The 55,578-nt window shown below is 72.6% G+C and carries 53 protein-coding genes (1 of these 53 cut by a window edge); 19 read left to right on the top strand and 34 right to left on the bottom strand.

The features are described from left to right. A protein-coding gene (locus ACWC24_RS29810) for a lysophospholipid acyltransferase family protein (RefSeq protein ID WP_450665986.1) crosses the window boundary here: on the top strand, positions 1 to 552 show its 3' portion. The gene continues 120 nt to the left of window position 1, outside the view; 552 of the gene's 672 nt are visible here — the last part of the coding sequence; its start codon lies beyond the left edge, outside the window; the stop codon is at positions 550 to 552. Positions 553 to 778: 226 nt separating this feature from the next. Here ACWC24_RS29810 and ACWC24_RS29805 read toward each other — a convergent pair whose 3' ends face one another. The 4 genes from ACWC24_RS29805 to argH form a co-directional block, all read right to left on the bottom strand. Then, positions 779 to 2,290, bottom strand: coding sequence for an MFS transporter (locus ACWC24_RS29805; RefSeq protein ID WP_450665985.1), 1,512 nt, complete (start codon positions 2,288 to 2,290; stop codon positions 779 to 781). After that, a complete protein-coding gene (locus tag ACWC24_RS29800) occupies positions 2,287 to 2,928 on the bottom strand; it encodes a TetR/AcrR family transcriptional regulator (RefSeq protein ID WP_450665984.1) in 642 nt (213 codons plus the stop codon). The genes ACWC24_RS29805 and ACWC24_RS29800 overlap by 4 nt, the downstream gene beginning before the upstream one ends. A gap of 79 nt (positions 2,929 to 3,007) precedes the next feature. Continuing rightward, complete coding sequence (locus ACWC24_RS29795; protein WP_450665983.1) at positions 3,008 to 3,979, bottom strand: aldo/keto reductase; 972 nt, start codon at positions 3,977 to 3,979, stop codon at positions 3,008 to 3,010. 164 nt (positions 3,980 to 4,143) lie between these two features. Beyond that, the gene (argH, locus tag ACWC24_RS29790) at positions 4,144 to 5,574 is read right to left on the bottom strand and encodes an argininosuccinate lyase (protein ID WP_450665982.1); all 1,431 of its coding nucleotides are present in this window, start codon (positions 5,572 to 5,574) and stop codon (positions 4,144 to 4,146) included. 253 nt (positions 5,575 to 5,827) lie between these two features. On the opposite strand from argH, the gene ACWC24_RS29785 reads away from it, so the two are divergent. Next, the gene (locus ACWC24_RS29785; RefSeq protein ID WP_450665981.1) at positions 5,828 to 6,676 is read left to right on the top strand and encodes a hypothetical protein; all 849 of its coding nucleotides are present in this window, start codon (positions 5,828 to 5,830) and stop codon (positions 6,674 to 6,676) included. A gap of 108 nt (positions 6,677 to 6,784) precedes the next feature. Continuing rightward, complete coding sequence (locus ACWC24_RS29780; protein WP_450665980.1) at positions 6,785 to 7,489, top strand: L,D-transpeptidase family protein; 705 nt, start codon at positions 6,785 to 6,787, stop codon at positions 7,487 to 7,489. On the opposite strand, the gene ACWC24_RS29775 is transcribed toward ACWC24_RS29780, so the two are convergent. Together ACWC24_RS29775 and ACWC24_RS29770 are read right to left on the bottom strand one after the other, a co-directional pair. Further along, positions 7,476 to 9,074 carry a sensor histidine kinase gene (locus ACWC24_RS29775; RefSeq protein WP_450665979.1) on the bottom strand — a complete coding sequence of 533 codons (1,599 nt, stop codon included), beginning with the start codon at positions 9,072 to 9,074 and terminating at the stop codon, positions 7,476 to 7,478. The genes ACWC24_RS29780 and ACWC24_RS29775 overlap by 14 nt on opposite strands. A 4-nt stretch (positions 9,075 to 9,078) precedes the next feature. Then, positions 9,079 to 9,819: a response regulator transcription factor gene (locus ACWC24_RS29770; RefSeq protein ID WP_450665978.1), complete on the bottom strand. Its 741-nt coding sequence runs from the start codon at positions 9,817 to 9,819 to the stop codon at positions 9,079 to 9,081. 159 nt (positions 9,820 to 9,978) lie between these two features. On the opposite strand from ACWC24_RS29770, the gene ACWC24_RS29765 reads away from it, so the two are divergent. The 7 genes from ACWC24_RS29765 to ACWC24_RS29735 all read left to right on the top strand — a co-directional run bounded on the left by ACWC24_RS29765 (position 9,979) and on the right by ACWC24_RS29735 (position 17,153). Then, positions 9,979 to 11,331, top strand: coding sequence for a ferredoxin reductase family protein (locus ACWC24_RS29765; protein ID WP_450665977.1), 1,353 nt, complete (start codon positions 9,979 to 9,981; stop codon positions 11,329 to 11,331). Between the two features lie 7 nt (positions 11,332 to 11,338). After that, on the top strand, positions 11,339 to 11,803 hold the full coding sequence (locus ACWC24_RS29760; RefSeq protein WP_450665976.1) for an FMN-binding protein: 465 nt from the start codon (positions 11,339 to 11,341) through the stop codon (positions 11,801 to 11,803). Positions 11,804 to 11,862: 59 nt separating this feature from the next. Next, a complete protein-coding gene (locus tag ACWC24_RS29755; RefSeq protein ID WP_450665975.1) occupies positions 11,863 to 13,245 on the top strand; it encodes a ferredoxin reductase family protein in 1,383 nt (460 codons plus the stop codon). Between the two features lie 19 nt (positions 13,246 to 13,264). Continuing rightward, positions 13,265 to 14,071 (top strand): FMN-binding protein, encoded by an 807-nt coding sequence (locus ACWC24_RS29750; RefSeq protein ID WP_450665974.1) that lies wholly within the window; start codon positions 13,265 to 13,267, stop codon positions 14,069 to 14,071. 67 nt (positions 14,072 to 14,138) lie between these two features. After that, complete coding sequence (locus ACWC24_RS29745; protein WP_450666030.1) at positions 14,139 to 14,879, top strand: FAD:protein FMN transferase; 741 nt, start codon at positions 14,139 to 14,141, stop codon at positions 14,877 to 14,879. 110 nt (positions 14,880 to 14,989) lie between these two features. Next, positions 14,990 to 15,190, top strand: coding sequence for a hypothetical protein (locus tag ACWC24_RS29740; RefSeq protein WP_450665973.1), 201 nt, complete (start codon positions 14,990 to 14,992; stop codon positions 15,188 to 15,190). 124 nt (positions 15,191 to 15,314) lie between these two features. Then, on the top strand, positions 15,315 to 17,153 hold the full coding sequence (locus tag ACWC24_RS29735) for an ABC transporter ATP-binding protein (RefSeq protein WP_450665972.1): 1,839 nt from the start codon (positions 15,315 to 15,317) through the stop codon (positions 17,151 to 17,153). A gap of 111 nt (positions 17,154 to 17,264) precedes the next feature. Here ACWC24_RS29735 and ACWC24_RS29730 read toward each other — a convergent pair whose 3' ends face one another. The 10 genes from ACWC24_RS29730 to ACWC24_RS29685 all read right to left on the bottom strand — a co-directional run bounded on the left by ACWC24_RS29730 (position 17,265) and on the right by ACWC24_RS29685 (position 28,080). Beyond that, complete coding sequence (locus ACWC24_RS29730) at positions 17,265 to 18,035, bottom strand: hypothetical protein (protein WP_450665971.1); 771 nt, start codon at positions 18,033 to 18,035, stop codon at positions 17,265 to 17,267. Further along, positions 18,025 to 18,612 carry a sigma-70 family RNA polymerase sigma factor gene (locus ACWC24_RS29725; protein ID WP_162468594.1) on the bottom strand — a complete coding sequence of 196 codons (588 nt, stop codon included), beginning with the start codon at positions 18,610 to 18,612 and terminating at the stop codon, positions 18,025 to 18,027. Before ACWC24_RS29725 ends, ACWC24_RS29730 begins: the two co-directional genes overlap by 11 nt. A gap of 141 nt (positions 18,613 to 18,753) precedes the next feature. After that, on the bottom strand, positions 18,754 to 19,293 hold the full coding sequence (locus ACWC24_RS29720) for an arginine repressor (protein WP_152887942.1): 540 nt from the start codon (positions 19,291 to 19,293) through the stop codon (positions 18,754 to 18,756). A gap of 19 nt (positions 19,294 to 19,312) precedes the next feature. Beyond that, positions 19,313 to 20,500: an acetylornithine transaminase gene (locus ACWC24_RS29715; RefSeq protein ID WP_450665970.1), complete on the bottom strand. Its 1,188-nt coding sequence runs from the start codon at positions 20,498 to 20,500 to the stop codon at positions 19,313 to 19,315. Next, entirely contained in the window at positions 20,497 to 21,402 is a 906-nt protein-coding gene (argB, locus tag ACWC24_RS29710; RefSeq protein ID WP_450665969.1) for an acetylglutamate kinase, read from the bottom strand. Before argB ends, ACWC24_RS29715 begins: the two co-directional genes overlap by 4 nt. Next, positions 21,399 to 22,550: a bifunctional glutamate N-acetyltransferase/amino-acid acetyltransferase ArgJ gene (argJ, locus tag ACWC24_RS29705; protein ID WP_450665968.1), complete on the bottom strand. Its 1,152-nt coding sequence runs from the start codon at positions 22,548 to 22,550 to the stop codon at positions 21,399 to 21,401. Before argJ ends, argB begins: the two co-directional genes overlap by 4 nt. Before the next feature lie 180 nt (positions 22,551 to 22,730). Then, positions 22,731 to 23,759 (bottom strand): N-acetyl-gamma-glutamyl-phosphate reductase, encoded by a 1,029-nt coding sequence (gene argC, locus ACWC24_RS29700; RefSeq protein ID WP_450665967.1) that lies wholly within the window; start codon positions 23,757 to 23,759, stop codon positions 22,731 to 22,733. A 45-nt stretch (positions 23,760 to 23,804) separates the two neighbouring features. Next, on the bottom strand, positions 23,805 to 24,290 hold the full coding sequence (locus ACWC24_RS29695) for a GtrA family protein (RefSeq protein ID WP_450665966.1): 486 nt from the start codon (positions 24,288 to 24,290) through the stop codon (positions 23,805 to 23,807). After that, a complete protein-coding gene (locus ACWC24_RS29690) occupies positions 24,287 to 25,237 on the bottom strand; it encodes a glycosyltransferase family 2 protein (RefSeq protein ID WP_450665965.1) in 951 nt (316 codons plus the stop codon). The genes ACWC24_RS29695 and ACWC24_RS29690 overlap by 4 nt, the downstream gene beginning before the upstream one ends. 23 nt (positions 25,238 to 25,260) lie before the next feature. After that, a complete protein-coding gene (locus ACWC24_RS29685; protein ID WP_450666029.1) occupies positions 25,261 to 28,080 on the bottom strand; it encodes a YfhO family protein in 2,820 nt (939 codons plus the stop codon). 499 nt (positions 28,081 to 28,579) lie between these two features. Here ACWC24_RS29685 and ACWC24_RS29680 point away from each other — a divergent pair, with 499 nt between their 5' ends. Continuing rightward, complete coding sequence (locus tag ACWC24_RS29680) at positions 28,580 to 29,017, top strand: carboxymuconolactone decarboxylase family protein (RefSeq protein WP_450665964.1); 438 nt, start codon at positions 28,580 to 28,582, stop codon at positions 29,015 to 29,017. Here ACWC24_RS29680 and ACWC24_RS29675 read toward each other — a convergent pair. Then, positions 29,004 to 31,484: an alpha-L-arabinofuranosidase C-terminal domain-containing protein gene (locus ACWC24_RS29675; protein ID WP_450665963.1), complete on the bottom strand. Its 2,481-nt coding sequence runs from the start codon at positions 31,482 to 31,484 to the stop codon at positions 29,004 to 29,006. The two genes, ACWC24_RS29680 and ACWC24_RS29675, sit on opposite strands and share 14 nt — an antisense overlap. A gap of 232 nt (positions 31,485 to 31,716) precedes the next feature. Between ACWC24_RS29675 and ACWC24_RS29670 the strand changes: the two genes are divergently transcribed. Both ACWC24_RS29670 and ACWC24_RS29665 read left to right on the top strand, forming a co-directional pair. Beyond that, positions 31,717 to 31,974 (top strand): hypothetical protein, encoded by a 258-nt coding sequence (locus tag ACWC24_RS29670; RefSeq protein WP_450665962.1) that lies wholly within the window; start codon positions 31,717 to 31,719, stop codon positions 31,972 to 31,974. Position 31,975: 1 nt separating this feature from the next. Next, positions 31,976 to 32,419 carry a DUF6314 family protein gene (locus tag ACWC24_RS29665; protein WP_450665961.1) on the top strand — a complete coding sequence of 148 codons (444 nt, stop codon included), beginning with the start codon at positions 31,976 to 31,978 and terminating at the stop codon, positions 32,417 to 32,419. On the opposite strand, the gene ACWC24_RS29660 is transcribed toward ACWC24_RS29665, so the two are convergent. The 3 genes from ACWC24_RS29660 to ACWC24_RS29650 all read right to left on the bottom strand — a co-directional run bounded on the left by ACWC24_RS29660 (position 32,401) and on the right by ACWC24_RS29650 (position 35,095). Then, on the bottom strand, positions 32,401 to 32,994 hold the full coding sequence (locus tag ACWC24_RS29660; protein WP_450665960.1) for a histidine phosphatase family protein: 594 nt from the start codon (positions 32,992 to 32,994) through the stop codon (positions 32,401 to 32,403). The genes ACWC24_RS29665 and ACWC24_RS29660 overlap by 19 nt on opposite strands. A 116-nt stretch (positions 32,995 to 33,110) precedes the next feature. After that, positions 33,111 to 33,548, bottom strand: coding sequence for a GNAT family N-acetyltransferase (locus ACWC24_RS29655; RefSeq protein WP_450666028.1), 438 nt, complete (start codon positions 33,546 to 33,548; stop codon positions 33,111 to 33,113). Between the two features lie 59 nt (positions 33,549 to 33,607). After that, positions 33,608 to 35,095, bottom strand: a complete 1,488-nt coding sequence (locus tag ACWC24_RS29650; protein WP_450665959.1) for an aminotransferase-like domain-containing protein — start codon at positions 35,093 to 35,095, stop codon at positions 33,608 to 33,610. On the opposite strand from ACWC24_RS29650, the gene ACWC24_RS29645 reads away from it, so the two are divergent. After that, on the top strand, positions 35,094 to 36,113 hold the full coding sequence (locus ACWC24_RS29645) for a DMT family transporter (RefSeq protein ID WP_450665958.1): 1,020 nt from the start codon (positions 35,094 to 35,096) through the stop codon (positions 36,111 to 36,113). The genes ACWC24_RS29650 and ACWC24_RS29645 overlap by 2 nt on opposite strands. Positions 36,114 to 36,139: 26 nt before the next feature. Then, a complete protein-coding gene (locus ACWC24_RS29640; RefSeq protein WP_351609514.1) occupies positions 36,140 to 36,334 on the top strand; it encodes a DUF1918 domain-containing protein in 195 nt (64 codons plus the stop codon). A gap of 1 nt (position 36,335) precedes the next feature. On the opposite strand, the gene ACWC24_RS29635 is transcribed toward ACWC24_RS29640, so the two are convergent. Then, on the bottom strand, positions 36,336 to 37,655 hold the full coding sequence (locus ACWC24_RS29635) for a glycoside hydrolase family 10 protein (RefSeq protein WP_450665957.1): 1,320 nt from the start codon (positions 37,653 to 37,655) through the stop codon (positions 36,336 to 36,338). A gap of 170 nt (positions 37,656 to 37,825) precedes the next feature. Between ACWC24_RS29635 and ACWC24_RS29630 the strand changes: the two genes are divergently transcribed. Both ACWC24_RS29630 and ACWC24_RS29625 read left to right on the top strand, forming a co-directional pair. Further along, positions 37,826 to 38,686: a 3-hydroxybutyryl-CoA dehydrogenase gene (locus tag ACWC24_RS29630; RefSeq protein WP_450665956.1), complete on the top strand. Its 861-nt coding sequence runs from the start codon at positions 37,826 to 37,828 to the stop codon at positions 38,684 to 38,686. A gap of 208 nt (positions 38,687 to 38,894) precedes the next feature. After that, positions 38,895 to 39,152 (top strand): hypothetical protein, encoded by a 258-nt coding sequence (locus ACWC24_RS29625; RefSeq protein WP_450665955.1) that lies wholly within the window; start codon positions 38,895 to 38,897, stop codon positions 39,150 to 39,152. A gap of 26 nt (positions 39,153 to 39,178) precedes the next feature. Here ACWC24_RS29625 and ACWC24_RS29620 read toward each other — a convergent pair whose 3' ends face one another. The 10 genes from ACWC24_RS29620 to infC all read right to left on the bottom strand — a co-directional run bounded on the left by ACWC24_RS29620 (position 39,179) and on the right by infC (position 50,375). After that, positions 39,179 to 39,724, bottom strand: coding sequence for an NUDIX domain-containing protein (locus tag ACWC24_RS29620; protein WP_450665954.1), 546 nt, complete (start codon positions 39,722 to 39,724; stop codon positions 39,179 to 39,181). 151 nt (positions 39,725 to 39,875) lie between these two features. Beyond that, positions 39,876 to 41,213, bottom strand: a complete 1,338-nt coding sequence (locus ACWC24_RS29615) for a transcriptional regulator (RefSeq protein ID WP_450665953.1) — start codon at positions 41,211 to 41,213, stop codon at positions 39,876 to 39,878. Positions 41,214 to 41,473: 260 nt separating this feature from the next. Then, positions 41,474 to 42,565: a PP2C family protein-serine/threonine phosphatase gene (locus tag ACWC24_RS29610; protein WP_450665952.1), complete on the bottom strand. Its 1,092-nt coding sequence runs from the start codon at positions 42,563 to 42,565 to the stop codon at positions 41,474 to 41,476. A gap of 287 nt (positions 42,566 to 42,852) precedes the next feature. Further along, on the bottom strand, positions 42,853 to 45,369 hold the full coding sequence (pheT, locus tag ACWC24_RS29605) for a phenylalanine--tRNA ligase subunit beta (protein WP_450665951.1): 2,517 nt from the start codon (positions 45,367 to 45,369) through the stop codon (positions 42,853 to 42,855). Then, complete coding sequence (gene pheS, locus ACWC24_RS29600) at positions 45,369 to 46,514, bottom strand: phenylalanine--tRNA ligase subunit alpha (RefSeq protein ID WP_450665950.1); 1,146 nt, start codon at positions 46,512 to 46,514, stop codon at positions 45,369 to 45,371. Before pheS ends, pheT begins: the two co-directional genes overlap by 1 nt. A gap of 132 nt (positions 46,515 to 46,646) precedes the next feature. Next, entirely contained in the window at positions 46,647 to 47,783 is a 1,137-nt protein-coding gene (locus tag ACWC24_RS29595; RefSeq protein ID WP_450665949.1) for an ATP-binding protein, read from the bottom strand. Positions 47,784 to 47,876: 93 nt separating this feature from the next. Beyond that, on the bottom strand, positions 47,877 to 48,737 hold the full coding sequence (locus ACWC24_RS29590; RefSeq protein WP_450665948.1) for a TrmH family RNA methyltransferase: 861 nt from the start codon (positions 48,735 to 48,737) through the stop codon (positions 47,877 to 47,879). A 137-nt stretch (positions 48,738 to 48,874) separates the two neighbouring features. After that, a complete protein-coding gene (gene rplT / locus ACWC24_RS29585) occupies positions 48,875 to 49,258 on the bottom strand; it encodes a 50S ribosomal protein L20 (protein ID WP_162469411.1) in 384 nt (127 codons plus the stop codon). Between the two features lie 98 nt (positions 49,259 to 49,356). Next, complete coding sequence (gene rpmI, locus ACWC24_RS29580; protein ID WP_055528302.1) at positions 49,357 to 49,551, bottom strand: 50S ribosomal protein L35; 195 nt, start codon at positions 49,549 to 49,551, stop codon at positions 49,357 to 49,359. Between the two features lie 107 nt (positions 49,552 to 49,658). Continuing rightward, complete coding sequence (gene infC / locus ACWC24_RS29575; RefSeq protein ID WP_450665947.1) at positions 49,659 to 50,375, bottom strand: translation initiation factor IF-3; 717 nt, start codon at positions 50,373 to 50,375, stop codon at positions 49,659 to 49,661. A 361-nt stretch (positions 50,376 to 50,736) separates the two neighbouring features. Here infC and ACWC24_RS29570 point away from each other — a divergent pair, with 361 nt between their 5' ends. Next, complete coding sequence (locus ACWC24_RS29570) at positions 50,737 to 51,114, top strand: DUF1844 domain-containing protein (protein ID WP_450665946.1); 378 nt, start codon at positions 50,737 to 50,739, stop codon at positions 51,112 to 51,114. Positions 51,115 to 51,190: 76 nt separating this feature from the next. Here the strand turns inward: ACWC24_RS29570 and ACWC24_RS29565 are convergent, their stop codons facing one another. Further along, positions 51,191 to 51,922 carry an SseB family protein gene (locus ACWC24_RS29565; protein WP_450665945.1) on the bottom strand — a complete coding sequence of 244 codons (732 nt, stop codon included), beginning with the start codon at positions 51,920 to 51,922 and terminating at the stop codon, positions 51,191 to 51,193. Positions 51,923 to 52,072: 150 nt separating this feature from the next. Between ACWC24_RS29565 and ACWC24_RS29560 the strand changes: the two genes are divergently transcribed. Continuing rightward, a complete protein-coding gene (locus ACWC24_RS29560; RefSeq protein ID WP_450665944.1) occupies positions 52,073 to 53,086 on the top strand; it encodes a serine hydrolase in 1,014 nt (337 codons plus the stop codon). 94 nt (positions 53,087 to 53,180) lie between these two features. Here ACWC24_RS29560 and mycP read toward each other — a convergent pair whose 3' ends face one another. Together mycP and ACWC24_RS29550 are read right to left on the bottom strand one after the other, a co-directional pair. Continuing rightward, a complete protein-coding gene (mycP, locus tag ACWC24_RS29555; RefSeq protein WP_450665943.1) occupies positions 53,181 to 54,374 on the bottom strand; it encodes a type VII secretion-associated serine protease mycosin in 1,194 nt (397 codons plus the stop codon). Further along, positions 54,371 to 55,578, bottom strand: a 1,208-nt coding sequence (locus ACWC24_RS29550) for a hypothetical protein (RefSeq protein ID WP_450665942.1), incomplete at its 5' end; no start/stop codon positions are given. The genes ACWC24_RS29550 and mycP, both read right to left, overlap by 4 nt.

Genomic DNA, 55,578 nt, shown 5'->3' with positions numbered 1-55,578 from the left:
CACGTCACGTTCATCGACTCGATGATCCTGCCGCTCGTCTGCGACCGTCAGGTCTGCTTCATCGGCAAGGACGAGTACGTCACCGGCAAGGGCCTCAAGGGCCGGCTGATGGCGTGGTTCTTCACCGGCGTCGGCATGATCCCGGTCGACCGGGACGGCGGCAAGGGCGGGGTCGCGGCGCTGATGACGGGCCGCCGGATCCTGGAGGAGGGCCGGGTCTTCGGCATCTACCCCGAGGGCACCCGCTCCCCCGACGGCCGGCTGTACCGGGGCCGTACCGGCATCGCGCGGCTGACCCTGATGACCGGGGCGCCCGTGGTCCCGTTCGCCATGATCGGCACGGACAAGATCCAGCCGGGTGGCTCCGGGATGCCGCGGCCGAGCAAGGTCACGGTCCGGTTCGGCGAGGCGATGGAGTTCTCCCGGTACGAGGGCATGGACCGTGACCGCTATGTGCTGCGGGCCGTGACCGACTCGGTGATGACCGAGGTCATGCGGCTGTCCGGCCAGGAGTACGTGGACATGTACGCAACCAAGGCGAAGGCCGCGTAGGCCTCCGGCGGTTCCGGCGAGGCCTTACAGGCGGCCGGTCGGCCTTCGGGTGCGGGTGCGCTGCGGCTGGTCGCGCAGTTCCCCGCACCCCTTCAGAGCCGCTGGTCGCCACAACCAAGGCGAAGGCCGCGTAAGCCTCCGGCGGTTCCGACGAGGCCATACAGGCGGCCGGTCGGCCTTCGGGTGCGGGTGCGCTGCGGCTGGTCGCGCAGTTCCCCGCACCCCTTCAGAGCCGCTGGTCGCGCAGCAGGAACCAGGCCGCCACCGCCGTCGCGAGCAGGACCACGGCGCCCGCTCCCGCCGCCAGGCCCAGGCCGTCCACGAACGCCTCGCGGGCCGAGGACAGCAGTTGCCGTGCCGTGTCCGGGGGCAGGTGTCCCGCCGCCTCGACCGCGCCGCCGAGCGACTCGTGCGCCGCGGCCGGGGTGCCCGCCGGAGCGGTGAAGCCGCGGTAGACGCCGGTCATGATGGAGCCGAGCACGGCGATGCCGAGGGCCGCGCCCAGTTCGTACGCCGTCTCGGAGACCGCCGACGCGGCGCCCGCCTGCTCCTTGGGCACGCTGGAGAGGATCACGTCGGCGGTGACGGTGAAGGAGAACCCGGCGCCTACCCCGACGACCAGCAGGGCGGTGCCGAGGAACAGGTAGTCCGTCGACCGGTCCAGCACGGTGAGCGCGGCGAGAGCGAGGCCCACGGCGGCGAGACCGCCCGAGACCACGGCCCGTACCGAGAACCGCCGGGCCGCGTGGCCCGCCACCAGACCGGCCGCCACCGCGCCGACCGCGGCGGGCAGCTCGGCCAGGCCCGCCTCGAACGGGCCCCGGCCCTGGACGAGTTGCAGGTACTGGGAGAGGAAGAACACCAGACCTGACAGGCCCAGCACGGTCAGCAGGTCGGCGAGGACGGCGCCGCTGAACCCGCGGCTGCGGAACAGCCGCATGTCCAGCAACGGGGCCGGCAGGGTGAGCTGACGCCGGACGAACCAGTACAGAGCCGCCGCGCCCAGCACGCCCGCGACCGCCGTCTCCCAGGTGAGGCCGTGGGTGGCGGCCTCCTTGACCGCGTAGACGACACCGATCATGCCGACCAGGGACAGCACCACGCTGATCAGGTCCCAGGGTCCGGGGCTCGGGTTGCGCGACTCCGGCAGCAGCCTGCTGCCGACGAGGACGAGGACGGCCATCACGGGCAGGTTGATCAGGAAGACCGAGCCCCACCAGAAGTGTTCGAGCAGGAAGCCGCCGACGATCGGGCCCACGGCCGTGCCCGCCGAGGCGACGGCGCCCCAGATGCCGATGGCGAGGCTGCGTTCGCGCGGATCGTGGAAGAGGTTGCGGATCAGGGCGAGCGTGGCCGGCATCAGGGTGGCACCGGCGACCCCGAGCAGGGCCCTGGCGAGGATCATCGTCTCGGGCGTGGTCGCGTAGGCGTTCAGGACGGAGATCGCGCCGAACGCGGTGGCTCCGCAGAGCAGGATCCGCTTGCGGCCGATGCGGTCGCCGAGGCTGCCCATGGAGACGAGCAGCCCGGCGATGACGAAGGAGTAGACGTCACCGATCCACAGGAGCTGGGTGCCGGTGGGCTCCAGGTCCTCGCTGATGTAGGGGGTCGCGAGGCCGAGGACGGTCGCGTCGACGGCCACCAGCAGCACGGCGAGCACGAGGACGGACAGCGCGAGCCAGCGGCCCGGGCGGCGCACCGCCTCCGTCGTCGCGGCCGGCCGCAGGGTGCTGCTCATGATTCCTCTCTCCGTCGTTCGTCAAGTCGTGGTTCGTCCTGCCGCGGTTCGTCGCGTCGTGGATCGTCGCGTCGCGGTTCGTCACGTCGTGGTTCGTCACGTCGCAGTGCGCCGCCGAGGAGCAGCTCGACGGTCATGCGGGTGAAGTCCTTGGCCGCGACCCGGCCTTCCGAGACCGCCCAGGCGGCGGAGGCGAGCAGTCCGTAGAGGGCCTCGGTCAGCCAGGCCGGGGTGAGGTCGATGCGGAATTCGCCGCTCTCCTGACCGCGCCGGAACAGGGCCGCGATCCGGTCGTCGATCCGGGTCCAGCCGGTGTTCTGACCGTCGCCCTCGAAGAGCTGGTTCTCGGTGTAGAGGAAGGCGAGCAGCCCGGCGGCGGGTTCGATCGCGCGCACCAGCCGGTGCACGGCGTCCCGCGCCGGCCCGTCGTCCAGGCGGGCCGCGTCCAGCGCCGCCTCGCACTCGGCGATGCCGAGCGACTCCAGCGCCCGTACGAGCGCGTCGCGCCCGGCGAACTGGCGGTGCAGGGTGGCCCGGCTGATCCCGGCGGCCCTGGCGACCTCGTCCATGGTCGCGGTGGCTCTGCGGGTCAGCAGGGCGGCTGCGCTGCGCAGCACGTGGTCACGGTCGACAGCCATGAGACAAGAATAGACCACATGAGACAGTGATGTCTCATCAAAGGCGTGCGTGGCTCACCGTGGCGGTCCCAAGGGTCACTCAGTGCCAGCGCAGCTGCCCGCGCCGCTCCCAGTACGCGTGCGGCTCCTCGACCAGCGTGGCCAGCCGGGCCAGGCGGTCCTCGTCGAGGTCCACGACGGCCGCGTGCAGGTTGGAGGCGAGCTGGCCGACGGTCGCGGCACCGGACAGGACGACCCCGGCCCAGGGCCGGCGCAGCACCAGGGCGAGGGCGACCGCGTCGCAGCCGAGGGAGACCTCCGCCGCCACCTCCTTCAGCACCCGCGGCGCGTACGGCTCCGCGAGCCGTCCGTTGGCCATGCCCTCCTTGACGATCACCGTGAGTCCGGCGTCGTGCGCCTCGGCGAGGGCCGGGGCGGCAGAGGTGTCCAGGGCGTTGTACGTGGCCTGGACGGTACGGAAGAGGGGCTCGCCCTCCACCGTCACGGCGAGCGCGGCACGGATGGCCTCGGCCTGGTCCGGGCCGCTGGTGGAGAAGCCGACGGTGACGCCCCGGGCGGCCGACTCCGCGAGCTTCGCGTGCAGTTCCTTGTCGGTGAGGGCCGGGCTGTCGGGGGTCACCGAGTGGATCTGGTAGAGATCGAACCGGTCGCCGAGCAGCGCGTCGGTCTCGGCGCGCTGCCGCTCGTACGTCGCGAGACCGTGGTCCTTGACCTCGTGCCGCTCGGCCTCGACGGACCAGTCGGCGGTGTACGTGTAGCCCCACTTGCTGCCGACGACGACGTCGTCGGCCTCGGGGTGCGCGGTCAGCCACTCGGCGAGGAACTCCTCCGCGCGGCCGTAGGAGCGGGCGGCGTCGAAGTAGCGCACGCCCTGGGCATAGGCGGCGTCCAGCAGTTCGTGGGTCCGCTCGCGCAGGGCGTCGACGCTGCGCTCGGACGGCAGGTCCTGGTCCCGGCCGAGGTTGATGTAACCGGGCCGGCCGACGGCGGCGAGACCGAGGCCGAGGTGGCAGGTTGGCGTCGTGGCGGTGGCGAGGCGGGTGAACGGCATCGCTGGCTCCGGTTCGGTCGGCTCCTTGCGGCTGAACCCAAACCTAACCGCCCTGGAGACGGTGAAACGTGAGCGCGCCGCCGGGTGGGTCCGGCGGCGCGGTGTCCGCCGTGGTCCCCGGGCCCCGCGCGGAGCCGGGGGCCGGGGGACCAGGCGTCGGACGTCTACCGCTTCCCGGCGTCCGCCCAGGCGTGCTGGGCCGCCACGTCCGCCTGCACCTCGGCGAGCTGGACGGCGACCGCCTCCGGCGCCGTACCGCCGCGGCCGTTGCGGGAGGCCAGGGCCCCGGGGACGTTGAGGACCGACCGCACCTCGGGGGTGAGGTGGACGGAGATCTTCGCGAACTGCTCGTCCGTCAGACCGTCGAGCTCCTTGCCCTCGGCCTCGGCGGCCTTGACGCACTCGCCGGCCACCTCGTGCGCCACCCGGAACGGCACACCCTGCTTGACCAGCCACTCCGCGATGTCGGTCGCGAGGGAGAAACCGGCCGGGGCCAGCTCCTCCATCCGCTCGCGGTGGACGGTGAGGGTGGCCATCATGCCGGTGAAGGCCGGGAGCAGGACCTCCAGTTGGTCGCAGGAGTCGAAGACCGGCTCCTTGTCCTCCTGGAGGTCGCGGTTGTACGCGAGCGGGAGGGCCTTGAGCGTGGCCATGAGGCCGGTCAGGTTGCCGATCAGACGGCCCGACTTGCCGCGCGCCAGCTCGGCGATGTCGGGGTTCTTCTTCTGCGGCATGATCGACGAACCCGTGGAGAACGCGTCGTGCAGGGTCACGAAGGAGAACTCCTTCGTGTTCCAGATGATGATCTCCTCGGCGATCCGGGAGAGGTTGACCCCGATCATCGCGGTGATGAAGGCGAACTCGGCGGCGAAGTCGCGCGAGGCCGTGCCGTCGATGGAGTTGCCCACGCTGCCGCGCTCGAAGCCGAGGTCCGCGGCGACCGCCTCCGGGTCCAGGCCGAGGCTGCTGCCGGCGAGCGCGCCCGCGCCGTACGGCGACACGGCGGTCCGCTCGTCCCACTGGCGCAGCCGTTCGGCGTCCCGCGACAGCGACTGGACGTGGGCGAGCACGTGGTGGGCGAAGAGCACCGGCTGGGCGTGCTGGAGGTGGGTGCGGCCGGGCATGGCCACGTCCGGGTGGGCCTCGGCCAGACCGATCAGCGCGTCCTGGAGGTCGGCGATCAGACCGCCGATGATCCGGGCGTGGTCGCGCAGGTACATCCGGAAGAGGGTGGCCACCTGGTCGTTGCGGGACCGGCCCGCGCGCAGCTTGCCGCCGAGGTCGGGGCCGAGGCGCTCCAGCAGACCCCGTTCCAGGGCGGTGTGGACGTCCTCGTCGGCGACCGTGCCGACGAAGGAGCCGTCCGCGACGTCCGTCTCCAGGCGGTCCAGACCCGCCAGCATCCGGGTCAGTTCGTCGTCCGTGAGGAGTCCGGCCTTGTGCAGCACGCGCGCGTGGGCCCGCGAACCCGCGATGTCGTACGGCGCGAGCCGCCAGTCGAAGTGGACGGACGCGGACAGCTTCGCCAGGGCCTCGGCGGGACCGTCGGCGAAACGGCCGCCCCAGAGCCGTACGTCACCGCTGTTGCTGCTCACTCGCGTTGCTCCTCGTAAGTGGTGATGTGCGACCGGCTCCCCGTGCGCCACCTTGCCTGCATGATTATGCGGACCTCTGCATGATTCGTCAATCTCGGAAGGTCACTGGGATTCCTGGCGGCCTTTTCCCCGACCTTTCCCCGGCCTTTTCCCCGACCGGTTGAACGCGGGAAAACGCTTTCGCGTATCTCTGCCCGAACGCAGGCGCCGCGTTGCCAGACGAAGACACCCCCGAACCGAGTGAGGCCATCGCATGTCCAGGGCACTCCCGAAGTACAACAAGCGCCGTGTCGCGATCATCGGCGGCGCCGCGGCCGTGGCGCTGTCCGGCGCGGTCATCGCCGGTTCCGCCTTGGCCGGCCCGTCGTCCGGCAACGGCAGCACCAACGCTCGGACGCTGGCGGATCCGGGCACCATCAGCTGCCCGGACGTCGCCTCGAAGCTGCCCGCCATCCCGGCCACGGCCAAGGCCGAGGTCGACCGCAACCTCGCCCTGCTCCAGACCCAGATCGACGAGGCCAACACCCGCCTCGTCAACACGGTCGGCCAGGGCGGACCCAACTTCGTCCAGAACGCCATCCTCGGCCCCCTCAAGGACAAGCGCGTCTCCACCATCGACCGCATCGCCATCTCCATCGGCCGCACCGCCGCCAAGCCCCAGGGCCTCGACGCCCTCGCCGCCTGCACCCTCAACGCGGGCGGTGCGGCGGGCACCGGCGCGAACGCCGGAGCGAACGCCGGAGCCACATCCGGCGCGACCGCCACCGCGGCCGCGACCGCCCCGGCGGGCAACGCCGGCGCGAGCGGCGTCGGCACCATCAGCTGCCCGGACGTCGCCTCGAAGCTGCCCGCCATCCCCGCCACCGCGCAGGCCGAGGTCACCCGCAACCTCGCCCTGCTCCAGACCCAGATCGACGAGGCCAACACCCGCCTCGTCAACACGGTCGGCCAGGGCGGACCCAACTTCGTCCAGAACGCCATCCTCGGCCCCCTCAAGGACAAGCGCGTCTCCACCATCGACCGCATCGCCATCTCCATCGGCCGCACCGCCGCCAAGCCCCAGGGCCTCGACGCCCTCGCCGCCTGCACCCTGAACAAGTGAGGTGACGGACAGCCGTGGCCGCCCCGAGAGAACGCCGGCCGGGGCGGCCACGGCGTGTCGGGGCCCGGACGGACCACCCCGGCCGGTGCCGCCGTCTAACTTCTGATCATGCGCCCTGGTGCCGTCGCCGCCTCGCTCGCCTCGCTGTCCTTCCTGCTGCTGGGCGCCGCCGCCCCCGGTGAGGACCCGCCGCTGCCCGCGCAGTTGGCGGACACCGGCGGCGGCCGCCAGCTGATCACCGCTCAGGCCCCCACGGCCGAGGCGACGTCGGGCACGCTCGCCTGGTGGGACCTGCGCGACGGGCGGTGGGTGCGGGCCGGTTCCGCACCGGCCCGGTTCGGGGCGAGGGGACTGGTGGAGGGCGCCTCGCGCACCCAGGGGACGAACACGACCCCGACCGGGCTGTACGACCTGCCGTTCGGGTTCGGGATCGAGCCGGCCCCGGCCGGGACCGAGGTCGCCTACCGGCCGGTCCGGCAGGACTCCTGGTGGTGCCAGGACAAAGACTCCCGGTCCTACAACCGTTTCACCGAGCCCCGCCCGGCCGACTGCCGGGCCGCCGAGTCCGAGCATCTGATCGCGTACACGAAGCAGTACGCCTACGCGCTCGTCGTCGGCTTCAACTACGCCCGGCCGGTGCGCGGGCGTGGCGCCGGGATCTTCCTGCACGTCGACGGGGCCGGGGCGACGGCGGGTTGCGTGTCGGTCCCGGTGGAGGCGATGCGCGCGCTGCTGCGCTGGGCCGACCCGGCACTGCGCCCGCACATCGCGATCGGTACGCGCGGCGGGGCGACGGCGATCACGCGGTACTGACGTCCGGCGGGCGCTGCCGCGGCAGTCGTACCGTGAAGGTCGTCGCCCCCGGGCGGCTCGTCAGGTCCACGCTCCCGGCGTGGGCGTCCACCACGGCCGCCACGATCGACAGGCCGAGTCCGGCACCACTGCCGGAGGCCTCCGTACGGCGGCGGTCTGCGCGGGTGAAGCGTTCGAAGACGCCCGGCCGGATGTCGTCGGGGACGCCGGGGCCGTTGTCGTGGACCGCGAGGACGGCCGCCTCGGCGTCGGTCTCCAGGACCACCGTGGCCTCGGTGCCCGCGGGGGTGTGCAGCCGCGCGTTGGCCAGCAGGTTGGCCAGCACCTGGTGCAGCCGGTGGGCGTCGCCGGTCACCGTGACCGGGTCCTCCGGGAGCTCCAGGGTCCAGCGGTGGCCGGGGCCGGCCACCCGGGCGTCCGTCACCGCGTCCAGGACCAGGCGGGTGAGGTCGACCGGCAGGCGTTCGAGAGGGCGTCCGGCGTCCAGCCGGGCCAGCAGCAGCAGGTCGTCGACCATCTCGCCCATCCGGGACGACTCGGCGGCGATGCGTTCCAGGGCGTGGGTGATCTGGGCCGGCACGGGTCCCGGGTGCAGCAGGGCGAGCTCGGCGTGCCCGCGTACCGAGGCCACCGGGGTGCGCAGTTCGTGGCTGGCGTCGGCCGCGAAGCTGCGCAGCCGTTCCTCGCTGGCGTGGCGCTTGGTCAGCGCGTCCTCGACATGGCCGAGCATGCGGTTGAAGGCGGCGGCGAGCCGGCCCACCTCGCCGCGCGGGTCGGACTCGGGGGCCCGTGGCGGCAGCGCGACCTCGCCGCTGGCCAGCGACAGTTCGGCGACCCGGGTCGCGGTGTCCGCGACCCTGCTCAGCGGGCGCAGCGACCAGCGCACCCAGAGGGCGCCCACCACACCGGTCGCGGCCAGGGCGAGGGCGAAGACGATCCCGGCGACCAGTTCCAGCCGGTGGACGGTGGCCTGGACCGGCTCCAGCGGCAGCCCGGTGACCAGTACGTCGCCGTCGAGGCCACGGGCCGCCATGAGCCGGTAGTCGTCGAGGGCGGAGAGCGCGACCGTGTGGCCCCTGCCGTCGGCCGGGACCGCGGCGAGACGCTCGCGGTCCTCGGCGGTCAGGGGCACGTCCAGGATGGTGGTGGCCTCGCCGGCCGGGACGACGGCCGCGTTGGTGACCGTGCCGCCGACCAGACGGGCGCCGAAGGTGCCCGTGGCCTGCCGGCGGGTGTCGCCGTACTCGTCGCCGTCGTGGTCGTCGCGCAGCCGGCCCGGGTGCTCCAGGCTGGCCGGGAACCGGGTCCCGACGCCGCCGAGCTGCTCGTCGAGGCGGCTGGTGAGGAAGCCGTTCAGCCCGACGACGGCGGCCACGCCGACCGCGGCACAGCTGATCGCCAGCAGCACCACCAGGCCGAGGGTGAGCCGGGCCCGCAGCGTGCGCGGCCCGGGCAGCCGGCCCAGCAGCGGACGCGCCCCCGACCGCGCGGCCGAGCGCGGACGCAGGCGCAGGCGCAGGCGCGGGCTCAGGAGCCGACGCAGGTTCAGGCGCGGGCGGGCCCCCGGGCGCGATCGCGGTGTCATCGGCTCACCGGGCCACCGGCTTGAGCACGTACCCCGCCCCGCGCACCGTGTGGATCATCGGCTCGCGGCCCGCGTCCACCTTCTTGCGCAGGTACGAGATGTACAGCTCGACGACGTGGGCGCGGCCGCCGAAGTCGTACGACCAGACGCGGTCGAGGATCTGCGCCTTGCTGAGGACGCGCCGCGGGTTGCGCATCAGCAGGCGCAGCAGCTCGAACTCGGTCGGCGACAGCTCGATCAGCTCTCCCGCGCGGGTGACCTCGCGGGCCTCCTCGTCCATCACCAGCTCGCCGACGGTCAGGCGGGGACCGTCCTCCTGCCGGCGGGCGATCCCGGCGCGGCGCAGCAGTCCCCGGACCCGGGCGACGACCTCCTCCAGGCTGAAGGGCTTGGTGACGTAGTCGTCGCCGCCCGCCGTGATGCCCGCGATGCGGTCCTCGACCGCGTCCCGGGCGGTGAGGAAGAGCACACAGATGTCGGGCGTCACCTCGTGCAGGGCGCGCAGCACGGCGAAGCCGTCGGTGTCGGGGAGCATCACGTCGAGCACGACGGCGTCGGGCATCAGTTCCCGGGCCTCGGCGAGCGCGGTCGCGCCGTCGCCGGCCGTGCGCACCCGCCAGCCCTCGTAGCGCAGCGCGCCGGACAGCACCTCGGCGAGGTCGGGGTCGTCGTCGACGACGAGGACGCGCAGCGGTGTGCCGTCGGGGCGGGTGACGGCCGGGTGGCCGGAGCGGGTGGTGTTCATGGCTCTCACCAGCATCACCCCTCGGGACGGCGCCCGGCGCCCGTGGCCACTGTGAGTTTCCTCTGAGTCCGCGGTGCGGGACGCCCGCTCAGAGCGATCTCAGAGGTTCGACCCGCACAGTGGCGGGCGGAACGGACAGCAGGACGGAAGGACGCACACATGACCACCGTGGACGAGCATCGGGCGGCGACCGCCCGACCACCGGCCGCCCGGCGCTCCCCCGCGGGTCCGGTGCTCGCGCTGCTGTGGGCGGGGGCGTTCGCCGTGCTCGCGCTGTGGTGGTCGGACACCGGTTCCGTGATCGGCGCGGCGGGCTGGCTGACCGGCGCGGGCCGGATCGCCGGGCTGCTGTGCGGGTACGCGTGCGCGGTGCTGGTGGGCCTGATGGCGCGGGTGCCGCTGCTGGAGCGGCGGATCGGCTCGGACCGGGTGGCCCGCTGGCACGCCATGGCGGGCCGGTACACGGTCTGCCTGCTGGTGGCGCACATCGTGCTGATCCTCGCCGGGTACGCCGCCCAGGACCGCCAGTCGGTCCTGCACGAGACGGTGACCGTGGTCCTCGACTACCCGGACATGCTGAAGGCCACCGCGGCCACCGTGATCCTGTTCGCGGTCGGCGTCACCTCGGCCCGTGCCGCGCGCCGCCGGACCAGCTACGAGTTCTGGTACTACGTCCACCTGCTGACGTACGCCGCGGTGTTCCTCGCCTTCGGCCACCAGCTGACGCTCGGCGACGACTTCAACGGCGACGCGGTCACCACGGCGGCCTGGTACGTGCTGTACCTGGGCGTCGCGGCCCTGGTGCTCTGGTTCCGGGTCCTGGAACCGGTGCGGTTCAACCGGCGCCACCGGATGCGGGTCGAGTCCGTGCAGCGGGAGGCGCCGGGCGTGTACTCGGTCGTGGTGCGTGGTGAGCGGCTGGACGAGACGGGCGCCCGGGCGGGCCAGTTCTTCCGGTGGCGGTTCCTCGGGGAGGGCATGGGCTGGACGTCGACGCCGTACTCCCTGTCCGCGCCGCCCCGCCCGGACCTGATGCGCATCACGGTCAAGGCGCTCGGCGGGCACAGCGCGGCGGTGTCCCTGCTGCGGCCGGGCACCCGGGTGTGGGCGGAGGGTCCGTACGGGTCGATGACCGCCGACCGGCGCACCGCCGCCCGGTCGCTGCTGATCGCGGGCGGGGTCGGGATCACCCCGCTGCGGGCGCTGTTCGAGACGCTGCCGGGCGAGGTCACCCTGCTGTACCGGGCGCGCACCGCCGAGGACCTCGCGCTGGGCCAGGAGCTGGATGCGCTGGCGCGCTGGCGGGGCGCGAAGGTGCTCTACGCGCTCAACGGCCCCCGCGGGGAACGCCCCGACCTCTCCGCCGGTGCGCTGCGCTCGGCCGTCACCGATCTGGCCGGGCACGACGTGTACCTGTGCGGTCCGCACTCCTTCGCCCAGGACGTGTACCGGGAGCTGCGCGCCGCCGGTGTGCCGGACCGTCGTATCCACCACGAGTCGTTCGAACTGTGAGGCCGTCGTGCACCCGTTGAGGAAGAACCGTCCCCTGCGCCGGATCGTGCTGTCCGGAGCCGCCACCGTCTGCGGAACGGTCCTGCTGCTGTCGTTGAAGCCGCACACGAGCACGGCCGTGGCCGTGGCCGTCCCGCCCGCCGCCTCGGCCGGGTCGGGCGCGGCCGGCTCGTCTGGTTCCTCCGGTTCCTCCGGCACCAGGACCGTCACCGGGGAGACCGTCCAGACCCGTTGGGGCCCCGTCCAGGTGCGGATCACCCTGAAGGACGGCAGGCTGACCGAGGTCACCGCGGTCACCTATCCGCAGGAGAACCCGCGGGACCAGGAGATCAACAGTTACGCCGTCCCCGAGCTGCGACGGGAGGCGCTGGCGGCACAGAGCGCGGACATCGACACCGTCTCGGGAGCGACGTACACGAGCGACGGTTACCGCCAGTCACTCCAGTCCGCGCTCGACTCAGCGAAAAGCTGAACACTCGGGAGACTCCGCACGTATGTGTGGGCCAAGGGTCAAGTCTCCACGGAGGAACCGTGACCACCACGCTCGCGGGCGGCCGTGCCGCCCGACGCCAGACGATGCGCCGCATCCGTCCGCGCCGCTCCCCTGCCGTCCCCCTGCTGCTCGCCGTATGGGCGGGCGCGATGGGGGTGCTGTGGCTGTGGTGGCACAACACACCGTCGATCGCCGACGACAACAGCAAGATCCTCAACGCGGGCCGGATCACCGGTCTGCTGGCCGGATACCTGATGGCGCTCGTCGTACTGCAGATGGCCCGGGTCCCCGCCCTGGAGCGCCGGGTGGGCTCCGACCGGGTGGCCCGCTGGCACGCGATGAGCGGCCGCTACACGCTCTCCCTGGTCATCGCGCACGTCTTCCTCACCATGTGGGGTTACGCGCTCCAGGGCGGTAAGACGCTGGGCGACATCGTCCAGCAGACGATCGACTCCATCAACCAGCTGCCGGACATGGGCAAGGCCGCCATCGGCACGGGCCTGCTGGTCGTCATCGGACTGGTGTCGGTCGGCGGCATCCGCAAGCTGATGCCGTACGACACCTGGTACCACATCCATCTGATGACGTACGCGGCCGTGTTCCTGACGTTCTGGCACCAGATCACCACGGGCAACGACTTCGCCGTGGAGCCGGTCGCGAAGACCGCCTGGTACGCGCTGTACGGCTCGGTCACCGCGCTGGTGCTCTGGTACCGCATCCTCACCCCGATCCGGCTGAACATGCGGCACCGGATGCGGGTCGAGGCGGTCATCGAGGAGACGCCCGGCATCGTGTCGGTGCTGATCGGCGGCCGGAAGCTGCACCGGATGGGCGCGGAGGCGGGACACTTCTTCCGCTGGCGGTTCCTGGCCCCGGGCATGCGCTTCAGCTCGCACCCGTACTCGCTGTCGGCGGCCCCCCGCCCGGACATGCTGCGGATCACCGTCAAGGCGATCGGCGACCACAGCGCCGCGCTGCGCAGACTTCAGCCCGGCACCCGGGTGTGGGCCGAGGGCCCGTACGGGGCGATGACCGCCTCCCGGCGCAGCCAGGGCAAGGTGCTGCTGGTCGCGGGGGGCGTCGGCATCACCCCGATGCGGGCGCTGTTCGAGACGCTGCCCGGCGCGGCCGGCGACATCACCCTGCTCTACCGCGCCAACACCACCCAGGACCTGGCGCTGTGGGACGAGCTGTCCAAGATCGCCGCCGAGCGTGGCGCGCGGCTGATGTACGCGGTCAACAGCCCCGAGGGCGAGCGCCCCGACATCTCGGCCGAGACCCTGCGCCGCAAGATCGGGGACATCGAGCGTCACGACGTCTTCATGTGCGGGCCGCCCGGCTTCGCCCAGCAGGTGTACGAGGCACTGCGCGGCGCGGGAGTCCCCGCCCGGCGCATCCATCACGAGTCGTTCGAGATGTGAGCGACGGGAGCCAGGAGCGATGAAGAAGAGCCACCCCCTGCGGCGTATCGTGCTCGCGACCGCCGCCACCGTGTCCGGAGTCGTGCTGCTGCTGTCGCTGAAGCCGACGACCGACCCGAACGCCGCGCAGGCCGCCGGCGCGGTCCCGCAGCAGACGGCCGCGGCACAGGAGTCGGCCCAGGGCGGCGCCGCGGGCGCCGGGTCCGGCACCGTCACCGGACGCGTGGCCCAGACCCAGTACGGTCCCGTCCAGGTGCGCCTGACCATGAGCGGCGGCAAGATCACCAAGGCGGAGGCGGTGCAGGCGCCCAGCGGCGGCACCAGCACCCAGAAGACCGAACTGGCCGTGCCGAAGCTCAACCAGGAGGCGGTCGCCGCGCAGAGCGCGGACATCGACGCCGTCTCCGGCGCCACCTACACCAGCGCCGGCTACAAGCAGTCCCTCCAGTCCGCGCTGGACCAGGCGAAGGCGGCGGGCGGTTCCTCCGCGGGGAGCGACACCGGGAACGGGAGCGGCAACGGGAGCGGCAAGGCCTCGGCCCCGGCCGCGCAGGCCCGTACCGTCACCGGCAGCGTGGCGCAGACCCAGTACGGCCCGGTCCAGGTCCGGATCACGGTCAGCGGCGGGAAGATCACCAAGGCGGAGGCGGTGCAGGCGCCCAGCGGCGGCACCAGCACCCAGAAGACCGAGCTGTCCGTACCGAAGCTCAACCAGGAGGCGGTGGCGGCCGGCAGCGCGGACATCGACGCGGTGTCGGGGGCGACCTACACCAGCACCGGCTACAAGCAGTCCCTCCAGTCCGCCCTGGACCAGGTCGGTGGCTGAGCCGGTGGCCGAGTCGGAGACCGGTTCCGCGCAGGAACCCGCCCCGGTACGGCACGCGGAGGAGGTCATGGGGACCGTCTTCTCCTTCGACGTCCGGGGCGGGGAGCCCGGCGCCGTGCGGGCCGCGCTCGACGCGGCCGTCGCCGAACTGCACCGGGCCGACGACGTGTTCAGCACCTACCGCGAGAACAGCGAGCTCTCCCGGCTGGCCCGGGGTGAGCTGTCCGTCGAGGAGTGCGCTCCCGAGGTGGCCGAGGTGCTGGAGCTGGGCGCGCAGGCGGAACGGGTGAGCCAGGGCTGGTTCAGCACCTCGTACCAGGGGCGTCTGGACCCGACCGGGATCGTCAAGGGCTGGGCGGCCGAGCGGGCCGCCCGGCGGCTGGCGGCCGTCCCCGGAGTGAGCGGGGTGAGTGTGAACGGCGGCGGTGACGTCCAGCTGTCGGGCACCCCGGGACCGCAGCGGCCGTGGCGCGTGGGGGTGGCCGACCCGCTCCGGCCGGGCGGGCTCGCGGCGGTGATCTCGGCCGCCGGGACGGACCGGCTGGCGGTGGCCACCTCCGGTACGGCGGAGCGGGGCGCGCACATCGTGGATCCGCGCACCGGACGTTCGGCGGTGACCGACCTGGTGGCCGTGACCGTGGTCGGCCCCTCGCTGACCTGGGCCGACTGCTGGGCCACGGCCGCCTTCGCGATGGGCTCGCGGCAGGCGCTGGCCTGGCTGGAGGAGCTGCCGGAGGTGGAGGCGCTGCTGATCACGGCCGGCGACGAGGTGCGGTGCACCGGGGGGCTCGGGGCCCGGCTGGGCTGAGCACCGCTCAGGTCCCGCCCGACGGCCGTTTCCAGGCCTTTGCCCCGGAACGCCATCCCTTGCCGGTTCTGGAACGTATCTCCTGTGCAGCGAGTTCCAGGAGGAACGTCATGTCCATCTTCCGCAATCTCATCCCCACCGTACGCCGCGACTGCGGCGACGGCGACCACGGCTCGTACGGCGACGGCTTCATGCACGAACACGGCCACGACCACGACGACTTCGACGACCACGGTCACCACCACGGCCACGGTTTCGGTCACGACCACGACCACGACCACGGTCACGGCCACGGCCACGGCGGCTACTGACCGCGGGCCGCGTACGAGGACCGGACGGACCGGGGACCCCAGGGCCCCGGTCCGTCGTGTGATTCGCGCACAGGACTCTCGCAGTACACGGCAGCACAGCGCAGGAACCCGCAGGAACCCCGTCATGGCGCATGCCTCACGACTACGACGGCTCATGTCGGTGGGCGAGACCTCCGACGTGGTGGCGGCCGCGCCCCCGGTGCCTCCGCTCGCGGTGTTCCGGCGGTTCTGGCCCTGTACCCGCGGCGGACGGCGCTGGTTCGTGCCCGTCGTGCTCTTCACCCTGGTCGGCCCCGGCCTCGACGCCGCCGAACTCTGGCTCTTCAAGATCCTGGTGGACGACGTGCTCGTCCCCCGTGACATCGGACCGCTGCGGTGGATCGCACCGGCCTACCTGGGGCTCGTCGTCGGCTCCGGCGTGCTCGGGTTCGCCGACGACGTGACGTCCACCTGGGTCGGCGAACACTTCCTGCTGACGCTGCGCTCCGATGTGTTCCGGCACGTCCAGGGTCTGTCGCTCGGCTTCTTCGAACGCCGCCGGCTCGGGGACGTGCTGTCACGCCTGACCGGCGACGTGGACGCGGTGGAGACCTTCCTGCTGTCGGGGGTGACGGACGCCCTCTCCTACGTGGTGCGCCTGGGCGTCTTCCTCGGCCTGCTGTTCGCCCTCCAGTGGGATCTGACCCTGCTCGCGCTCGTCCTCGTCCCGCTGTTCTGGGCCGCGGCCCGGCACTTCTCCGGGCTGATCAAGGACGCGGCCCGGGAGCGCCGGCTGCGCAGCGGCTCGATCGGCGCGGTCGCCGAGGAGTCGCTGGGCAATGTCGCCCTGGTGCAGGCGTACAACCGGCAGGACTGGGAGCGGCGCCGGTTCGAGCGGGAGAACACCGGCAGGCTCCGGGCCGCGATGGTCTCGGCGCGGATCCACGCCGTCTACGCGCCCGTCGTCGAGCTCATCGAGGTGTGCGGCGTCCTCGCGGTCCTGGCACTGGGCACCTGGAAGCTCGCCCAGGGGCAGCTCACGCTGGGCGGCCTGCTGGTCTTCCTGGCGCTGATCGGCAAGCTCTACGGCCCGGTCCGCGGTCTGTCCCGGCTCGGCACCACGTTCTACGCGGCGTCCGCCTCGGCGGAACGGATCATCGAACTGCTCGACCAGCGGCCGCAGGTGGTCGAGCGGGCCCGCGCCCGGCGGCTCGGCCGGGCCCGGGGCGAGGTGGAGTTCGACGGCGTCTGCTTCCGCTATCCCGGCACGTCGTCCTGGGCGCTGTCGGAGGTGTCGTTCCACGTGGCGCCCGGCGAGACGCTGGCGCTGGTCGGGGCCAGCGGGGCCGGGAAGTCGACGGCCACCAGGCTGCTGCTGCGCTTCTACGACCCCGAGCGGGGCAGCGTCCGCCTCGACGGCACGGATCTGCGCGAGCTGTGCCTGGCCGACGTGCGGGACAACGTCGCGGTGGTCCTCCAGGAGACGCTCGTCCTGCACGGCACCGTACGGGAGAACATCGCCTACGGGCGGCCGGGGGCGACCGAGGCGGAGATCGTCGCGGCGGCCCGCGCCGCCGACGCGCACGAGTTCGTCGAGGCGCTGCCACAGGGCTACGACACACCGGTCGGTCAGCGCGGACGGGCGCTCTCCGGCGGGCAGCGCCAGCGGCTGGCCGTCGCCCGCGCGATGATCAGGGACGCGCCGGTGCTCCTCCTCGACGAGCCGACCACGGGCCTCGACGTGCGCTCGGGCCTGCGGATCATGGACCCGTTGCGCCGGCTCATGGCGGGACGGACGACCGTCGTGATCTCCCACAATCTGCTGACCGTCCGGGACGCCACCCGCATCGTGGTGCTCGACCACGGCCAGGTCGTCGAGAGCGGCACCCATGCCGCTCTGCTCGCCCGCGACGGCCCGTACGCCCGACTGCACCGGCTGCACGACCTGGCCGGTTCCTCGAACCCGGGGGCGGTGCTGCCGTGAACGTCCCTCCCCCGGCCGACGGCGGCTGCGCGGACCCGGCGGAAGCGGGCGGCCCGGGAGCCTGCGGCGGGTACTGCGGGTACTGCGGGGTGAGGTCGCCCCCCCCGGGAGTCAGGTCGTCGTGCCGCCGGTGAAGCGGCCGGTGGCGAGGACCGTGCCGTCGGGTGCGGTCAGCCGGGCCCCGGTGAGTGTCGCCGGGTCGACGGGGGCGGCCGCACCCCAGTCGCCGTATCCGTCGCGCAGGGTGAAGGTGCCCACCGGGACCGTGCTGCCGTCCGAGCGTTCCAGGGCGCACCGGACCTGCCCGGAATACGGGGTACCGGCGTCGGCGAGATCGACGGACATGTGGATCCAGCCGGGCTCGCCGGGGTGGGCGTAGAGGTCGCCAACCGGGCGGGCGGGGGCCGAGGCCGAGGTCAGTGATCCGGTCAGCAGGCGTGCCTGGGACGACACGGGAGCGTGCGCGGGCGGGGAGGCCGTGACGTCCTCGACGGCGGTGCCGACCGCCCACCCCAGGACCCCGAACGCCACGGCGAACGCGGCCACGGCGGACGCGGTCCGCAGCCGGACGGCCCGCAGCCGGCCGCGGACCGGACCGCGGGCGAGGCCGGTCACCCCCGGCCGGGTCTCGCCGGCGTGCGCCGTCGCGTCCTTCTCCAGCGCGCGCATCACCCGGGTCTCGAAGCCGGACGGCGGCTCACGGCCCGGCAGCAGGCCGATCAGCCCGTCGCCCGCCAGGGTCATGTGCTCGACGTACTCCCGGCAGGCGGCGCACCGGTCCAGATGCGCGACGGCCTCCGCCCGCTCCCGGCCGGGCAGTACGCCCAGGGCCAGCTCGGCGCCGATCTCCCGCAGCCTCTCGCAGGTCACGTCATTGGACATGGTCCCCTCGATTCGGCGCCGCGAGGGTGCCGCGCAGCTTCCCCATCGCGGTCCTGATCCGGGTCTTGGCGGTGCCCAGCGGGATCTGCTCCCGGTCGGCGACCTGCCGGGCCGTCATGCCGTAGACGCCGGCCATCACCAGGGCACGGCCCTGTTCCCGGGGCAGCCGGGCCACCGCGGCCCGCAGCCGGGACGAGGCCTCGTCGGCCAGCGCCCACTGCTCGGGGGTCTCGGTCACGGCGTCGAGGAGCGCGTCCAGGTCCTCGGGCGCCACCGGTTCGGCGCGCCGGGCACGGACGGCGTCGATGGCGAGGTTGTGCGCGATCGTCGTCAGCCAGGTGGTGACCGAGCCCCGGCGGGAGTCGTAGATCTGCGCGTGCCGCCACGCGCGCTCGAAGGTCTGCTGGGCGATGTCCTCGGCCAGTTGGGGGTCTCCGGTGACGGCGATGGCGACACCGAAGACCGTGCGCTGGAACCTCCGTACGAAGGTCACGGCCAGTTCCGGGTCACCGGTGGCCAGCCCGGCGAGCAGAGCCTCGTCCGGGAGACGGCCCACGGGGAACCGGAAACTCGGCACACCCTTGTATACGGTCCGCCTCCGGCAGGGGATTGCCCGGCCGCCGCGGAAGATCACCCTTCCATTCTGCTCCGGTCCTCCCGGCGCCACGATCCGTCGGCGGCCGGCCACGGCTCGGTGAGAACCGGCCGGCCGGCCGGATCAGTGGCCGTTCTGCGCCAGTCGCAGCAGGTGGTCGGCCAGCGCCTGCCCACCGGTCGGGTTCCGGCTGATCAGCATCAGGGTGTCGTCGCCCGCGATGGTGCCCAGGATGTCGTGCAGTTCCGCCTGGTCGATCGCCGAGGCCAGGAACTGCGCCGCCCCCGGCGGGGTTCGCAGGACCACGAGGTTGGCCGAGGCCTCCGCGGAGATCAGCAGTTCCTGGGAGAGGCGCCGCATGCGCTCCTCCTTCGCCGACTCCCCCAGCGGGGCGCGCGGGGTGCGGAAGCCGCCCTCGCTGGGGACCGCGTAGATCAGGTCGCCGTCGTTGTTGCGGATCTTCACCGCGTTGAGCTCGTCCAGGTCCCGGGAGAGCGTCGCCTGGGTGACGGTCAGCCCGTCGTCGGCGAGGAGCTTCGCCAACTGGCTCTGGGAGCGCACCGGTTGCCGGTTGAGGATGTCCACGATCCGGCGGTGGCGTGCGGTGCGGGTCTGCGGTACGGCCGGCCCCCCGGTCTGGTCGTGGTCCTGCGCCTGGCTCATCGTCGTCTCATTCCCCGGATCATCCGTCCCCCTTGGCCACGTCCAGGATGCCGGGCATCGCCCCGAGCAGCGCGTCCACGTCGTCGTCGCCGAGGTTCAGCGCCGGCATCAGCCGTACGACATCGGGTGCGGGCGCGTTCACGAGGAAACCGGCGTCCTGGGCCGCCTGCTGCACCTGCTGCGCGAGCGGCTCGGTGAGCACGATACCCAGCAGGAGTCCGGCGCCCCTGACGTGGTCGATCAACGGGTGGCCGAGCGACTCGATCCCGGCGCGCAGCCGCTCGCCCTGGTTCTTGACGTTCTGGAGGAGGCCGTCCGCGGCGATCGTGTCGAGGACGGCGAGTCCGGCCGCGCAGGCGACGGGGTTGCCGCCGAAGGTCGTGCCGTGCTGGCCGGGGCCCATCAGTTCGGCGGCACGTCCGAAGGCGACGGTCGCGCCGAGCGGCAGCCCGCCGCCGAGGCCCTTGGCGAGCGTGACGACGTCGGGCAGGACGCCCTCGTGGGCCTGGTACTCGAACCAGTGCCCGGTGCGGCCGATGCCGGTCTGCACCTCGTCGAGGACGAGCAGCGCGCCGGTGGCGGCGGTGATCGCGCGGGCGGCCTTCAGATAGCCCGCGGGCGGGACGACGACACCCTTCTCGCCCTGGATGGGCTCGATGATCACCAGGGCGGTGTCCTCGGTCACCGCGGCGGCCAGCGCCTGCGCGTCGCCGTAGGGCACGTGGGTGACGTCACCGGGCAGCGGCAGGAACGGCTCCCGCTTGCCGGGCTGGCCGGTGAGCGCGAGCGCGCCCATGGTGCGGCCGTGGAAGCCGCCCCGGGTGGCGACCATGTGGGTCCGCCCGGTCAGCCGGCCGATCTTGAAGGCGGCCTCGTTGGCCTCGGCGCCGGAGTTGCAGAAGTAGACCTTGCCGTCCCGGCCGAAGTGCTGGAGCAGCCGTTCGGCGAGGGCGACGGGCGGTTCGGCGACGAAGAGGTTGGAGACATGACCGAGGGAGGCGATCTGCCGGCTGACGGCCTCGACGACGGCCGGGTGGGCGTGGCCGAGCGCGTTGACCGCGATGCCGCCGACGAAGTCGACGTACTCCTTGCCGTCGGCGTCCCACAGCCTGGTGCCCGCGCCACGGACGAGGGGCAGCCGCGGGGTGCCGTAGTTGTTCATGAGCGCGCCCTGCCACCGCTGGGTGAGGTCCTCGTTGGCGGTCATGCGTTCTCCCCCTCCTCGTCCGGCACGACCATCGTGCCGATGCCTTCGTCCGTGAAGATCTCCAGCAGGATCGAGTGCTGGACCCGGCCGTCGATGACGCGGGCGGTGTTCACGCCGTTGCGTACGGCGTGCAGGCAGCCCTCCATCTTCGGCACCATGCCGGACGACAGCTCCGGCAGCAGCTTCTCCAGCTGGGCGGCGGTGAGGCGGCTGATCACCTCGTCGCTGTGCGGCCAGTCCTCGTACAGTCCCTCGACGTCGGTGAGGACCATGAGGGTCTCGGCCCCCAGTGCAGCAGCGAGTGCCGCAGCCGCCGTATCAGCATTGACGTTGTAGACATGTCCGTCGTCCTGGCTCCGGGCGATCGAGGAGACGACCGGGATGCGGCCGTCGGCGAGGAGTGCCTCGATGGCGCCCGTGTCGATCGCGGTGATCTCGCCCACCCGTCCGATGTCGACCGGCTCGCCGTCGATCTCGGGCCGGTGCTTGGTGGCGGTGATGGTGTGCGCGTCCTCGCCGGTGAGGCCGACGGCGAGCGGGCCGTGCTGGTTGAGCAGCCCGACCAGCTCGCGCTGGACCTGCCCGGCCAGCACCATGCGTACGACGTCCATGGCGTCCTCGGTGGTGACCCGCAGGCCCGCCTTGAACTCGCTGACGATGCCGTGCCGGTCGAGGGCCGCGCTGATCTGCGGGCCGCCGCCGTGCACGACGACCGGCTTGAGGCCGGCGTGGTGCAGGAACACGATGTCCTGGGCGAACGCGGCCTTGAGCTGATCGTCGATCATGGCGTTGCCGCCGAACTTGACGACGACGGTCTTGCCGTTGTGCCGGGTCAGCCAGGGCAGCGCCTCGATGAGGATCTCGGCCTTGGGCAGGGCGGTGTGCCTGCGTGTGGTGCTCATGAGCTGTACGCGCTGTTCTCGTGGACGTAGTCCGCGGTGAGGTCGTTGGTCCAGATGGTGGCGGTCTCGGAGCCGGCCGCGAGGTCGGCGACGATGTGCACCTCGCGGTAGCGCATGTCGACCTTGTCGCGGTCCTCGCCGACGCCGCCGTCCTTGCACACCCAGACGCCGTTGATGGCGACGTTCAGCCGGTCGGGCTCGAAGGCGGCGGAGGTGGTGCCGATGGCGGACAGCACGCGTCCCCAGTTGGGGTCCTCGCCGTGGATGGCGCACTTGAGGAGGTTGTTGCGGGCGATGGAGCGGCCCACCTCGACGGCGTCCTCCTCGGTCGCGGCGTTGACCACCTCGACCTTGATGTCCTTGCTGGCGCCCTCGGCGTCCCGGATGAGCTGCTGGCCGAGGTCGTCGCAGACGGTCCGTACCGCCTCGGCGAACTCCGCGTACTCGGGGGTGACGCCGGAGGCGCCGGAGGCGAGCAGCAGCACGGTGTCGTTGGTGGACATGCAGCCGTCGGAGTCGACGCGGTCGAAGGTCGTACGGGTCGCGGCGCGCAGGGCCCGGTCCAGTACGTCACCGTCGAGGTCGGCGTCGGTGGTCAGGACGACGAGCATGGTGGCCAGGCCGGGGGCGAGCATGCCCGCGCCCTTGGCCATGCCGCCGACGGTCCAGCCGTCCCGGGTGACCACGGAGGTCTTGTGGACGGTGTCGGTGGTCTTGATGGCGATGGCGGCCTTCTCGCCGCCGTGCTCGCCGAGGGCGGCGGCCGCGGTCTCGATCCCCGGCAGCAGCTTGTCCATGGGCAGCAGGACGCCGATGAGCCCGGTCGAGGCGACGGCGACCTCGGCGGCGTTGTGGCCGAGGACGTCCGCGACCTTCTCGGCGGTGGCGTGGGTGTCCTGGAAGCCCTTCGGTCCGGTGCAGGCGTTGGCGCCACCGGAGTTGAGGACGACCGCGGTGACCGAGCCGCCCCTGAGGACCTGCTCGGACCACAGCACCGGCGCGGCCTTCACACGGTTGGAGGTGAAGACGCCGGCGGCGGCGCGGCGGGGCCCTTCGTTGACCACGAGGGCCAGATCGGGGTTGCCGTTCTCCTTGATCCCGGCGGCGATGCCCGCCGCCGTGAATCCCTTGGCTGCCGTGACACTCACTGCATCTCCTTGTTCGCTTCTCCGCCCGTGCAGCGCGCCGGTGCGGCCATCGCCGTCGTCTGCAGCCCGGTGGCTGCACGCGCGTCGCTCACTGCATCTCCTTGTTCGCTTCTCCGCCCGTGCAGCGCGCCGGTGCGGCCATCGCCGTCGTCTGCAGCCCGGTGGCTGCACGCGCGTCACTCACGGTGCGACTCCGATCGTGGAAAGCCCGGTGGTCTCGTCGAGTCCCAGGGCGATGTTCATGCTCTGGACGGCACCGCCCGCGGTGCCCTTGGTCAGGTTGTCGATGGCGCTGATCGCGATGATGCGGCCCGCCGCCTCGTCGTACGCGACCTGCACCTGAACGGCGTTGGAACCGTAGACGGACGCCGTGGCGGGCCAGCGGCCCTCGGGGAGCAGGTGGACGAAGGGCTCGTCGGCGTAGGCCTTCGCGTAGGCGGCCCGCACCGACTCGGCGGTGACGCCCGGCCTGGCCTTCGCACTGCACGTGGCGAGGATGCCGCGGGGCATCGGCGCGAGGGTGGGGGTGAAGGAGACGGTGACCGGCTCACCCGCGGCCGCGGCCAGGTTCTGGATCATCTCGGGGGTGTGCCGGTGGCCGCCGCCGACGCCGTAGGGCGTCATGGAGCCCATGACCTCGCTGCCCAGCAGGTGCGCCTTGGGCGCCTTGCCCGCGCCGGAGGTGCCGGAGGCGGCGACGACCACGGCCTCGGTCTCGGCCAGTGCGGCGGCGTACGCGGGGAACAGCGCGAGGGTGACGGCGGTCGGGTAGCAACCGGGCACCGCGATGCGCTTGGACCCCTCCAGCGCGGCGCGGGCACCCGGAAGTTCGGGGAGGCCGTAGGGCCAGGTACCGGCGTGCGCGGAGCCGTAGAAACGCTCCCAGTCGGCCGCGTCCTTGAGCCGGAAGTCGGCGCCCATGTCGACGACGAGGACGTCCGGGCCGAGCTGTTCGGCGACGGCGGCGGACTGTCCGTGCGGCAGGGCGAGGAAGACGACGTCGTGCCCGGCGAGCGTCTCGGGCGTGGTCGCCGCCAGCACCCGGTCGGCCAGCGGCAGCAGGTGCGGCTGGAGCGCGCCGAGCGGCTCGCCCGCGTTGGTGTTGCCGGTCAGGGCGCCGATCTCGATCTCGGGGTGCGCGAGGAGCAGTCGCAGGACCTCTCCGCCCGCGTATCCGCTCGCTCCGGCCACCGCTGCTCGTACCGCCATGTCACCCTCCTCCTGGATGGCATGACTATACGTATCACTGCACGTTTATGCAATCTCCTGGACGGCACCCCTCCCGGCGTCCCGGACGGCGGGTTCCCCTGCGTCCGGGACGGCGCGCTCCTCGGGATCCCGGACGGCGGGCCGCTCGGGCGACATGACCCAGCGGGAGACCACGAACGTCACCGGGACCGCCGCCAGGGACGCGGCGAGCGGGGCGAAACGGCTCCCCTGGTGCAGGACGTCGACGATCACGTACACACCCGCAGTGGTGATCAGGAAATTGGCCGCATTCGTCAGCGGGAACAACAGGAATTTCCGCCAGGTCGGCCGGGTCCGATAGGTGAAGCGCGCATTCAGAAAGAAAGAACCGGTCATGCTCAGTAAAAATGCAAACACATGAGCGGTCAGATAGGGCAAGGAGATGAGAAACAGAAGGTAAAGACCGTAGTACGTGGCCGTGTTGACCACGCCGATCACGGCGAAGGTGATGATCTGCCGGCGCACGGGGCGCCGTCTCTCGGCGGGCGTCACGGAATCAGGTCTTCCACTCGTCGTACGTTGGTCGCCTTCACCAGGAAGTGCGGGCGCCGCTTCACCTCGTAGTAGATCCGGCCCGTGTACTCCCCGATGACCCCCAGCATGGTCATCTGGACCCCGGACAGCGCCGTGACGGCGGTGATGACCGTGACATAGCCGGGCGTCTGCACCCCGTTGACCAGCGCGGCGACCACGATCCACGCCGTGTACAGCCCCGCGCACAGCAGCAGGGCCATGCCGAGGTAGAGCGCGGCCCGCAGCGGACGGTTGTTGAACGACAGCAGTCCGTCGATCCCGTAGTTGAGCAGCCCCCGCAGGCTCCACGAGCTGCGGCCGTGCTCGCGCACCGCGTTCTCGTACTCGAAGGTGGTGGCGGCGAACCCCACCCAGGCGAACAGGCCCTTGGAGAAGCGGTTGTACTCGCTCAGCGCCAGGACCGCGTCCACCACCCGGCGCGACAGCAGCCGGAAGTCCCCCGCCCCGTCCACGAGCTCGACGTCGACGAGCCGGTTGACGAACCGGTAGTACAGCCGGGCGGTGACGGTGCGCAGCACCTTGTCGCCGCTCCTGGTGCGCTTGGCGATGACCTGGTCGAAGCCCTGTTCGCGCAGGTCCACCATGCGGGTGATCAGTTCGGGCGGATGCTGGAGGTCCGAGTCCATGACGACCACGCAGTCCCCCGAGGCGTGGTGCAGCCCGGCCAGCAGCGCCGCCTCCTTGCCGAAGTTCCGGCTGAAGGAGACGTACCGCACGCGCGGGTCCTGGGCCGCCAGCCGCATCAGGACCGCCAGCGTACGGTCGCGGCTGCCGTCGTCGACGTACATGAACTCCATGTCGTGACCGCGTGGCAGGAGCTCCTCCGCGACCCGTTGGACGTGGTCGTGGAAGCGCTCGATGACGTCTTCCTCGTTGTAGCAGGGTGCGACGATCGAGATGAGCATGGTTCTCCCCCTGTGGCGCGGCGTCAGAGCGCCACTCGTGCGTCGGCTCGGTCGGTCGGTCGGGTGGTCGGTCGGGTGGTCGGTCGCGTGGTCGCCGAAGGCGTCCTCGCCCGCCGGCCGCGGACGACGGTGAGCGCGCCGAGCAGGGTCAGGCCCAGCAGCGACACACCGCCGACGGTGGCGCCCAGGCGCAGCCCGGGCGGGTGGAACGTGCAGGTGACGATGGTCGAGGTGCCGTCGAGCGGGACGGCGACCAGCCCGTGGTAGCTCTCGGCGGGCAGGGCGGCGGCCGTGCCCGTGGCGCAGCGCCAGCCGGCGATCCGCGGGGCCGCCAGGACCGCGGTTCCGCGGCTGCCCGCGGGCAGCACGGCCCGGACGGTGCCGTCGTGGACGGTCACCCGGGTGGCGCCGGTCGCCGTGAGCCGTTCGACCGCGGTGCGCAGCCGGGCGGTGTCCAGGCAGCCGACCGCGCCGCCCGGGACGATGCTCGTCCCGTCCGGGGACAGCTCGATCGTGAGGTCTCCGGAGGCGGGCACCCGGCCGAGCCGCTGCATGGAGGCGATCGCGGTGGCGAGGTGGTCGGAGCGGAAGCGGCCGGTCGGGGCCGGGCCCGGGGCACCGGCCAGGCGGGCGGTGCCCGAGAGGTGCGGTGCCCACAGGTAGACCTCGCTGCCGGGGCGGCAGCGGGCGGTGATCGTCGGCCTCGGCCCGGTGGTCCCGGCGGCGACCGGGCCGAGGCGCACGCCGGGGCGCCCGTCGCCGAGGCTTATCACCCGGCCGGCGGCGGTGCGCACGGTCACCCGCGGCACGGTGTAGACGGGGGTGCCGAGCAGCAGTTCCTGGTTGCGGTACGGGGACGGGCCGAAGGCGGGCCGGTTCGCGCCGGTGCCGGACGGCCGCACCGTGACCAGCGGCGGCACCGGCTGCCGGGACACGGTGGTCCGGCTGCCGTCCTGGGGGAAGCGCTTCTGGTCCGGGTCCGGCGGGGAGTGCACCCGGGCGCCGACGGAGAAGATCGCGTCCGTGACGGCGTTGTCCAGGCTCTGCAGGCTGCGGCCCCGGGAGGTCCAGCCGTCCCCGAGGGCGGTGAGGGTGCGGCTGAGGACGTCGGAGGTGAGGCTGCTGTAGTACTGGGCGCCCTGGCCGCCCACCTCCATCGGGTCGTTGGCGACGGTCTGCTCCCGGCCCGGGTCGGTGCGGTAGCGGGGCCAGCCGTCGGTCTCGGCGATCAGCTCGGCCTGGGTCTGCCGGCGGGCGCCCCAGGGGCTGTGGTCGTCCATGCGGGTGGCCCGCGACCGCGTGGCCACGGCGGAGGTGGCGGCGGCCTCGCCGAACTGCCCGCCGAGCAGCAGGACGGCGGCCAGGCCGGCGAGGACGGCGCGGCGGCGGCCGCCCGGACGGGGAGCGCCGTCCTGGCGCGGAGCGCCGTCCTGGCGCGGAGTGCCGGCGCCGTCCGTGTCGTCCGCGTCCTTCGCGTCGTCCGCGTCCTTCGCGTCGTCCGTGTCCTTCGCGTCCTTCGTGGCGTCCGCGTCCTTCGTGGCGTCCGCGCGGCCCAGCAGGGTCAGGCCGGTCAGCGCCGCCAGGGCGGCGAGCACGGCGATCGGCAGGGTGAAGGCGTGGTGCGCGGGCATGCTGCCCGCGGCCTCGGCCATGACCAGGGCGAGCAGCCCGGCGGCCGCGAGCAGCGCGCGCGGACCGGGAGGGCCGTACGAGAGCGAGGTCCAGGCGGCGATCACCAGCAGCCCGCACAGCACGAAGGTCTGGCGGTACGCGCTGCCCTGCGGGGTGGCGAAGGCGTGCCAGACCAGATGGGTCGGCCCCCAGCGCATCGACAGGATCATCGCCGCCACCAGCAGCGTCCACCCGGCGCGCACCCGCCGGGGAACCGCCCGGTGGAAGGGCAGGGCGAGGGCGAGCAGCAGCGCGGCGGTGCCCACGTAGGCGGCCGGGCTGCTGAAGCTGTACGACGTCGGCAGCAGGTGGGCCAGCAGATATTCGAACGCCAGCGGCTGGAACTCGGCGACCCGGCCCGGATAGGCGTGCCTGGTGCCGAAGTAGACGACGACCACCAGCGGCGCGGCCAGGCCGATGCCGAGCACGGTGCTCAGCACCGCCCGGCCTGCCGCCACGAGCAGCCGCCGCACCGGGAGGCCGGACAGCGACAGCCGCAGCAGCAGCACCAGACCGGCGCCGAGGGTGGCCATGTACGCCGTGTAGAAGTTGGCGATCCAGGCCAGGGCCACGACCAGCGCCCCGAGCACCGGCCGGCGTCCGTGCAGCGCCCATTCGCCGACCAGGCACAGCAGCGGCAGGGCGATGAGTCCGTCGAGCCACATCGGGTTGACCGTGGCCATCAGCACGCTCCAGCCGCACAGGGCGTAGGAGGCGCCGAGCAGCCCTGCGGCCCACCAGCGGCCGGGCCGCAGGGCGAGCAGCAGCCAGGCCATGGCCGCACCGGCGCAGGCCGTCTTCAGCACGGTGATCACGTAGACCGCGAGGTCGATCTCGTCCCGCGGGAAGACCGCCACGAGCAGGGCGAACGGGCTGCTCAGATAGGTGCCGAGGTCGGGCAGGAAGCTGGAGCCGAACCCGGACCGCCAGTTCATCAGCAGGCCGCCGTCGGCCCGGCCGTGCAGCAGGTCCCACAGGTGCGCGTGGAACGGCACGTACTGGTTCCCCAGGTCGCTCACGTTGCGGCTGCGCGGTCCGAAGGGGTAGCTGCGCGCCACGACGTCGGCGGTGCAGGACACGAGGACCGCGACGGCCGCCGCGAGCAGGGCGGCGGCCTGTTCCGGCCGGACGGCCGGGCGGGGCGGCCGAAGCCGGCCCCGGAGCCGGTCCAGCCGGGGTGTCCGGCCGGACCGCGGTGGGGCGGACGGTGCGGGTGCGCTCGGCGGCACCGGGGAGACGGTCGGCTTCACACCCTGCTCCGGTACGGACGGCGCCGCGTACTCCTGTGAGGAATGCCACACGGAGAGGCGGTGAGCAAAGTCGGGCGTTCCATTGTTCGCAGGCCCCCTGGGGAAGTGGCACGCATGGCGTCTCGTCCAGGGGCGTCACTTCCCCCGCATTATTGATTCGCCGCCTTAGACGGGCCTGGATTCCGAATGGTTGTGCCGTGTAGGGGAATTGATGAAGGTTCTTTCGGAAACGGGCGCGGGTCGCACTAACCGCCCGGTTAACACCGAGAGAACACCCGGACAATGGAATTCGTCCTGTGTGCAATTACAGGGGTGAAGGGCCCTGACTGCGGGGGCGGAGGGCCGCGATCGCGGGGGCCGCAGTCCGTGGTGCGCGGCCCGGCTTGACCTGGAGCGCGCTCCAACTCCTACGTTCTGCGCCATGAACCCGAACAGCACCCGTGAAGAGCGTTTCGCCCATGGTCTGGAGGTCCTGAAGAGGGTCGACGGCGAGGCCGGGCAGCGGGTCGTCGACGCGCTCGACGACGTCAGCCCCGAGCTCGGTCACCAGGTCGTCTCCTGGGCCTTCGGCGAGATCTACGACCGGCCCGGACTCGTCCCGCGGGACCGCCAGTTGGTGACCCTGGGCGTGCTGACCGCGCTCGGCGGCTGCGAGGCGCAGCTCGACGTGCATGTGAACGCGGCCCTGAACGTGGGTCTGACGCCCGAGCAGATCACCGAGGCGCTGCTGCACGCGGCCGTCTACTGCGGTATGCCGAGGGCGCTGAGCGCGACCTTCGCCGCGAAGAAGGTGTTCGCCGAGCGTGGGCTGCTGCCGCTCGGGCAGCAGCCCACCGATGCCTCGGCTACCTCCGCCTGATCCGCAGGAAGGTGACGGAGTCCGCGGGGAAGGTGTACGTGAACCGGTCGGCGACGCCGGTGAAGGTCGACGTCACCGGCGCGACCCCGGTCCGCGTCTCGGTGTTCACCGCGTCCGGGGCGGCGGCCAGCGTGGTCACCCGCGCCTTGTCCGCGACCCGGGCGCCGCCGAGGTCGATCGCCGTACGGGCCGCCGAGGAGCGGGCGTTGACGACCTTGACGATCAGGTCACCGGTCTTCCGGTCCGTGGTGACGACCTGCCGGAACGGCTCGGCCGGCTTGTCGTCGGTGAAGCTCCCCCACTCCTCGCCGTCGAGGTAGAGGGTCACCTGGCGGCCCCGCACCTTGATGTCGATGTCGTAGGCGCGGCCCGTCTCGACGGTCCCGGGCTTGGCGATCAACGTCGACTTGCCGCCGTCCACGGCCTGTTCGACGGCGCTGGTGGTGTTGTTCCAGCCGCCGAGGTTCCACCAGTAATAATTGCCGGTGTCCTGGACGCCGAAGGCGACGAGGAAGCCCTCCTTGCCGGACGTCTTGGTGGCCTTCACGCTCAGGTCGTAGTCGTGCCAGGCGGTGTCCCCGGCCGAGACCATGGTGTTCTCGGCGGCCACGTCGCTCTGGACGTACCGGCCGTCCTGGACGCTCCAGCTGCCGCCGCCGGTGTGGGTCCACCGGGACGCGTCCGTGCCGAAGTCGTCGTCGAGCAGGACCGTGCCGTCCGCGCCGGTCACCTTCACGTCGTCGTAGGCGGCCGTCGTCGCCCAGGTCGACAGGCCGACGGCGCCGGTGATCGGGCCGCTGACGGACGGGGTGGTGGTGGCGGTGCTGGGCACCACGCGGTCGCCGACGTTGGTCATGAACAGCTTCTGGACCTCGTAGTTGGCCGAGCCCCAGGAGGCGCGGTTGTTGAACCAGACCAGGTCCGGGCTCCACTGGACGTAGTCCTCGTTGGCGAACAGCGGTGCGTAGGAGGCGAGTCGTACGACGTCCGCGTTGCGTTCCAGGCCGGTCATGTAGGCGGCTTCGGCGAGGCCGTTCTTGAAGGCGTTGCCGCCGGAGGCGTACTCGCCGAGGAACACCTTCGGGCCGCCGCGGTCGTAGGTGTCGTAGCGGTCGTTGTTCTGGAGGAACCACTGCGGGCTGTTGTAGTAGTGCTCGTCGACCAGGGCGACGCCGGCGTCCCGGTTGAGCTGCCAGGCCGTGTCGAAGGTCGTACCGGCGTCGTCCGGGCCGGAGTTGGAGACGAGGGTGATGTCCGGGTACACGGCCGCGACGGCGGCGCGGAACTCCTGGAACCGGGCGAAGAACTCGACCGGGAGGTTCTCCTCGTTGCCGACCTCGATATGGGTGAGGTGGAAGGGCCCGGGGTGTCCCATCCGGGCACGCAACCCGCCCCAGGTCGAGGTGACCGGCCCGTTGGCGAACTCGATGAGGTCGAGGGTGTCCTGGATGTGCCGCCGGAGCAGGGCGTCGTCGTCGACGGCCCGGTTCTGGCCGCACCCGGTCACCAGGGCGGGCACGACGGGCAGCGGCATCGCGCCGACGTCCTCGGCGAGCCGGAAGTACTCGTAGTAGCCGAGTCCGTAACTCTGGTTGTAGCCCCAGAAGTTCGCGTTGGTGGCGCGCTGCTCGACCGGGCCGACGGTGTCCTTCCACTGGTAGGAGCGGGCCCGCTGCCAGCCGGACGCCTCGCTGTAGTCCTGCATCGAGCCCGTGTTGACCAGGCAGCCGCCGGGGAAGCGCACGAAGCCCGGGTGCAGGGCGGCGATCTTCTCGGCGAGGTCCTTGCGCAGGCCGTTGGGCTCGTGCTTGTAGGTGTCGTGCGGGAACAGCGACACCATGTCGAGGGCGGCGGCGCCGGTGGAGGCCACGGTGAGTCGGCCGGTGGCGCTGGTGCGGCTCGCGGTGAACGTGGCCGTGTACTTGGCCCAGCCGCCCCGGGCGGTCACCCGGCGGGCGTTCGCCAGCGTGCCGTCGGCGTCCTGGAGGGAGACGGTGAGCGCGCTGCCGGCGCTGCGGGCCCAGACCGAGAAGTCGTACCTGTCGCCCTCCCGCACGCTGATGCCGGTGTTGTAGCCCGCGTTCGTGACCGCCGAACCAGCCTCCATCGAGAGGTAGTTGCGATTCCGCTCGGCCAGGCGGCCGGCATCGTCGACGACCTGGGCGCCGCCGGTGACCGTCCAGGAGGTGAGCGGTGTGTAGGACCGGTTGTCGGTGGTGGAGTACTCGAACGAGCGGTTCTGCACGAGTTCGGCGTACAGGCCGCCGTCGGCGGCACGGTTGATGTCCTCGAAGAAGACGCCGTACATCGCGTCGGCGATCTTCGCGCCCCGGGCGGCCGGGTCGACGGTGATCGTGTAGTCGGTGACGTCCTCGGCGTGCGCGGGCGCGGGAAGCCCGGCCGAGGCGAGCAGTAAGGCGACGGCGGCGAGGACGGGCCGCCGCCAGGTTCGGACGGTGCGTGACATGGACACTCCGCGACTCTGTAGGAGTTGTGAGCTGTAGGAGTTGCGAGCTGGAGGAGTTGCAGGCTGCGGGCGTTGCAAGATGTGAGCGTTGCAAGATGTTCGATATTACGAACATTGATCAGCACTTCGAACGGCACCCTAGGGAGGAGGCATGGGCGCGTCAATGGGACGGGCGTCGGCTCCCGTGGTGGGGGCTGCCGGACACAGGCGGCCAGGACATAGGGTCGAGGCCATGCACGTGCTGCTTCCCTACCTGGCCACGGCCGGCTGTCTGGCGGCCGTCCTGGGGCTTTTCACCTGGCTGGCGCGGCGGATCCGCCGACGCGGCACCGCCGGCGCGGGTCTGGTGGCGGCGCTGGCCTCGTACGAGGAGGCGTTCCGCGCGACGAGTCATGACTCGTACCACGAGATCCAGGCCCAGGCGCGGCGCAGGTCGCCCGTCGACTCGCCGGACGGATGGCGCCGCCGCCGGCCCACGGGACGGGGCTGACATGGACGGTCTCCGGCCCGTGCCCGATGTGCTGGCCCATCTGGCCGGGCGCTGGCGGGTGGAACGCACCGTGCGGGATCTCGCCGGGGGCGAGGAGGGCCGCTTCGAGGGGGTCACCGACTTCGGCCCGCTGGACGGCGGCGGACTGCTGCACCGGGAGACGGGCCGGTTCGTCTGGCGGGGCGTCGCCCGGCCCGCCGAGCGGACCCTGCGGTTCCTGCCGGGCGCGGTGCCCGGCACGGCGGACGTACGGTTCGCGGACGGGCGGCCCTTCCATCACCTGGACCTGACGTCCGGGCGTTACGTGGCCGACCACCCCTGCGCCGCCGACTTCTACCGCGGCGAGTTCACCGTCCGGGACGAGGACCACTGGCGGACGGTCTGGCGGGTCGGCGGCCCCGCGAAGGACCTCGTGCTGACGACCGACTACGTCCGTGAGGGCTGAGCGGACGTGGAGTCGAAGCGAAGGTGCCAGCGGCCCGCGCGGCCGCTCACGGTGATCGCCGACAGGGACCGGACGTCGATGTTCCAGTACGTCGAGGGCGGTGCCTGCAGCGCGTACACCAGCGCCGCGCGGATCACGGAGGGTTCGGCGACGGCGACGATGCGGCCGCCGTCCTCGACCGGGCGGGTGTCCAGCCAGCCGCCGACCCGGGAGATGAAGGCGAGCAGCGGTTCACCGCCGTGCGGGGCGGAGCGCGGGTCGGCGAGCCAGGCGTCCACCGACTGCGGTTCCCGGGCCATCGCCTCGCCGATCGTCAGCCCGCGCCAGCGGCCCATGTCGCAGTCCCGCAGGGCGAGCTGGACGAGCGGCGCGTAACCGAGGGCGTCCCCGGTGGCACGGCTGCGCGGGTTCGGCGAGCAGTAGCGCAGTTCGGCGGCGGCGAGCGGCAGCAGTTCGGCGGCCACCCGCTGCACCTCCTGCCAGCCCGCCTGGTCCAGCGGCCGGTCGTCGTCGAAGCGCTCGGCGAGCAGCGGGGAGCTGCGCGCGGCTGCGACGAAGGTGACCCGAAGTGCCATGCGGCGATCGTGAGCCGCCCGGGCCCACCGGTCAAGGGTTCCCGCCTGTGCGTTACCGACGGTTCATCATCCTTTACCCGAACGTCGGGGCCTGCCGGGCAAGTCGCACCAAAACCTCACTCGAAGGCAAGGACCATCCACTGGTCGGGGACGTCCAGCGCCCGGAAGCCCACCTTCTCGTAGACCCCGTGGGCGTCGTGGGTGGCGAGCAGGATGCGGCGCAGTCCGTACGGCCGCAGCCGGTCGCGCACGGCGGCCACCAGGGCCGTGCCGATCCCCTTGCCGCGCACCGACGCGTGCACGTACACGTCGCACAGCCAGGCGAAGCTCGCCCGGTCGGTGACGACTCGGGCATAGGCCACCTGTTCGCCGGAAGCCATGTCGTACACGCCGAAGTTGAGCGATCCGGCCATGGCCCGCTCGTGCTTCTCCCGCGACCGCCCGATCGCCCAGTACGCGTCGGTGGACAGCCAGTGGTGCACGCGCCCGACGTCGACGCGGTCCGGGTCGGTGGAGATCTCGTACCCCTCGACGAGCCCGTGGGTGTCGGGCACGTCGGGTACGCAGCCGGTCTCGGACGGGTCGGCGGGGGCGGGGGTGTCGCGGAGGTCGGTCATGGCGGGATCCTCACAGCTCGGGCGCCGCGTGTCGAAGGGTTTCCGGCGGCCGGGAGCACCTCGTCGCAGGCCGTGCGCAGCCGCCGTACCCCCTCGGTGATCTCCCCGGTGCCCGCGACGGCCGCGAAGCTCAACCGCAGGTGTCCGGCCGGGGGTTCGGCGCTGAAGTACGGACGTCCCGGGGTCAGCGCGACACCCGCGCGCAGGGCCGCGGCGGCCAGGGCGGCCTCGTCGGTGCCGTCGGGCAGACGCAGCCACAGGTGGTAGCCGCCGGACGGGACGTGCGGCAGGGCGAGTTCGGGCAGGGTCAGGCGCAGGGCGGTGGTCATCGCCTCCCGGCGGGCCCTCAACTCCGCGGAGACGGCGCGCAGATGGCGCGGCCAGGCGGGCGATCCGACGAGTTCCAGGGCGGCTTCCTGGAGCGGCCGGGGGACGAAGAAGGTGTCGACGACCTGGATGGCGCGCAGGCGTTCCAGGACCGGGCCGCGCGCGGCCAGGGCGCTGACCCGGAAGCTGGGCGAGGTGGCCTTGGTGAGCGACCCGACGTGCACCACGACGCCGTCCGGGTCGTCCGCGGCGAGCGGCCGCGGCAGCTCACCGGCGTCCTCGTGCACGAGCCGGCGCACGAAGTCGTCCTCGACGACGAACGCGCCGGCCCTGCGGGCGATGCCCAGCACCTCGCTGCGGCGGGCCGGGGCGAGCACGGCGCCGGTGGGGTTCTGGAACAGCGGCTGGCAGACGAGGACGCGGGCGCCGGTGGCCCGGAAGGCGTCGGCGAGCAGGTCCGGCCGTACCCCGTCCGCGTCCACCGGTACGGGCACCGGGCGCAGTCCCGCCGCGCGGGCGATGGCCAGCATCCCGGGGTAGGTGGGCGACTCCACGAGCACCGGGGCGCCGGGGGGTGCCAGCGCGCGCAGCGCGGTGGTCAGTGCCGCCTGGCCGCCCGCGGCGACCAGCACCTCGGCGGCCGTGACCGACCCGCCGATGTCGCGGGCGAACCACTCGCGCAGCTCCGGCAGCCCTTCCATGGGCGGCCGCCCCCACGCCCCGGGACGGCGCCCGGCGCGCGACAGGGCCGCGGCCATGGCCCGCTCGGGCTGGAGGGCCGGATGCAGATAGCCGCCGTTGAACTCGATCACCCCGGGCGGTGGCGCGGCCAGCGAGACGGTGACCCCGGAGGCGTCCACCGTGCGCGGTACGAGGTCGGCGGCGCCGTCGGCGCTGAGGGCGACCTCCTGCCAGGAGGTGTCACCGGCGGGCGCGGCGGCGGCGCGCGGGCGCGCGCGGAACGCGCCCGCGCCGGGCCGGGTGACCACCAGCCCCTCGGCGGCGAGCTGGGCGAGGGCCCGAGAGACGGTCACCGGGCTCACCCGGAACCGCTCCACGAGGGCCCGACTCGACGGGAGCTTTCCACCGGGAGAGTAGCGGTCGAGCTCCCGCCGGAGCTGTTCCGCCAGTTCCCCTACGCTGCTACGCTCATACATGAGAGCACAGAGTAGCGCTACCGCTTCGACCCGGATAGCGGTCGGCACCACCGCCCCGGGCGTCGCCCCAACTGGCACCCCTTCTCCGGGCGCCGCTTCCCCGGGCACCTCTTCGGGCGTCTCCGCCACGGGCGCCCCCTCCCCCGGTCTCTCCTCCCCGGGTTCCACCGCGGGCCTGGCGCAGGCCGCCCTCGGGGTCGTCGCCTTCTCCCTCACCTTCCCGGCCACCGCCTGGGGCCTGGAGGGCTTCGGACCCTGGGCGCTGGTCTCCGTGCGCAGCGTGCTCGCGGCGCTGATCGCGGGCGGTGCCCTGCTCGCCCTGCGCGTACCGCCGCCCGCCCGGCGGCACTGGCCGGGGCTCGCGGTCGTCGCCGCCGGGGTCGTTCTCGGCTTCCCGCTGCTCACCACGCTCGCCCTGCGCACCTCGACCACCGCGCACGCCGCCGTCGTGGTCGGCCTGCTCCCGCTGACGACCGCGCTGCTGTCCGCCCTGCGCGTCGGCGCCCGGCCCTCGCGCACCTTCTGGGCGGCGGCGCTGGCGGGTGCCGCCGCCGTGGTCGCCTTCACCGTGCAGCAGAGCGGAGGCGCCCTGACCGTCGCCGACCTCTATCTCTTCGGGGCGCTGCTGGTGTGCGCGGCCGGGTACACCGAGGGCGGCCGGCTGGCCCGTGAACTGCCGGGCTGGCAGGTCATCGGCTGGGCGCTGGTGCTGTGCCTGCCGCTGACCGTGCCGGTGGCCGCCGCGGCCCTGGTCCACCAGCCGCCGCAGTTCGGCGTGCACAGCGTGGCCGGACTGCTGTGGGTCGCGGTCGGCTCGCAGTTCCTGGGTCTGGTCGTCTGGTACCGGGGGATGGCCGCCATCGGCATCCCCAAGGCCAGCCAGTTGCAGTTGGCGCAACCGCTGCTCACACTGGTGTGGTCGGTGCTGCTGCTCGGCGAGCACCTCACGCCGGCCGCCCCGCTGACGGCCGCCGCCGTGCTCGTCTGCATCGCCGTCACCCAGCGGGCGCGCGGCTGAGCGCGCACTGGTGAGGAGGCCCGTAGATGCGCGCAACCAAAGGCGACCGGCTTGTCCAGCACGGCAGGGTGGTCGGCCAACACGACCAGGTATCGGAAGTCGTCGAGGTGATGGGCACGGAAGGCAACCCGCCCTACCGCGTCCGCTTCCCCGACGGACACGAGGCAGTGATGTCCCCCGGCCCCGACTGCGAGGTCAAGCACCCCGACAAGGAGCGGTGAGTCAGCGCGGGGGCCTTGCCGGCTGCCGGTAGTGGTCGGCGACCACCCGCGCCATCGCACCGACCGGGTCCGCAGCCACCTCCCGGGCGGCGAAGAAGACATGACCGCGCACCTGCGGGAGATCCGCGGCGAGCGCGAGATGGCGGGAGAGTTCGCCCGGGTCCTGCCAGGCCGCGGGCTGCGCCGGGTCACCGGCCTTGTACAGCGCCTCCCCGGCGTACAGGTCCGTGCCCGTCCCCCGGGCGACCTCCGCCCACCAGGGCAGCAGTTTCGCGTAGTCGGCGGCGGGCAGGCCGATGTGCCAGTAGAGCTGCGGGACCAGGTAGTCGATCCAGTGCTCGCGGACCCATCTGCGGGTGTCCGCGTGCAGGTCGTCGTACGTCTGCACGCCCGCCCTGGTGTCGGAGCCCAGCGGGTCGGTGACGGCGTTGCGCCACACCCCGAAGGGGCTGATGCCGAACCGGGTGCCGGGCCGGGTCCGCCGGATCCGGCCCGCGGTGTCCCGGACCAGCCGGTCGACGTTGTCGCGGCGCCAGGCCGCCCGGTTGGGGAAGTCCCCGCCGTGGGCGTCGTAGGCGGCGTCGTCGTCGAAGGACTGGCCCGCCATCGGACGGGGATAGAAGTAGTCGTCGAAGTGCACCCCGTCGACCGGGTAGCGGGCGACCGCGTCGAGCATCGCGTCCTGGACGAAGGCGCGCGCCTGGGGCAGACCCGGGTTGTAGTAGAGCATCCCGCCGTACGCCACCACCCAGTCCGGGTGCCGCCGGGCCGGGTGGGAGGCGACGAGCTTCGCCGGATCGGTGTCGAAGGCGATGCGGTACGGATTGAACCAGGCGTGCAGCGCCAGCCCCCGGGCGTGCGCCTCCGCCACGGCCGTACCCAGGGGGTCCCAGCCCGGATCGCGGCCCTGGACGCCGGTGAGACACCCCGACCACGGCTCGTACGGGGAGGGCCACAGCGCGTCCGCCGTCGGCCGCACCTGGAAGATCACCGTGTTCAGGCGGTTGCGCACCGCCGCGTCCAGGTGGGCGATCAGCTCCGCGCGCTGGGCGGCCGCGCTCAGCCCGGGGCGGGAGGGCCAGTCGCGGTTGCCCACCGTCGCCAGCCACACGCCCCGCATCTCCCCGGCCGCGCTGCCCGCCGCGCCGGGCGCGCGCCGAGCGCTCCGCTCCCCCGGACCGGCCGCCCACGCGTCCTCCCGGGCCCCGGTCCGCCGCTCGGCCGGCTCCGCCCTCGTCGCGCCCGTCTCCGGGCCGGCCGTCAGCGCCGTCAGCGCCGTCAGTGCCCCCAGCGCGAACGTCCGCCGGGTCGGTCGTCCCACGTCGAGCACCCCCTGCGCGTCGGAACCGCGCGGTCACGGAACGTCCTGGCGCCAAGGATGCCGCACCCGGACGATCGATCATCGATACTTGGCGGTAACGTGCACGAACGGAGCAGGCACCGAACCCGGCAGACCTGCCACCGTCGTGGATCAGCAGCGAAAGGGACGATGTGACCGACATCGAACGCGTCGGAGTGGTGGGCTGCGGCCAGATGGGAGCGGGCATCGCCGAGGTCTGCGCCCGCGCAGGTCTGGACGTCAAGGTCGCCGAGACCACCGGCGAAGCCCTGGAGTACGGCCGTACCCGGCTGTTCACCTCCCTGACCAAGGCCGCCGAGCGCGGCAAGATCACCGAGGAGGAGCTGGCGGCGACCCAGGCCCGCCTGAGCTTCACCACCGACCTCGGCGAGTTCGCGGACCGCGACCTGGTCATCGAGGCCGTCGTCGAGAACGAGCAGGTCAAGACCGAGATCTTCCAGGTCCTTGACCAGGTCATGACCCGACCGGACGCCATCCTGGCGTCCAACACCTCCTCCATCCCGCTGGTGAAGCTGGCCGTCGCCACCTCGCGGCCGGACCAGGTCATCGGCATCCACTTCTTCAACCCGGCCCCGGTGCAGCAGCTCGTCGAGCTGATCCCGGCGCTGACCACCTCCGAGGGCACGCTGAGCCGCGCGCAGCTGTTCGCCGAGAAGGTGCTCGGCAAGCACGCCATCCGCGCCCAGGACCGCTCCGGCTTCGTGGTCAACGCGCTGCTGGTGCCGTACCTGCTCTCCGCCATCCGGATGTTCGAGTCCGGCATCGCCGGCCGCGAGGACATCGACAACGGCATGGAGATGGGCTGCGCCCACCCGATGGGCCCGCTGAAGCTGTCCGACCTGATCGGCCTGGACACCATCGTGTCGATCGCGAACAGCATGTACGCCGAGTACAAGGAGCCGCTGTACGCCGCTCCCCCGCTGCTCCAGCGCATGGTCGACGCCGGCCGCCTCGGCCGCAAGACGGGCTCGGGCTTCTACACCTACGGCTGATGCGGCAGTCGGCCCCGCGGCCGACTACACCGAGCTACGCCACGCGGGCCCGGCACCTGGGAAGGTGCCGGGCCCGCGGCATTCACACACCGTGTGAGCGGCGGGCCCGCATATGCCGCCCGCACACTCTCCCCACGCGCCGACCAGGCGAGTTGACTCTTCATGCACATGCAAGGGATGTGATTCGACCACGGAAAGGAGCGGACACATGACCGCCGATCCCGAGCATCCCGTCGTCCATGGAGAACTCGCAGAGTTACGACGCCGCCTCGATGTGGCGTACGCCCGCGTCGAGGGCGGGCTGGCCCTGCTCACCCACCGCACCGAAGAGACCGCCAAGGAACTCGACGAACTGAGCACCCGGCTCGGCTCACTGGAACACGCGCGCTGGCCCCTGCCCTCGATCGCGGCCGTCACCGCGGTCGGCGCACTGGCCGTGGCGGTCTGGCAGGCCCTCGGCCACTAGCCGTCGGCCGGGACGCCCTGGGGGATTCAGGGCACGGCGTCCTGCCCGAGCCTGAGATGGTGCAGCAGCAGTAACGCGGCCGCCATGTTGGCGGCCGGGACCTCACCGCGGGCGACCAGGTCGGGGACGAGCTTGAGCGGGACCCATTCCCGGCGGTCCGACTCGAAGTCGTCCACGGGATGCCCGATGAACTCCCCCTCGTCGGCCCAGTAGATGTGGTGCCGGGCGTCGGTGAGCCCGTTGGACGGCTCCACGCTCATGAGGTGGTGCAGAGGCCCCGGCCGCCAGCCGGTCTCCTCCTCCAGTTCCCTGGCGGCCGCCTCGGCGAGGCCCTCGCCGTCCTCGACGACGCCCGCCGCGAGTTCCCACCCCCAACTGTCGGTGATGAAACGGTGGCGCCACAGGAGAAGGACCTCGTTGGCCTCGTTCACCACCGTGGCCACGGCGACGGGCCGCAGCCGTATGAGGAAGTGGTCGAGATGCCGGCCGTCCGGGAGCGCGACATCGGCGAGATTGACCCTGAACCAGCGGTTTTCATACACAGTTTGTTCGTTCTGTTTCGTCCACTGCACGGTTCTGCCACCTTCCGCTGAGTAAGTGGCAATATCGCAGCAGGAGCACTCTGAGAGCAGGCGCACAACGAGCGCCTCCCTGCGCCCCCATGGACGCGGGGCACGGGCCTCGGCCGGGTCTTACCTGTCTTACCTGCGGAAACGCGGGGGTCTACAGCGGTACGCGCAGTGCCCCGTCGATGAGCTCGGCGGCCTCGGCGGTACCGGTCACACCGCTGCGCACCAGGTGTTCGCGCACCTCGCGCAGTCTGTCGCGCACGCGCTGGGACTCCATCCCCCGGGCCTGTTCGGCCATCCGCACCGCGGTGGCCACCGCCTCGTCGGCGTTGCCCCGGCGCAGTTCGATCGTGCTGAGCATCGCGAGCCGGTGCACCCGGCCCCGGTCGTGCGCGGGATTGTCCACGGCGGCCGCCGCGTGCTCCCGGGCGGCGGCCAGTTCACCGAGGCAGAGCAGCGCCTCCGCCACCTGGACGTTGACGAGGCCGGGCTGGACATAGCCGGTCTCGTCGGGCTCGTGTCCGCGCCGGATGCGCTCGGCGGCCGCCTCGGCCCGCCGGATGCAGGACAGGGCGCTCGTGCCGTCGCCCAGGTGGGCGTACGCCTTGGCCTGCATCGCGTACAGATCCGAGGCGAGCGCGGGGGTGATGTGCCGTCCGGCGGTGCGCAGCGCGGCCTCGGCGAAGGCGACGGCCTGGCGGTACTCCCGCATGAACAGCGACTGGTTGACCAGCAGCGCGATGACGTAGGCGCCAAGTCCCCGGTCCCCGCTGGCCTTTGCCAGCCGCAGGGCCTGGTGGAAGTAGCGCTGGGCCAGGCCGTGCGCGTCGGAGTCGTACGCGCAGATCCCGGCGACCGCCACCAACCCGCCGGTGGCCCGGTGGAGTTGGCGGCCGGTGGCGTCGGTGTAGCTGCCGCGCAGCAGCGGGGCCGCCTCGGCGTTGAGGAAGCCCACGATCCGGCTGCGGGTCGCGACGCCGCCTGCCTTGCGGTACATCTGCTCGTAGTGGGTGCGGGCGGCGCGCAGCATCTCGATGTCGGCCGAGGTGACCCGGTGCCGGCCGCCGCGCGAGACGTCGACGTCCTCGGGCGGGTTCTCCCACTCCCACACCGGCATCACGGCTGGCGTACCGGTGACGGCGGGGGCGCCCAGGACGTGCGGGCGCTGCTGTTCGTCGGAGCGCCAGAGCGCGGTGGCACGCTCCACGAAGCCGGAGAGGGTGCCGTGCGGGGCCGACGGCTCGCCCGGGACGCCGAGGCCGATGTCGTCGAGGGTGACCGGCCGGTGCAGCCGGCCCGCCAGCACCTCGCAGATCAGGTCGGGTACCTGGCCGCGCGGCCGCTGCCCCTTCAACCACCGGGCCACGGCGGTGTGTTCGTACCTCAGCGCCAGTCCACGGCCCCGCCCCGCCTGGTTGACGTGCGCGGCCAGCCCGGCATGGGAGATCCCCGCCTCGTCCAGGATCGCGTCGAGCAGAGTGTTGGGCTGCATGGGTGTCCCCCGGTGGATCCGTGCCGACAGAGTAGTGGGTACCGCTTCACACGGGGTGTGAACGGAGTGCGCGAAGCCGCGCTGTACGTGCGCTGTTGCGGAGAGTTCCGGCCCGGTTGACTGAGATGCCTCGCAAGAGGCCGGCCGGGCCGCCGGCTCCCCCTCGAAAAGTACGGCGGCCCGCTTCCCCGCCGTCCGCCCGGCTGCCTGCCCGACACTCCGTGGCGGGGCGGACGGCGGCGGAACACGGCGCCTCGGGCCTACAGGTGGTTCGTCGGCTGAGGGTCGGTGGGCGCGGGCCCCGCCCGCGCCGCCGAGCCGTACGCGTCACCGCTCCGCCGCTGCGCGCAAGTGGGGCCGCGCAGCCGTTCGTTGCGCAGGACGAGCAGGGCCACGTCGTCGGTCGGGCGGTGGCCGACATGCCGACGCAGCGCGGCGAGGACGGTGCGCAGGACCGTCTGCGGGGTGGCCCGGTGGTCGCGGACCGCCTCGGCGATCGCGTCGGGCAGGCGGAAGAACCGGCCGCGGCCGTCGCGTGCGTCCTGCGCCCCGTCCGTGTGGAGCACGAGCGACTCGCCCGGCAGCAACTCTCCCAGGCACTGCGCGGGAAGGTCGTCCGGCAGGGGGAACGGTCCGAGCGGCGGCAGGGGATCGGTGTGGGCCAGGGGTTCGACCCGGCCGTCGCCGACCAGATACGGCCACGGGTGGCCGCAGTTCAGAGCCCGTACCCCGCCGTCGCGGCCGATCTCCAGCAGCAGCACGGTGACGAACTCCTCGGCGACCGGGGTGTCCGGCGGCGCTGCGGCCGAGGGGTGCTCGGTGCGGGCCTGCGCGCGCAGGTGCCGGGCGAGCGCGCGGTCCAGGCGGCGCAGCACACCGCCGAGTTCGGCCTCGTCGTGCACGGCTTCGCGGAAGCTGCCGAGTACGGCGGCGACGGTGCCGAGCGCCCCGATCCCGTGCCCGCGGACGTCGCCCATCACCACCCGGACCCCGTGCTCGGTGGCGAGCGCCTCGTAGAGGTCGCCGCCGACCGAGGCGCCGCGGTCCGCGGAGAGCTGGGCGGCGGCGACACCGAGGCCGTCGAGCCGCGGGGGCAGTGGCCGCAGCAGCACGCTCTGCGCGGCGCCCGCGACCCGGCGGGCCTGTCTGAGCTCGCGCAACAGGGTTCCGCGCACGTGGAGGACCAGCCCCGCGCCGACCGCGCAGAAGACCGCGCTGCTGACGACGCGTGCGCCCAGCCCGTCCTGCTGGGCGAGCGGACAGGCCAGCTTGTATGTGATCGCCACGGCGCCCCACATCGTGGGCATCCCCAGTGAGAGGGTCCTACGCAGCGGCAGCCTGATGCGGAACATGTCGATGGCCCCCCATCCAGGCCCTGACAGCGCAGACCGAACCGGCCCCGAATGGCCGGTTAGATTCTGTCGACCGCACCCCCGCCCGACCCGGAACCCCGACAGATCTCACCCGATCGAGTGAGATAGCAAAAAAGCGCCCCAAAGGGGCGCGAGGAACTGCGCGACCAGCCACGGACAGCCCGCGGCCGACAACCGACCCGCAGTCGGAAAGGGGCGCGGGGAACTGCGCGAACGACCACCGACAACCCGCAGTCGGCAGACGACGCCCAGTCCCCCGCCGGGAACTAACTCCGCAGCGCAGCCCCGGTACGCTCAGCGGCCAGCGCCACCGCAGCGTCCCGCGCAGCCGACGCCTCGTCGACCGTCAGCGTCCGGTCGGCGGCGCGGAAGCGCAGCGCGTACGCGAGGGACTTGTGGCCCGCGCCGAGCTGCTCGTCGTTCTCGTAGACGTCGAACAGCCGGATGGCTTCCAGCAGTTCGCCCGCGCCGTCGCGCAGCGCGGCCTCGACGTCCGCGTGCGGGACCGACTTGTCGACGACCAGGGCGACGTCCTGGGTGGCGACCGGGAACGTGGAGATGGTCGGCGCCTGCGGGGTGTCGTCGCCGACCTCCTCCAGCGCGTCCAGGTTCAGCTCGGCCGCACTGGTGCGGGCCGGCAGGCCGAAGGCCTTGACGACGCGCGGGTGCAGCTCGCCGGCGTGGCCGACGATCCGCTCCGTGCCGTCGGCGGTGACGACGGCCAGCTCGGCGCAGCGGCCCGGGTGCCACGGCCCGTACTTGCCACCGCGCACGATCAGCTCGGCGCCGGCCTCACGGGCGACGGTCCGGGCGGCCTCGACCGCGTCGGCCCAGTCGGCCGGGCGGCCCTTGCCCCACCAGCCGGCCTGCTCGCGGGCGCCCGCGAGGACGACGGCGGCGTGGCGCGGCTGCTCGGGCAGCGCCGCGTCGAGCGTGGCGATCTCCTCCTCGGTGGGACGGCGGTCCACCGGCAGGGAGACGGCGACCCGCTGCTCCTCGCGCGGGTGGAAGACCAGCCCGGTCTCGAAGAGCGCCAGGTCGTGCGAGCCGCGGCCGTCGTTGCGGCGCAGAGCGCCGAGCAGGCCCGGCAGCAGCGACGTGCGCAGCGCGGGCTCCTCGTCGTTGAGCGGGTTGGTCAGCTTGACGACCCGGCGGGCCGGGTCGGCGACGTCGAGGCCGAGCTGGTCGAAGACCTGCTCGCTGATGAACGGGTAGTTCGGCGCCTCGACGTAGCCCGCTCCGGCCAGCGCCCGGCCGACGCGGCGGTGCAGCCGCTGCCGGTGGGTCAGGCCGCGGCCCGAGGGGAGCTTGGGCAGCGTGGAGGGCAGGTTCTCGTAGCCCTCCAGCCGGATGACCTCTTCGGCGAGGTCGTTCGGCTCGGTGAGGTCGGGGCGCCACGACGGCACGGTGACGAGGAGCTCGTCCTGGCCGTAGACGTCGCAGCCGATCTCCTGGAGCCGCCTTACGACGGTCTCGCGGCCGTAGTCCACGCCCGCGACCTTGTCCGGGTGGCCGGCCGGCAGGGCGATGGTGTGCGGCGCGGACGCCGCGACGACCTCGGTGACGCCCGCCTCGGCCGTACCGCCGGCGAGCAGCACCAGCAGGTCCACCGTGCGCTGGGCGGCGGCCGCGGCGGCCTGCGGGTCGACACCGCGCTCGAAGCGCCGGGAGGCCTCCGAGGACAGCTTGTGCCGGCGGGCGGTGCGGGCGATCGACACCTGGTCGAAGTGCGCGGCCTCGATGACGACCTCGGTGCTGGCGTTCTCGACGTCGGCGTGGTCGGCGATCTCGGTGTTGGCGCCGCCCATGACACCGGCGAGGCCGATGGGGCCGCGCTCGTCGGTGATCACCAGGTCCTCGGCGTGCAGGGTGCGCGTGACACCGTCGAGGGTGACGATCTTCTCGCCCTCCTCGGCCCGGCGCACGCCGATGGTGCCCTGGACCAGGTTGCGGTCGTAGGCGTGCAGGGGCTGGCCGAGCTCCATCATCACGTAGTTGGTGACGTCGACGGCGAGCGAGATCGGGCGCATGCCGACCTTCTGGAGCCGGCGCCGCAGCCAGATCGGGGAGCGGGCCTCCGGGTCGAGGCCGGTGACGGTGCGGGCCGTGAAGCGGTCGCAGCCGGCCGGGTCGGAGACCTGGACCGGGTAGCCGAACGCGTTGGGGCCCGGGACGTCGAGCAGCGCGGGGTCGCGCAGCGGCAGACCGTAGGCGATGGCCGTCTCGCGGGCGACGCCGCGGATCGACAGGCAGTCGCCGCGGTTGGCGGTGACGGCGATGTCGAGGACCTCGTCGACCAGCTCCAGCAGCTCGATGGCGTCCTTGCCGACCTCGGTCTCCGGCGGCAGCACGATGATGCCGTGGCTGCCGTCGTCGCCCATGCCCAGCTCGTCGCCGGAGCAGATCATGCCGTGGGAGGTCTTGCCGTACGTCTTGCGGGCGGCGATCGCGAAGTTGCCGGGCAGGACGGCGCCGGGCAGCACCACGACGACCTTGTCCCCGACGGCGAAGTTGCGGGCGCCGCAGACGATCTCCTGGGGCTCGCCGGTGCCGTTGGCGGTGCCGACGTCGACCGTGCAGAAGCGGATCGGCTTCTTGAAGCCCTCCAGCTCCTCGATGGTCAGCACCTGGCCCACCACCAGCGGGCCCTTGAGGTCGGCGCCGAGCTGCTCGACGGTCTCGACCTCCAGGCCGGCCGAGACCAGCTTCTCCTGGACGTCACGGCCGGTTTCGGTGGCCGGCAGGTCGACGTACTCCCGCAGCCAAGAAAGCGGGACCCGCATCAGATCTCCATCCCGAACGGCCGGGTGAACCGGACGTCACCCTCGACCATGTCTCGCATGTCTTCGACGTTGTGGCGGAACATCAGCATCCGTTCGATGCCGAACCCGAAGGCGAAGCCGCTGTACTTCTCCGGGTCGACGCCGCACGCGGTCAGCACCTTGGGGTTGACCATGCCGCAGCCGCCGAGCTCGATCCAGCCCTCGGAGGAGCAGGTGCGGCAGGGCCGGTCGGGGTTGCCGACGGACTCGCCGCGGCAGACGTAGCACACCATGTCCATCTCGGCGGACGGCTCGGTGAACGGGAAGAAGTTCGGCCGCAGCCGGGTCTTCATGCCCTCGCCGAACAGCGACTGGACCATGTGGTCCAGGGTGCCCTTGAGGTCGGCCATGGTCAGGCCCTCGTCCACGGCGAGCAGCTCGACCTGGTGGAAGACCGGGGTGTGGGTCGCGTCCAGCTCGTCGGTGCGGTACACCCGGCCGGGGCAGATCACGTACACCGGCAGCTCGCGCCCCAGCAGGGAACGGATCTGCACGGGCGAGGTGTGGGTGCGCAGCACGACACCGGACTCGGTGCCGCCGTCGCCCGCGGCGGAGCCGCTCTTGGACGCGGTCTGCACGAAGAACGTGTCGGCCTCGCCGCGGGCCGGGTGGTCCGGGCCGATGTTGAGGGCGTCGAAGTTGAACCACTCGGCCTCGGCCTGCGGGCCCTCGGCGACCTCGTAGCCCATGGCCACGAAGACGTCCTCGATGCGCTCCGAGAGCGTGGTCAGCGGGTGGCGGGCGCCGGCCGGTACCCGGTCGTGGGGCAGCGTGACGTCCACCGCCTCCTCGACCAGCACCCGGGCGTCGCGCTCGGCCTCGAGCTCGGTCTGGCGGGTGGCGAGGGCCTTGTTCACTGCGCCCCGGGCCTGGCCGACCAGCTTGCCCGCGGCCGCCTTGGCGTGCGGGGGCAGGGCGCCGATCTCGCGGTTGGCCAGGGCCAGGGGCGAGGTGCCGCCGGTGTGGGCGACCTTGGCCTCCTGCAGCGCGTCGAGCGAGTCCGCGGCGGCGAAGGCGGCGAGCGCCTCGTCCCGCATCCGCTCGATCTCTTCCGGTTTCAACGCCTCGACCTCTACAGGGTCGTACGACTTATTCGGTGCCGACATCTCTTCCCGTGCTTCCGGTTGGCTGGCTGAAGGTCCCCGTCACCGACTCGCTCGAGGAGCCGCCCCGGGACACAAAGGTGCCAAAGGCCGAGTCTAACGGGGTGAGGACGAACGGATGCGCCCGCGGGCTGCTCAGACCAGGTAGGCCGGCATGCTCACGGGCAACGTAAATCGGAACTCCGCGCCGCCGCCGGGCGCGCGGCCCACCGTGATGAGGCCGCCGTGGGCCTCGACGATGCCCTTGACGATGTACAGCCCCAGGCCCGTGCCGCCGCGCTTGCTGCCCCGCCAGAAGCGGGTGAAGACGCGGTTCATGGACTCCTCCGGGATGCCGGGGCCCTCGTCACTCACTGTGACGGACGTGCCGGTGTCCTCCCCTTCGCGGGGGGACGCCGAGGGCGTGACGTCAATCGTGACGGTTCCCTCGCCGTGGCGCACCGCATTTTCCAGCAGGTTGCTCAGCACCTGGTCGACCTTGTCGGGGTCGGCCCACAGCGCGGGCAGCGGCTGCTCGATCCGCAGCAGGAAGCGGTCGGCGGGCTGGCCCGCGGCGACGTACGCCTGGATGTGCCGGCCCACGGCCGCGCCCATGTCGACGGGCTGGCGGCGCAGCTCCAGACGGCCGGAGTCGATGCGCGAGATGTCCAGCAGTTCGGCGATGAGCCGGGTGACGCGGTCGGCGTCGGCGTCCACGGTCTCCAGCATCAGCCGCTTCTGGTCGTCGGTGAACCGTTCCCACTTGGCCAGCAGGGTGGCGGTGAATCCCTTGACGGAGGTCAGCGGCGAGCGCAGTTCGTGGGCGACGGTCGCGATCAGTTCGGCGTGACTGCGTTCGGTGCGGCGGCGCGCCTCGGTGTCACGGAGGGTGACGACGAGACGGTGGAGGGGGCCGGTGGGGCGGGTGCGGACGTAGCGTGCGGACACCAGCACCTCCCGGCCGCCGGGCAGCAGCAGGTTGCGCTCGGGCTGGCGGACCCGGATGGACAGTCCGCCGTAGGGGTCGGTCAGCTGCCACCAGCGCCGGCCCTCCAGGTCCTCCAGCGGCAGCGCCTTCTCCAGTCGCTGTCCCAGGGCGTCGGCGGCGGGGGTGGTGGTGATACGGGCGGCGGCGGCGTTGAAGCACACGATGTGGCCGTGCTCGTCGGCGATCACCAGGCCGTCGGGGAGCTCGTCGGGGTCGATGCCGGACCCGGCGGGATCACCGCAGCGGGGGGCGGGCACATGACCCGCCGCGCTCGCTTCCGGTGCGCCGCTCGTGCCGACACTCATCCCGGTACCCCACCTCTCTGACGGCATGGGGGGTCCCCCGTGCCGGCGCGCAGCCGAGAGCTCGGGGGGACGACCCCCGGGCTGGTCACCCTACTAGCTCTCGGTGACGGAGCGGCACCCTCCGGAGGCGCGCTGTGCACGGGCCGACGCATAGAGACATACGGCGGCCGCGGTGGCGAGGTTCAGGCTCTCGGCCCTTCCGTGGATCGGGACGCGCACGACGGCGTCGGCCAGCGCGCGGGTCTCCTCCGGGAGCCCCCAGGCCTCGTTGCCGAACACCCAGGCGGTGGGGCCGCCCATGGTGCCCTGGTCGAGTTCGTCGTCGAGGTCGTCGCTGCCTGCTCCGTCGGCGGCGAGAATGCGCACGCCCGCTTCCTTGAGTCCGGCCACGGCCCGCTCGACGGGTACGCCGACGGCGACCGGGAGGTGGAAGAGAGAGCCGACGGAGGCGCGCACGGCCTTGGGGTTGTACAGGTCGACGGAGGCGTCGGTCAGCACGACCGCCTCGGCTCCGGCGGCGTCGGCGCAGCGCAGCACGGTGCCGGCGTTGCCGGGGTCGCGGACGTTGGCGAGGACGGCGACGAGCCGGGGGCGGGCGGCGAGGATCTCCTCGAAGGGGGTGTCGAGGAACCGGCAGACCCCGACGAGTCCCTGCGGGGTGACGGTGGTCGAGATGTCCTCGATGACCTGCTCGTCGGCGAGGTGGACCCGGGCGCCGACGGCGCGGGCCTGCCCGACGATGTCGGCGTAGCGCTCGGCGGCCTCGACCGTGGCGAACAGCTCGACGAGCGTGGACCCCGCGTCGTCGCGGTGGCCGGCGGCCTCGCGCACGGCCTGCGGCCCCTCCGCGAGGAACAGCCGCTCCTTGCCCCGGAAGTTCCGCCGGGCGAGCCGCCGCGCGGCCGAGACGCGGGGGGAACGGGGGGAGATCAGCTCGGGGGCGACGGGAGGCATGGGGTTCACCTTCGGAAGTCCAGGGGTTCTTGTTCGCTCCGCCGGGGGCCGGGCCGGCGTGCAGACAGAGTCGGACCCGCAGGCTGGTTCAGCCTGCGGGTCCGATCACGTCACGTCCGGCTCGGGCCGGAGCGGCGTCACGCAGCCTTCGGCGCGTTCACGTCCGCCGGCAGGGCCTTCTGGGCCACCTCGACGAGCGCGGCGAACGCACCGGCGTCGTTGACGGCCAGCTCGGCCAGGATCTTGCGGTCGACCTCGACGTTCGCGGCCTTCAGACCCTGGATGAGGCGGTTGTACGTCATGCCGTTCTGGCGGGCCGCAGCGTTGATGCGCTGGATCCACAGCTGACGGAAGTCGCCCTTGCGCTTCTTGCGGTCGTTGTAGTTGTAGACCAGCGAGTGGGTGACCTGCTCCTTGGCCTTGCGGTACAGGCGCGAACGCTGACCGCGGTAGCCGGAGGCCGCCTCGAGGATCGCCCGGCGCTTCTTGTGGGCGTTGACTGCCCGCTTGACGCGTGCCACTTGTTTAACTCCTTGTAGCGGGGCCGTGGTTGTCTTCACACGGCCCGGAATCGATGGGGTCCCGGTCCAGACGTACGGCGCTCAGCGGCGCCCGTACGTCACTTGCCGAGAAGCTTCTTGATCTTCGCGGTGTCGCCGGGAGCCATCTCGGCGGTGCCGGTGAGGCGGCGCGTCACGCGGGACGACTTGTGCTCGAGCAGGTGGCGCTTGCCGGCGCGCTCACGGAGCACCTTGCCGGAGCCGGTGATCTTGAAGCGCTTGCTGGCACCGCTGTGCGACTTGTTCTTCGGCATAGCGCCGTTATCTCCTCGTCGGTGGCGCTCCTGTGCCCGGTCGTCAAACCGGGCACGGTGGAGCGTCGTCTTGTATCGGTTACATCCTGGGACTCGCGTCCCGGGGGTCACGCCTCGGCGTGCTCCTCGGCGGGCGCCTCGACCTCGGCCGCGGCCTCGGTGTCGACCTTGGCATCGGCCTCGGAGTCGGCGTCGGCGTCCGCGGGGTTCTGCGAGCGGCCGGGGTTGGCCTTCGCTTCCGCCTTGCGGGCTTCCTGCGCCTGCCGGGCCTCGGCCATCGCCTCGGTCTTCTTCTTGTGCGGACCGAGAACCATGATCATGTTTCGGCCGTCCTGCTTCGGGTTCGACTCGACGAAACCGAGGTCCTGGACGTCCTCCGCGAGACGCTGGAGCAGTCGGTAGCCCAGCTCCGGGCGGGACTGCTCGCGACCACGGAACATGATCGTGATCTTGACCTTGTCGCCCTGCTTGAGGAACCGGACGACGTGACCCTTTTTGGTGTCATAGTCGTGCGGGTCGATCTTCGGCCGGAGCTTCATTTCCTTGATGACCGTGTGCGCCTGGTTCTTGCGCGCCTCACGGGCCTTCATGGCCGACTCGTACTTGAACTTCCCGTAGTCCATGAGCTTGCAGACCGGCGGACGCGCGCTCGCCGCCACCTCAACCAGGTCGAGGTCGTACTCCTGCGCAAGCTCCAGCGCCTTGGCAAGCGGAACAATCCCGACCTGCTCGCCGCTGGGACCGACAAGTCGCACTTCGGGAACGCGAATCCGGTCGTTGATGCGGGGCTCGGTGCTGATGGATCCTCCTCGGTAGCACCACACGGCGGTCTGGCGGACAGCCGCGTAACGTCTTTGTTCGTTAGACCTAACCGCACCGAGACACAAAAAATGCCCCGGACGATCACAGGCGGGGCTCCTCGAACTACCGGAGCACCGCCGCGGTGAACGCGGGGCGCACTATCGGGCGGACCGCCGTCACGAAGAAACGGCGCCGCCTGACCGGTGACCCGCCGCCCCGGAGGGCGGTCAGGTGGGAGTTCGAAGCCTCCACTTGCAGGTCGGATCCGTCTGCCGTGGGCATACGTATCCGACCGGTCGTTACACAAGGTTAGCAGCATCGGTCCGGAACGGCTAATTGAGGCCAAGTGGGGCCCGTTCCCGTCCGGGACCTATCGTGTGGGGCATGAGTGAGACCTCCCCCTCGGACACCCCCGAGACCCCCGGCACGAACGACTTCGACGCCATGACCCGCGACATCGCCGAGGTCCCCGCGGTCGAGGTGATCGTGACGGTGGCCGTCAACCTGATGAGCGCCGCCGCCGTGAAGCTCGGCCTGACCGACGAGGGCGACGAGTACAAGGACCTGGACGAGGCCCGCAAGCTGGTGCACGCCCTCGCCGGTCTGCTGGACGCGAGCACCACCGAGATCAGCTCGTTCCACGCGGCGCCGCTGCGCGACGGGCTGAAGTCGCTCCAGCTCGCCTTCCGCGAGGCGTCGATCGTCCCGGACGAGCCCGGCCAGGGCCCCGGCGAGAAGTACACGGGACCGGTCTACGGCTAGTCCCGTAGACCCGAACGCCAGAAGCGAATCCACGGCCGGCCCGTCCGGCCCGGTACGCGGCCGGGGCCCGGTGGCCTCAGTCGCGTACGTACAGGGGCTCGCCCGGTGGCGTCGTCCCGGCCGGCAGCACTGCCAGGTCGAGGCCGCGCACCAGGCGGGCCCTCAGTGTCTCGTCGGCGGCCAGCCGCCCGGCGAGCGCGCGGGCGGCCTCGGCCGGGACGGCGTCCGGGTCCAGGACCAGAGCCAGGGTGCCGTCGGCCTGCCCGGGGCCGAGGTAGGCCCGCAGCACGGCGGGCTCGGCGGCCACCGCGGCGCGCACCGCCTCGACGACGGCCGGATCGGCGAGCGGCTCGGCCGTCGTACGGCCCTCGGCGAGCGCCCGCAGCGCCGCCCCCGTCAGCTCGTAGGGCACCGGCCCCGCCAGATCCAGCACGACGGTGTCGGCCTTCTCGTGCGCCGCGGCCTTCAGTGCCTGGTGCAGGGGTACGGCCACGGGACGCGCCTGGGGGTCCCAGCGGGCCAGCGAGTCGGTGGACGTGAAGGCCGGCAGGGCGGTGCGCGCTCCCGCCTTCAGTGTCGGCACGGCCATGTCGCTGGTCTTCTCGCGGCGCAGCCCGTTCTCGTCCTCCTCGACCTCGCCGAGCACGGCGACGACGGGGACGAGCAGCCGGGCGTCCCTGAGCGCCTCCAGGACGGGGCCCACTGCGGTGCGGTCCGCGTCCCAGGCGGCCAGCGCGGCGCTGAGCCGGGGATCGGCGGAGCCGTCGTCGTCGGAGAAGCCGGGGTCGGGAATGTTCTTGTTCGCCACGGTCACCGACCCTATAGGTGGGATGCTGCCGCGCTTGTGCGGCCCCTGAAACCGGGCGGACACCGAACTCACAGGTTTCTCAGATTTCCCTGACGAAGCTCTAACTTCGGTCTAACGGCGCGCACAGTCGCCGCGGCCAGCATCTCGGGCATGGAGTCCTCCAGAGCCCGCCGAGGCCGCCGCGCCCGCCCCTCGCGCCGCCGCCCCCTGCTCCACATCGCCCTCGCCTCGGTCGTGATCGTCGGCGGCACGGCCCTGGGCACGGTGTACGTCAAGGCCCAGGCGCACTCGGCGACGGACGCCGTATCGTCGTCGCCGTCGCCGTCGGCCACCTCCTCGCCGTCGGCCGACGGAGAGGCGTCGGTGGAACCCGTGACGGAGCCCTCGGTGGACCGCGGACGACTGCTGGCCGACGCGCTGGCGTCGGTGACCGTGCCGAAGCGCGCGCGGATGTCGGCGGCGGTCCTGGACCTGGAGTCCGGCGAGAGCGCCGCGTACGGGGACGCCGCCTTCGACACGGCGAGCATCGTCAAGGTCGACATCCTGGCGACGCTGCTGCTCCAGGCGCAGGACGCCGGCCGGCATCTCACCGCGGCGGAGAAGACGTACGCCACCGCGATGATCGAGAACAGCGACAACGCCTCCGCGTCGGCGCTGTGGGAGATCATCGGCGAGGCGGAGGGCCTCGACGCCGCGAACAAGCGGTTCGGGCTGACGGACACCTCTGGCGGCGACGGCATGCTGTGGGGGCTGACCCGTACGACGGCCGCGGACCAGCTGAAGCTGCTCCAGCAGGTCTTCGGGGACGACGCGAAGCTGAGCGCGGCCTCACAGGCGTATGTCCAGGGGCTGATGCGGCAGATCGCCACCGACCAGCACTGGGGCGTCTCGGCCGCCGCCGACGGTACCGCGTGGGCGCTGAAGAACGGCTGGCTGGCGCGCAGCACCACCGGGCTGTGGGACATCAACAGCATCGGGCGGGTGACGGTCGACGGCCACGACTACCTGGTGGCCGTGCTGTCCGACGGCAACGCGACACAGGCCAAGGGCATCTCGCTGGTCGAGGCGGCGGCACGGGCGGCGGTCTCGGGGTTCACCGGAAGCGACGTCGGGTCGTCCTCGGCGTCCGCCTCCACGGCGGCGTCGTCGTCCGTATCCGGCTGAGCCGGCCGTCCGGTCACCGGACGGCCGTCACCGGGCGGCCGACGGTCCGATCCGGGCGGCGGTCCGGCCGTCCGGGCGGCGGTCGGGTCCGGGCCTAGAACTCGTCCTGGCGACGGTGGGTGCGGCGGCTTCGCCACATGACGACCGCGACGACCAGCAGCACGCCGCCGACGCTGCCCGCCAGCGGACCCGCCCAGCTCGACATGTCGCCGTCCGCCTCGGCGGCATCGGGCCCGGAGCCGAAGTACTTCTGACCGTACGCGGCTGCCTTCAGGCCCTCCGGATCGAGGCGGCCCGCGGCCTTGAGGGCGGCGGCCGGATCGATGAAGCCGAAGCCGCGGGAGTCGTCGCGTCCGCCGCTGGGCGCGTTGCGGGCGGTGTCCTCCAGGAGCTTCTTGATCTGGGCCGGGCTCAGACCCGGGTGGGCCGCCTTGACGAGGGCCACCGCGCCGGAGACGAAGGCGGAGGCCGCGCTGGTGCCCCAGCCCTCGTAGTAGCGGTGGTCCGGGGCCGCGATGACGACGTCGACGCCGGGCGCGCTGACCGTGGCGTACCAGCGGCGGGTGGAGAAGGAGGCGCGGGTGCCGTAGCGGTCGACGGCGGTCGCGGCGATCACGCCCGGGTAGGCGGCCGGGTAGGAGATGTGGTCGCCCTTCTCGCCGCCGTTGCCCGCCGAGGCGACGACGACGGCGCCCTTCTTCAGGGCGTACTGGATGGCCTCGTCCTCGCCGGGCTCCGGGTGCGCGGAGGAGGAGTCGTCGCCCAGCGAGAGGTTGATGACGTCGGCGCCGTGGTCGGCGGCCCAGCGGATGCCCTCGGCCAGGGCGTTGCCGCGGGTGGTGCGGGCCTTGGACCGGGAGCGGTCGTCGTCCTCCAGGATCACGCGGACGGGGAGGATCTTGGCCTCGGGGGCGATGCCCATGACGCCGGCGCCGTCCCCGGCACCGTGTCCGTGACCGGCGATGATCCCGGCCATCGCGGTGCCGTGCCGGGCCCAGGAGTCGTCACCGGGCTTCGCGCCGAAGCCGACCAGGTCGGTACCCGCCAGGACGTTGCCGTCGAGGTCGGGGTGGTCGTCCTCGACACCGGTGTCGAGGACGGCGACGGTGATGCCCTTCCCCTTGGTGGTCCGCCAGGCCTGCTGGGTGTGCATGGCGTCGAGCGCCCACTGCTGGGCGCGGATGCCGTCGGCGTGCGCGGGGACGGCCGGCGCGAGGGCGAGGGAGGCGGCCAGGAGCGAGCCGACGAGTCCGGCGCGGCAGGTCGTACGGGACGTACGGCTGTTCATGACGGTTCCTCCGTGGCCGCGTCGGCGGTCTTGCGGAACGCGCGTTCGATGCGGTCGGCCAGGCCCTGGGCCTCGTTGCCGAGACCGGCCTGCGCGGGGTCCGTGGTGGCGCTGGACTGCGTGGCGTCGGCCGCGGGCTGCGGGGTGTCGACGCTGCGGCCGTCGGCCCAGCCGGAGACGGCGAAGACGACCACGGGGGTGTCCGTCAGCACGGAGACGGTCCACGAGGCACGCTGCTTGTCGCCGAAGGCGGCGGCGACGGTGTCCTTCGCCGCGTACGGGCGGGGCATGAGGTCGGCGCGGCGGTCGAGCCCCTCCTTGCGGAACCGGGCGTCCAGGGCGCTCATGGTCGCGGCGTCCGCCTTGGTGAAGAGCAGGCCGACGGTGGTGACGTAGCTGCGGGTCGCGTCCGTGTAGGTGGCGCGCAGCAGGCGTCGGCAGCCGGCCGGGGCGAGGACCTTGTGCAGCAAGGGGTCGAACGCGTTCTGGCAGCCGGTGTCCGGGGCGACGGCGATCCGCGTCCAGGTCCGGTCGGCGCCGCCCGGACCGGCTCCGGTGCCCTGCACGGTGGGCGGGAAGAGCTGGTCCACGGGGATGCTGTGCCACAGTTCGGCGGCTGCCGCGAAGGAGTCCTGGGCGCCGTCGTCCCCGGACCCGCCGATCAGCCAACTGCCCGTCGCGGCACCGCCGATGAGCCCGAATCCGAGCACCACGCAGACGGCCGCGACGGTGGTGCGGGAGCGCAGGCGCGCCGCGAAGGGCACCGGCCGCGTCCGCTCGTCGTATCCCTCCGGCTCCCCGAACGTCACGACGGGACGGTCCGCGGGCGGCATCATCGCGGTCCAGGAGAGCGCCGGGTCCGGGGTCACGGGCGCGGCGGGCGTGCCCGTGGAGTGCGGGGGCGCGGGGTGCGGAGGCAGGCCGGGGGCACCCGGGGTGCCGGGCGGCGCGGGGTGCGGCGGCATGGCGAAGGCCGCGGGCGGAGTCAGAGGCGTCCAGGCCTCGGGCTCGGTCGCCCAGGCCTCGGCCTCGGTCGTCCAGGCCTCGGGCTCGGCCTCGCCGGTCCGGCCCGCGTCAGGTCCGGGGCGGCCCGGCGCGACGGCGCCGAAGCCGACGGCGGCCTCCGCGGCGTCGGCCCGCTTCGGGGGTACGGCACCGGGGCCGCCGAAGGCGGTGGCGGGCGGCACGGTGGCCGACGGGACAC

Source organism: Streptomyces sp. NPDC001443 (assembly GCF_053597355.1).
The sequence above is the reverse complement of the archived record's forward strand: the minus strand, read 5'-3'. Positions and strand labels throughout refer to the sequence as shown.

What these genes read in the sequence shown, in the direction of transcription:
- ACWC24_RS29610 (WP_450665952.1), bottom strand. Translation starts at nt 42,565, where the DNA reads ATGTTCCGCATCAGGCTGCCGCTGCGTAGGACCCTCTCACTGGGGATG.
- mycP (WP_450665943.1), bottom strand. Translation starts at nt 54,374, where the DNA reads ATGAACAGCCGTACGTCCCGTACGACCTGCCGCGCCGGACTCGTCGGC.
- ACWC24_RS29770 (WP_450665978.1), bottom strand. Translation starts at nt 9,819, where the DNA reads ATGAACACCACCCGCTCCGGCCACCCGGCCGTCACCCGCCCCGACGGC.
- ACWC24_RS29625 (WP_450665955.1), top strand. Translation starts at nt 38,895, where the DNA reads ATGACCGCCGATCCCGAGCATCCCGTCGTCCATGGAGAACTCGCAGAG.
- argB (WP_450665969.1), bottom strand. Translation starts at nt 21,402, where the DNA reads ATGAGCACCACACGCAGGCACACCGCCCTGCCCAAGGCCGAGATCCTC.
- ACWC24_RS29615 (WP_450665953.1), bottom strand. Translation starts at nt 41,213, where the DNA reads ATGCAGCCCAACACTCTGCTCGACGCGATCCTGGACGAGGCGGGGATC.
- ACWC24_RS29765 (WP_450665977.1), top strand. Translation starts at nt 9,979, where the DNA reads ATGACCACCGTGGACGAGCATCGGGCGGCGACCGCCCGACCACCGGCC.
- ACWC24_RS29665 (WP_450665961.1), top strand. Translation starts at nt 31,976, where the DNA reads ATGGACGGTCTCCGGCCCGTGCCCGATGTGCTGGCCCATCTGGCCGGG.
- pheT (WP_450665951.1), bottom strand. Translation starts at nt 45,369, where the DNA reads ATGCGGGTCCCGCTTTCTTGGCTGCGGGAGTACGTCGACCTGCCGGCC.
- ACWC24_RS29680 (WP_450665964.1), top strand. Translation starts at nt 28,580, where the DNA reads ATGAACCCGAACAGCACCCGTGAAGAGCGTTTCGCCCATGGTCTGGAG.
- ACWC24_RS29805 (WP_450665985.1), bottom strand. Translation starts at nt 2,290, where the DNA reads ATGAGCAGCACCCTGCGGCCGGCCGCGACGACGGAGGCGGTGCGCCGC.
- ACWC24_RS29690 (WP_450665965.1), bottom strand. Translation starts at nt 25,237, where the DNA reads ATGCTCATCTCGATCGTCGCACCCTGCTACAACGAGGAAGACGTCATC.
- ACWC24_RS29730 (WP_450665971.1), bottom strand. Translation starts at nt 18,035, where the DNA reads ATGTCCAATGACGTGACCTGCGAGAGGCTGCGGGAGATCGGCGCCGAG.
- ACWC24_RS29785 (WP_450665981.1), top strand. Translation starts at nt 5,828, where the DNA reads ATGTCCAGGGCACTCCCGAAGTACAACAAGCGCCGTGTCGCGATCATC.
- ACWC24_RS29735 (WP_450665972.1), top strand. Translation starts at nt 15,315, where the DNA reads ATGGCGCATGCCTCACGACTACGACGGCTCATGTCGGTGGGCGAGACC.
- argC (WP_450665967.1), bottom strand. Translation starts at nt 23,759, where the DNA reads ATGGCGGTACGAGCAGCGGTGGCCGGAGCGAGCGGATACGCGGGCGGA.
- ACWC24_RS29640 (WP_351609514.1), top strand. Translation starts at nt 36,140, where the DNA reads ATGCGCGCAACCAAAGGCGACCGGCTTGTCCAGCACGGCAGGGTGGTC.
- ACWC24_RS29780 (WP_450665980.1), top strand. Translation starts at nt 6,785, where the DNA reads ATGCGCCCTGGTGCCGTCGCCGCCTCGCTCGCCTCGCTGTCCTTCCTG.
- ACWC24_RS29590 (WP_450665948.1), bottom strand. Translation starts at nt 48,737, where the DNA reads ATGCCTCCCGTCGCCCCCGAGCTGATCTCCCCCCGTTCCCCCCGCGTC.
- ACWC24_RS29560 (WP_450665944.1), top strand. Translation starts at nt 52,073, where the DNA reads ATGGAGTCCTCCAGAGCCCGCCGAGGCCGCCGCGCCCGCCCCTCGCGC.
- ACWC24_RS29670 (WP_450665962.1), top strand. Translation starts at nt 31,717, where the DNA reads ATGCACGTGCTGCTTCCCTACCTGGCCACGGCCGGCTGTCTGGCGGCC.
- ACWC24_RS29595 (WP_450665949.1), bottom strand. Translation starts at nt 47,783, where the DNA reads ATGAGTGTCGGCACGAGCGGCGCACCGGAAGCGAGCGCGGCGGGTCAT.
- ACWC24_RS29775 (WP_450665979.1), bottom strand. Translation starts at nt 9,074, where the DNA reads ATGACACCGCGATCGCGCCCGGGGGCCCGCCCGCGCCTGAACCTGCGT.
- ACWC24_RS29745 (WP_450666030.1), top strand. Translation starts at nt 14,139, where the DNA reads ATGGGGACCGTCTTCTCCTTCGACGTCCGGGGCGGGGAGCCCGGCGCC.
- ACWC24_RS29800 (WP_450665984.1), bottom strand. Translation starts at nt 2,928, where the DNA reads ATGGCTGTCGACCGTGACCACGTGCTGCGCAGCGCAGCCGCCCTGCTG.
- ACWC24_RS29795 (WP_450665983.1), bottom strand. Translation starts at nt 3,979, where the DNA reads ATGCCGTTCACCCGCCTCGCCACCGCCACGACGCCAACCTGCCACCTC.
- ACWC24_RS29720 (WP_152887942.1), bottom strand. Translation starts at nt 19,293, where the DNA reads ATGAGCCAGGCGCAGGACCACGACCAGACCGGGGGGCCGGCCGTACCG.
- pheS (WP_450665950.1), bottom strand. Translation starts at nt 46,514, where the DNA reads ATGTCGGCACCGAATAAGTCGTACGACCCTGTAGAGGTCGAGGCGTTG.
- ACWC24_RS29570 (WP_450665946.1), top strand. Translation starts at nt 50,737, where the DNA reads ATGAGTGAGACCTCCCCCTCGGACACCCCCGAGACCCCCGGCACGAAC.
- rpmI (WP_055528302.1), bottom strand. Translation starts at nt 49,551, where the DNA reads ATGCCGAAGAACAAGTCGCACAGCGGTGCCAGCAAGCGCTTCAAGATC.
- ACWC24_RS29740 (WP_450665973.1), top strand. Translation starts at nt 14,990, where the DNA reads ATGTCCATCTTCCGCAATCTCATCCCCACCGTACGCCGCGACTGCGGC.
- ACWC24_RS29660 (WP_450665960.1), bottom strand. Translation starts at nt 32,994, where the DNA reads ATGGCACTTCGGGTCACCTTCGTCGCAGCCGCGCGCAGCTCCCCGCTG.
- ACWC24_RS29645 (WP_450665958.1), top strand. Translation starts at nt 35,094, where the DNA reads ATGAGAGCACAGAGTAGCGCTACCGCTTCGACCCGGATAGCGGTCGGC.
- ACWC24_RS29750 (WP_450665974.1), top strand. Translation starts at nt 13,265, where the DNA reads ATGAAGAAGAGCCACCCCCTGCGGCGTATCGTGCTCGCGACCGCCGCC.
- ACWC24_RS29650 (WP_450665959.1), bottom strand. Translation starts at nt 35,095, where the DNA reads ATGTATGAGCGTAGCAGCGTAGGGGAACTGGCGGAACAGCTCCGGCGG.
- ACWC24_RS29715 (WP_450665970.1), bottom strand. Translation starts at nt 20,500, where the DNA reads ATGACCGCCAACGAGGACCTCACCCAGCGGTGGCAGGGCGCGCTCATG.
- ACWC24_RS29675 (WP_450665963.1), bottom strand. Translation starts at nt 31,484, where the DNA reads ATGTCACGCACCGTCCGAACCTGGCGGCGGCCCGTCCTCGCCGCCGTC.